This is a genomic window from Acinetobacter sp. YH12064, assembly GCF_013419735.1.
In the GTDB taxonomy this organism is placed as follows: Bacteria; Pseudomonadota; Gammaproteobacteria; order Pseudomonadales; family Moraxellaceae; genus Acinetobacter; species Acinetobacter amyesii.
In genome coordinates, this window is sequence record NZ_VOZP01000003.1 from 1 (window position 1) to 55,391 (window position 55,391).

At 41.8% G+C, this 55,391-nt stretch carries 69 protein-coding genes and 4 tRNA genes; 21 read left to right on the top strand and 52 right to left on the bottom strand.

From position 1 onward, the window contains the following. Positions 1-213: 213 nt before the first annotated feature. From FTU13_RS03235 to FTU13_RS03245, 3 genes are read right to left on the bottom strand one after another with little or no spacing between them, the layout of a single operon-like run. On the bottom strand, positions 214-1,290 hold the full coding sequence (locus FTU13_RS03235) for a DUF6670 family protein (RefSeq protein ID WP_180103033.1): 1,077 nt from the start codon (positions 1,288-1,290) through the stop codon (positions 214-216). A 36-nt stretch (positions 1,291-1,326) separates the two neighbouring features. Further along, entirely contained in the window at positions 1,327-2,151 is an 825-nt protein-coding gene (gene pssA / locus FTU13_RS03240) for a CDP-diacylglycerol--serine O-phosphatidyltransferase (RefSeq protein ID WP_078192422.1), read from the bottom strand. Positions 2,152-2,192: 41 nt separating this feature from the next. Then, positions 2,193-3,050, bottom strand: coding sequence for a 23S rRNA (adenine(2030)-N(6))-methyltransferase RlmJ (locus tag FTU13_RS03245; RefSeq protein ID WP_180106962.1), 858 nt, complete (start codon positions 3,048-3,050; stop codon positions 2,193-2,195). Positions 3,051-3,164: 114 nt separating this feature from the next. Between FTU13_RS03245 and FTU13_RS03250 the strand changes: the two genes are divergently transcribed. After that, complete coding sequence (locus FTU13_RS03250; protein WP_180126785.1) at positions 3,165-3,767, top strand: 2OG-Fe(II) oxygenase; 603 nt, start codon at positions 3,165-3,167, stop codon at positions 3,765-3,767. Positions 3,768-3,838: 71 nt separating this feature from the next. Continuing rightward, on the top strand, positions 3,839-4,366 hold the full coding sequence (locus FTU13_RS03255; protein ID WP_180035684.1) for a hypothetical protein: 528 nt from the start codon (positions 3,839-3,841) through the stop codon (positions 4,364-4,366). A 51-nt stretch (positions 4,367-4,417) separates the two neighbouring features. On the opposite strand, the gene FTU13_RS03260 is transcribed toward FTU13_RS03255, so the two are convergent. The 5 genes from FTU13_RS03260 to FTU13_RS03280 form a co-directional block, all read right to left on the bottom strand. Beyond that, complete coding sequence (locus tag FTU13_RS03260; protein ID WP_078189234.1) at positions 4,418-4,675, bottom strand: DUF2789 family protein; 258 nt, start codon at positions 4,673-4,675, stop codon at positions 4,418-4,420. A gap of 105 nt (positions 4,676-4,780) precedes the next feature. Next, positions 4,781-5,041 carry a DUF2789 domain-containing protein gene (locus FTU13_RS03265; RefSeq protein ID WP_180126787.1) on the bottom strand — a complete coding sequence of 87 codons (261 nt, stop codon included), beginning with the start codon at positions 5,039-5,041 and terminating at the stop codon, positions 4,781-4,783. A gap of 188 nt (positions 5,042-5,229) precedes the next feature. Further along, positions 5,230-6,216 (bottom strand): malate dehydrogenase, encoded by a 987-nt coding sequence (locus tag FTU13_RS03270; protein WP_078192426.1) that lies wholly within the window; start codon positions 6,214-6,216, stop codon positions 5,230-5,232. Positions 6,217-6,386: 170 nt separating this feature from the next. Continuing rightward, a complete protein-coding gene (locus tag FTU13_RS03275; RefSeq protein WP_257226719.1) occupies positions 6,387-6,968 on the bottom strand; it encodes a ribonuclease I in 582 nt (193 codons plus the stop codon). A 123-nt stretch (positions 6,969-7,091) separates the two neighbouring features. Then, positions 7,092-9,068 carry a lytic transglycosylase domain-containing protein gene (locus FTU13_RS03280; protein WP_180126792.1) on the bottom strand — a complete coding sequence of 659 codons (1,977 nt, stop codon included), beginning with the start codon at positions 9,066-9,068 and terminating at the stop codon, positions 7,092-7,094. 307 nt (positions 9,069-9,375) lie between these two features. Between FTU13_RS03280 and miaB the strand changes: the two genes are divergently transcribed. The 4 genes from miaB (at position 9,376) to FTU13_RS03300 (ending at position 12,809) form a co-directional block, all read left to right on the top strand. Continuing rightward, positions 9,376-10,833: a tRNA (N6-isopentenyl adenosine(37)-C2)-methylthiotransferase MiaB gene (gene miaB, locus FTU13_RS03285; protein ID WP_180126794.1), complete on the top strand. Its 1,458-nt coding sequence runs from the start codon at positions 9,376-9,378 to the stop codon at positions 10,831-10,833. 38 nt (positions 10,834-10,871) lie between these two features. Beyond that, positions 10,872-11,963, top strand: coding sequence for a PhoH family protein (locus FTU13_RS03290; RefSeq protein ID WP_180103026.1), 1,092 nt, complete (start codon positions 10,872-10,874; stop codon positions 11,961-11,963). A gap of 9 nt (positions 11,964-11,972) precedes the next feature. Continuing rightward, entirely contained in the window at positions 11,973-12,455 is a 483-nt protein-coding gene (gene ybeY / locus FTU13_RS03295) for an rRNA maturation RNase YbeY (protein ID WP_078192431.1), read from the top strand. Between the two features lie 63 nt (positions 12,456-12,518). After that, positions 12,519-12,809 carry an antibiotic biosynthesis monooxygenase gene (locus tag FTU13_RS03300; protein ID WP_111885943.1) on the top strand — a complete coding sequence of 97 codons (291 nt, stop codon included), beginning with the start codon at positions 12,519-12,521 and terminating at the stop codon, positions 12,807-12,809. On the opposite strand, the gene FTU13_RS03305 is transcribed toward FTU13_RS03300, so the two are convergent. Continuing rightward, positions 12,810-13,667 (bottom strand): energy transducer TonB, encoded by an 858-nt coding sequence (locus tag FTU13_RS03305; RefSeq protein WP_213032932.1) that lies wholly within the window; start codon positions 13,665-13,667, stop codon positions 12,810-12,812. Between the two features lie 258 nt (positions 13,668-13,925). Between FTU13_RS03305 and FTU13_RS03310 the strand changes: the two genes are divergently transcribed. From FTU13_RS03310 to FTU13_RS03325, 4 genes are all read left to right on the top strand, one after another. After that, entirely contained in the window at positions 13,926-14,609 is a 684-nt protein-coding gene (locus FTU13_RS03310; protein WP_078192433.1) for a hypothetical protein, read from the top strand. 157 nt (positions 14,610-14,766) lie between these two features. Continuing rightward, the gene (locus FTU13_RS03315) at positions 14,767-15,480 is read left to right on the top strand and encodes a DUF3108 domain-containing protein (protein ID WP_078192434.1); all 714 of its coding nucleotides are present in this window, start codon (positions 14,767-14,769) and stop codon (positions 15,478-15,480) included. 90 nt (positions 15,481-15,570) lie between these two features. Beyond that, positions 15,571-16,146 (top strand): xanthine phosphoribosyltransferase, encoded by a 576-nt coding sequence (locus FTU13_RS03320; RefSeq protein ID WP_078189246.1) that lies wholly within the window; start codon positions 15,571-15,573, stop codon positions 16,144-16,146. A 271-nt stretch (positions 16,147-16,417) separates the two neighbouring features. Next, positions 16,418-16,816 carry a hypothetical protein gene (locus FTU13_RS03325; RefSeq protein ID WP_180127020.1) on the top strand — a complete coding sequence of 133 codons (399 nt, stop codon included), beginning with the start codon at positions 16,418-16,420 and terminating at the stop codon, positions 16,814-16,816. A 613-nt stretch (positions 16,817-17,429) separates the two neighbouring features. Here the strand turns inward: FTU13_RS03325 and wrbA are convergent. Continuing rightward, positions 17,430-18,023: an NAD(P)H:quinone oxidoreductase gene (gene wrbA / locus FTU13_RS03330; protein WP_180021639.1), complete on the bottom strand. Its 594-nt coding sequence runs from the start codon at positions 18,021-18,023 to the stop codon at positions 17,430-17,432. Positions 18,024-18,135: 112 nt separating this feature from the next. Between wrbA and FTU13_RS03335 the strand changes: the two genes are divergently transcribed. After that, a complete protein-coding gene (locus tag FTU13_RS03335; RefSeq protein ID WP_180126796.1) occupies positions 18,136-19,383 on the top strand; it encodes a YihY family inner membrane protein in 1,248 nt (415 codons plus the stop codon). 53 nt (positions 19,384-19,436) lie between these two features. Here FTU13_RS03335 and FTU13_RS03340 read toward each other — a convergent pair whose 3' ends face one another. Then, the gene (locus FTU13_RS03340; RefSeq protein ID WP_180126798.1) at positions 19,437-20,366 is read right to left on the bottom strand and encodes a DMT family transporter; all 930 of its coding nucleotides are present in this window, start codon (positions 20,364-20,366) and stop codon (positions 19,437-19,439) included. Between the two features lie 103 nt (positions 20,367-20,469). Between FTU13_RS03340 and FTU13_RS03345 the strand changes: the two genes are divergently transcribed. Both FTU13_RS03345 and FTU13_RS03350 read left to right on the top strand, forming a co-directional pair. Next, positions 20,470-21,285, top strand: coding sequence for a helix-turn-helix domain-containing protein (locus FTU13_RS03345; RefSeq protein ID WP_180121484.1), 816 nt, complete (start codon positions 20,470-20,472; stop codon positions 21,283-21,285). 96 nt (positions 21,286-21,381) lie between these two features. Next, positions 21,382-22,155: a tetratricopeptide repeat protein gene (locus tag FTU13_RS03350; protein ID WP_180126800.1), complete on the top strand. Its 774-nt coding sequence runs from the start codon at positions 21,382-21,384 to the stop codon at positions 22,153-22,155. Between the two features lie 53 nt (positions 22,156-22,208). On the opposite strand, the gene FTU13_RS03355 is transcribed toward FTU13_RS03350, so the two are convergent. Both FTU13_RS03355 and FTU13_RS03360 read right to left on the bottom strand, forming a co-directional pair. Further along, positions 22,209-22,850, bottom strand: a complete 642-nt coding sequence (locus FTU13_RS03355) for a fumarylacetoacetate hydrolase family protein (RefSeq protein WP_180126802.1) — start codon at positions 22,848-22,850, stop codon at positions 22,209-22,211. A gap of 32 nt (positions 22,851-22,882) precedes the next feature. Further along, positions 22,883-23,380 carry a YcxB family protein gene (locus tag FTU13_RS03360; RefSeq protein WP_180126804.1) on the bottom strand — a complete coding sequence of 166 codons (498 nt, stop codon included), beginning with the start codon at positions 23,378-23,380 and terminating at the stop codon, positions 22,883-22,885. Positions 23,381-23,543: 163 nt separating this feature from the next. Here FTU13_RS03360 and FTU13_RS03365 point away from each other — a divergent pair, with 163 nt between their 5' ends. Then, complete coding sequence (locus tag FTU13_RS03365) at positions 23,544-24,848, top strand: SRPBCC family protein (protein ID WP_180126807.1); 1,305 nt, start codon at positions 23,544-23,546, stop codon at positions 24,846-24,848. A 93-nt stretch (positions 24,849-24,941) separates the two neighbouring features. On the opposite strand, the gene FTU13_RS03370 is transcribed toward FTU13_RS03365, so the two are convergent. Beyond that, positions 24,942-25,018: transfer RNA gene (locus FTU13_RS03370), tRNA-Arg, on the bottom strand. 354 nt (positions 25,019-25,372) lie between these two features. On the opposite strand from FTU13_RS03370, the gene FTU13_RS03375 reads away from it, so the two are divergent. After that, the gene (locus FTU13_RS03375; RefSeq protein ID WP_180126809.1) at positions 25,373-25,585 is read left to right on the top strand and encodes a hypothetical protein; all 213 of its coding nucleotides are present in this window, start codon (positions 25,373-25,375) and stop codon (positions 25,583-25,585) included. On the opposite strand, the gene FTU13_RS03380 is transcribed toward FTU13_RS03375, so the two are convergent. From FTU13_RS03380 to FTU13_RS03390, 3 genes are all read right to left on the bottom strand, one after another. Continuing rightward, positions 25,548-25,624: transfer RNA gene (locus FTU13_RS03380), tRNA-Arg, on the bottom strand. The genes FTU13_RS03375 and FTU13_RS03380 overlap by 38 nt on opposite strands. A 45-nt stretch (positions 25,625-25,669) precedes the next feature. After that, positions 25,670-25,746, bottom strand: a tRNA-Arg gene (locus FTU13_RS03385). Positions 25,747-25,761: 15 nt separating this feature from the next. After that, a tRNA-Ser gene (locus FTU13_RS03390) sits at positions 25,762-25,851 on the bottom strand. Between the two features lie 268 nt (positions 25,852-26,119). Here FTU13_RS03390 and rnr point away from each other — a divergent pair. From rnr to FTU13_RS03415, 5 genes are all read left to right on the top strand, one after another. Further along, the gene (gene rnr / locus FTU13_RS03395) at positions 26,120-28,537 is read left to right on the top strand and encodes a ribonuclease R (protein WP_180126811.1); all 2,418 of its coding nucleotides are present in this window, start codon (positions 26,120-26,122) and stop codon (positions 28,535-28,537) included. 161 nt (positions 28,538-28,698) lie between these two features. Further along, positions 28,699-30,738: a M3 family metallopeptidase gene (locus FTU13_RS03400; RefSeq protein WP_180126813.1), complete on the top strand. Its 2,040-nt coding sequence runs from the start codon at positions 28,699-28,701 to the stop codon at positions 30,736-30,738. Positions 30,739-30,778: 40 nt separating this feature from the next. Further along, positions 30,779-30,988 carry a YheV family putative zinc ribbon protein gene (locus FTU13_RS03405; protein WP_171256675.1) on the top strand — a complete coding sequence of 70 codons (210 nt, stop codon included), beginning with the start codon at positions 30,779-30,781 and terminating at the stop codon, positions 30,986-30,988. A gap of 16 nt (positions 30,989-31,004) precedes the next feature. Next, a complete protein-coding gene (locus FTU13_RS03410; RefSeq protein ID WP_180126815.1) occupies positions 31,005-31,442 on the top strand; it encodes a hypothetical protein in 438 nt (145 codons plus the stop codon). A 66-nt stretch (positions 31,443-31,508) separates the two neighbouring features. Further along, entirely contained in the window at positions 31,509-32,384 is an 876-nt protein-coding gene (locus tag FTU13_RS03415; RefSeq protein ID WP_180126817.1) for a DMT family transporter, read from the top strand. A gap of 87 nt (positions 32,385-32,471) precedes the next feature. Here FTU13_RS03415 and FTU13_RS03420 read toward each other — a convergent pair whose 3' ends face one another. From FTU13_RS03420 to FTU13_RS03440, 5 genes are all read right to left on the bottom strand, one after another. After that, positions 32,472-34,673 (bottom strand): TRAP transporter large permease subunit, encoded by a 2,202-nt coding sequence (locus tag FTU13_RS03420; RefSeq protein WP_180106927.1) that lies wholly within the window; start codon positions 34,671-34,673, stop codon positions 32,472-32,474. A gap of 191 nt (positions 34,674-34,864) precedes the next feature. Then, the gene (gene rrtA, locus FTU13_RS03425; protein WP_180126819.1) at positions 34,865-35,437 is read right to left on the bottom strand and encodes a rhombosortase; all 573 of its coding nucleotides are present in this window, start codon (positions 35,435-35,437) and stop codon (positions 34,865-34,867) included. Between the two features lie 41 nt (positions 35,438-35,478). Further along, positions 35,479-36,543: a hypothetical protein gene (locus FTU13_RS03430; RefSeq protein ID WP_180126821.1), complete on the bottom strand. Its 1,065-nt coding sequence runs from the start codon at positions 36,541-36,543 to the stop codon at positions 35,479-35,481. A 519-nt stretch (positions 36,544-37,062) separates the two neighbouring features. Then, a complete protein-coding gene (locus FTU13_RS03435; protein ID WP_111885419.1) occupies positions 37,063-37,449 on the bottom strand; it encodes a hypothetical protein in 387 nt (128 codons plus the stop codon). Next, the gene (locus FTU13_RS03440) at positions 37,442-37,699 is read right to left on the bottom strand and encodes a succinate dehydrogenase assembly factor 2 (RefSeq protein ID WP_078189264.1); all 258 of its coding nucleotides are present in this window, start codon (positions 37,697-37,699) and stop codon (positions 37,442-37,444) included. The genes FTU13_RS03435 and FTU13_RS03440 overlap by 8 nt, the downstream gene beginning before the upstream one ends. A 181-nt stretch (positions 37,700-37,880) precedes the next feature. On the opposite strand from FTU13_RS03440, the gene FTU13_RS03445 reads away from it, so the two are divergent. Then, positions 37,881-39,053 (top strand): acyl-CoA dehydrogenase family protein, encoded by a 1,173-nt coding sequence (locus FTU13_RS03445; RefSeq protein ID WP_180126823.1) that lies wholly within the window; start codon positions 37,881-37,883, stop codon positions 39,051-39,053. Between the two features lie 44 nt (positions 39,054-39,097). Here FTU13_RS03445 and FTU13_RS03450 read toward each other — a convergent pair whose 3' ends face one another. The 30 genes from FTU13_RS03450 to rpsJ form a co-directional block, all read right to left on the bottom strand. After that, positions 39,098-39,895, bottom strand: coding sequence for an alpha/beta fold hydrolase (locus FTU13_RS03450; RefSeq protein ID WP_373423863.1), 798 nt, complete (start codon positions 39,893-39,895; stop codon positions 39,098-39,100). Between the two features lie 135 nt (positions 39,896-40,030). Further along, entirely contained in the window at positions 40,031-41,521 is a 1,491-nt protein-coding gene (locus FTU13_RS03455) for an NAD(P)/FAD-dependent oxidoreductase (RefSeq protein ID WP_180126825.1), read from the bottom strand. Between the two features lie 216 nt (positions 41,522-41,737). After that, positions 41,738-42,103, bottom strand: coding sequence for a 50S ribosomal protein L17 (gene rplQ, locus FTU13_RS03460; RefSeq protein ID WP_005012953.1), 366 nt, complete (start codon positions 42,101-42,103; stop codon positions 41,738-41,740). Between the two features lie 18 nt (positions 42,104-42,121). Beyond that, positions 42,122-43,129, bottom strand: a complete 1,008-nt coding sequence (locus FTU13_RS03465; RefSeq protein WP_004650465.1) for a DNA-directed RNA polymerase subunit alpha — start codon at positions 43,127-43,129, stop codon at positions 42,122-42,124. Between the two features lie 17 nt (positions 43,130-43,146). Next, positions 43,147-43,773 (bottom strand): 30S ribosomal protein S4, encoded by a 627-nt coding sequence (gene rpsD / locus FTU13_RS03470; RefSeq protein WP_078192454.1) that lies wholly within the window; start codon positions 43,771-43,773, stop codon positions 43,147-43,149. A 12-nt stretch (positions 43,774-43,785) separates the two neighbouring features. Beyond that, a complete protein-coding gene (gene rpsK / locus FTU13_RS03475) occupies positions 43,786-44,172 on the bottom strand; it encodes a 30S ribosomal protein S11 (RefSeq protein WP_001040166.1) in 387 nt (128 codons plus the stop codon). Positions 44,173-44,191: 19 nt separating this feature from the next. Beyond that, on the bottom strand, positions 44,192-44,548 hold the full coding sequence (gene rpsM / locus FTU13_RS03480; RefSeq protein ID WP_078189269.1) for a 30S ribosomal protein S13: 357 nt from the start codon (positions 44,546-44,548) through the stop codon (positions 44,192-44,194). 107 nt (positions 44,549-44,655) lie between these two features. Next, positions 44,656-44,772, bottom strand: coding sequence for a 50S ribosomal protein L36 (gene rpmJ / locus FTU13_RS03485; RefSeq protein WP_000867907.1), 117 nt, complete (start codon positions 44,770-44,772; stop codon positions 44,656-44,658). Between the two features lie 20 nt (positions 44,773-44,792). Beyond that, the gene (gene secY / locus FTU13_RS03490) at positions 44,793-46,112 is read right to left on the bottom strand and encodes a preprotein translocase subunit SecY (RefSeq protein ID WP_171263746.1); all 1,320 of its coding nucleotides are present in this window, start codon (positions 46,110-46,112) and stop codon (positions 44,793-44,795) included. Positions 46,113-46,157: 45 nt separating this feature from the next. Then, the gene (rplO, locus tag FTU13_RS03495; RefSeq protein ID WP_078189271.1) at positions 46,158-46,598 is read right to left on the bottom strand and encodes a 50S ribosomal protein L15; all 441 of its coding nucleotides are present in this window, start codon (positions 46,596-46,598) and stop codon (positions 46,158-46,160) included. A gap of 3 nt (positions 46,599-46,601) precedes the next feature. Further along, positions 46,602-46,778, bottom strand: a complete 177-nt coding sequence (gene rpmD / locus FTU13_RS03500; RefSeq protein WP_005012961.1) for a 50S ribosomal protein L30 — start codon at positions 46,776-46,778, stop codon at positions 46,602-46,604. A gap of 6 nt (positions 46,779-46,784) precedes the next feature. Beyond that, a complete protein-coding gene (gene rpsE, locus FTU13_RS03505) occupies positions 46,785-47,282 on the bottom strand; it encodes a 30S ribosomal protein S5 (protein ID WP_067762902.1) in 498 nt (165 codons plus the stop codon). 2 nt (positions 47,283-47,284) lie between these two features. Continuing rightward, positions 47,285-47,635, bottom strand: a complete 351-nt coding sequence (gene rplR / locus FTU13_RS03510; protein WP_067762903.1) for a 50S ribosomal protein L18 — start codon at positions 47,633-47,635, stop codon at positions 47,285-47,287. Positions 47,636-47,649: 14 nt separating this feature from the next. Next, positions 47,650-48,183 carry a 50S ribosomal protein L6 gene (gene rplF, locus FTU13_RS03515; protein WP_078189272.1) on the bottom strand — a complete coding sequence of 178 codons (534 nt, stop codon included), beginning with the start codon at positions 48,181-48,183 and terminating at the stop codon, positions 47,650-47,652. Positions 48,184-48,196: 13 nt separating this feature from the next. Beyond that, on the bottom strand, positions 48,197-48,592 hold the full coding sequence (gene rpsH / locus FTU13_RS03520; protein ID WP_078189273.1) for a 30S ribosomal protein S8: 396 nt from the start codon (positions 48,590-48,592) through the stop codon (positions 48,197-48,199). A 12-nt stretch (positions 48,593-48,604) separates the two neighbouring features. Continuing rightward, positions 48,605-48,910 carry a 30S ribosomal protein S14 gene (gene rpsN / locus FTU13_RS03525; RefSeq protein WP_067762906.1) on the bottom strand — a complete coding sequence of 102 codons (306 nt, stop codon included), beginning with the start codon at positions 48,908-48,910 and terminating at the stop codon, positions 48,605-48,607. Positions 48,911-48,919: 9 nt separating this feature from the next. Next, positions 48,920-49,456 carry a 50S ribosomal protein L5 gene (rplE, locus tag FTU13_RS03530; protein ID WP_067762907.1) on the bottom strand — a complete coding sequence of 179 codons (537 nt, stop codon included), beginning with the start codon at positions 49,454-49,456 and terminating at the stop codon, positions 48,920-48,922. 15 nt (positions 49,457-49,471) lie between these two features. Beyond that, on the bottom strand, positions 49,472-49,789 hold the full coding sequence (gene rplX / locus FTU13_RS03535; protein ID WP_180126827.1) for a 50S ribosomal protein L24: 318 nt from the start codon (positions 49,787-49,789) through the stop codon (positions 49,472-49,474). Positions 49,790-49,798: 9 nt separating this feature from the next. Beyond that, positions 49,799-50,167: a 50S ribosomal protein L14 gene (rplN, locus tag FTU13_RS03540; RefSeq protein ID WP_005012978.1), complete on the bottom strand. Its 369-nt coding sequence runs from the start codon at positions 50,165-50,167 to the stop codon at positions 49,799-49,801. Between the two features lie 89 nt (positions 50,168-50,256). Then, positions 50,257-50,514 carry a 30S ribosomal protein S17 gene (gene rpsQ, locus FTU13_RS03545; RefSeq protein ID WP_078192456.1) on the bottom strand — a complete coding sequence of 86 codons (258 nt, stop codon included), beginning with the start codon at positions 50,512-50,514 and terminating at the stop codon, positions 50,257-50,259. Beyond that, positions 50,511-50,708 carry a 50S ribosomal protein L29 gene (rpmC, locus tag FTU13_RS03550; protein ID WP_005012982.1) on the bottom strand — a complete coding sequence of 66 codons (198 nt, stop codon included), beginning with the start codon at positions 50,706-50,708 and terminating at the stop codon, positions 50,511-50,513. Before rpmC ends, rpsQ begins: the two co-directional genes overlap by 4 nt. Further along, positions 50,708-51,121 (bottom strand): 50S ribosomal protein L16, encoded by a 414-nt coding sequence (rplP, locus tag FTU13_RS03555; protein WP_068909575.1) that lies wholly within the window; start codon positions 51,119-51,121, stop codon positions 50,708-50,710. Before rplP ends, rpmC begins: the two co-directional genes overlap by 1 nt. A gap of 3 nt (positions 51,122-51,124) precedes the next feature. Beyond that, positions 51,125-51,877: a 30S ribosomal protein S3 gene (gene rpsC / locus FTU13_RS03560; protein WP_078189277.1), complete on the bottom strand. Its 753-nt coding sequence runs from the start codon at positions 51,875-51,877 to the stop codon at positions 51,125-51,127. Position 51,878: 1 nt separating this feature from the next. Beyond that, on the bottom strand, positions 51,879-52,208 hold the full coding sequence (gene rplV / locus FTU13_RS03565) for a 50S ribosomal protein L22 (protein WP_035265103.1): 330 nt from the start codon (positions 52,206-52,208) through the stop codon (positions 51,879-51,881). An 11-nt stretch (positions 52,209-52,219) separates the two neighbouring features. After that, positions 52,220-52,495 carry a 30S ribosomal protein S19 gene (rpsS, locus tag FTU13_RS03570; protein ID WP_004281508.1) on the bottom strand — a complete coding sequence of 92 codons (276 nt, stop codon included), beginning with the start codon at positions 52,493-52,495 and terminating at the stop codon, positions 52,220-52,222. 19 nt (positions 52,496-52,514) lie between these two features. Beyond that, the gene (rplB, locus tag FTU13_RS03575; protein WP_078189278.1) at positions 52,515-53,339 is read right to left on the bottom strand and encodes a 50S ribosomal protein L2; all 825 of its coding nucleotides are present in this window, start codon (positions 53,337-53,339) and stop codon (positions 52,515-52,517) included. Between the two features lie 11 nt (positions 53,340-53,350). After that, positions 53,351-53,671 (bottom strand): 50S ribosomal protein L23, encoded by a 321-nt coding sequence (gene rplW / locus FTU13_RS03580; protein ID WP_005012992.1) that lies wholly within the window; start codon positions 53,669-53,671, stop codon positions 53,351-53,353. Beyond that, positions 53,668-54,270, bottom strand: a complete 603-nt coding sequence (gene rplD, locus FTU13_RS03585; protein WP_078189279.1) for a 50S ribosomal protein L4 — start codon at positions 54,268-54,270, stop codon at positions 53,668-53,670. Before rplD ends, rplW begins: the two co-directional genes overlap by 4 nt. 11 nt (positions 54,271-54,281) lie before the next feature. Beyond that, positions 54,282-54,920, bottom strand: coding sequence for a 50S ribosomal protein L3 (gene rplC / locus FTU13_RS03590; protein ID WP_078189280.1), 639 nt, complete (start codon positions 54,918-54,920; stop codon positions 54,282-54,284). A gap of 59 nt (positions 54,921-54,979) precedes the next feature. Continuing rightward, entirely contained in the window at positions 54,980-55,291 is a 312-nt protein-coding gene (gene rpsJ, locus FTU13_RS03595) for a 30S ribosomal protein S10 (RefSeq protein ID WP_000070912.1), read from the bottom strand. Positions 55,292-55,391: the final 100 nt, after the last annotated feature.

The following is a 55,391-nucleotide window of genomic DNA, read 5'->3' on the forward strand; positions in this document are numbered from 1 at the left end:
AACCAGTAATTCAAATTATTTTTAAACTTATCAAATAAAACCCAACTCAATCAATTTAACCAAGTCATTGTTTTATCAGAAGTTTTAATCTTCATCACCGCCGATGGATGTGCATTCTACAGCATTTTTGATCCAACGCAACACCCTTTTCCATTTATTTTTATTTTTTCATTACGTTTGTTTATTTATTCTACTAAATTAAGTTTTTTTTTACTATTTTTTGAGCATAAAAGGGACAATATTTCCATATTTGTCCGTTAATTTATCTTTTTCATTCTTTTCTTGCCATTTTAAAGCTCGACAATCTACATATTCACAGTAGCCACCCTCTCCACACTCGATTTCGTCGTTGATTTTGATTTGATAGTTAAAGCTTCCTGCATAGCCCGCCCCTAGTCCAAATTTAAAATCTCCACGACTCTGCGCTTGTACATGTATTTTCATTTTGTCATTTTGGTAAATCCATTCAAATTCACGTGGCAAATACATTTTTTGCAAATTCGGTGTTTTAACCACAGGATAAACGCGCATGACTTTAAAGAACACGCCTTGATCCGCCATGAACACTTGCTGCTGATTTAAATCTCTTAGATATAAACGTGAACTCAAAATATTGTTATAACGGTCTCGCGTTTGCATAAAGATGATTTGACGCTGTCGGCTGAGGTTGATTACCTGGTGGGTATAAAACGCTAATGGTAAATATGGAAACTTGCGTATTTGTGCATAAGACAAAACCGCCAACTGATTTACATCATACATCTGGCCCTGAAATTTGATTTGCCCTTCACATTGGCACATCACCGACCAATATTCAGCAAGACCTAATCTCAACTTAATTAAACACGAAGAAATATCGGTAGTTTGCACGGACAAATATAAACTGAGTTCAGTATCTTCTCGATGGATTTGAAATACCGCTCCATCCCAACCAATCTGCTCTTTATCTCTAAATTTAAAGACGGTATCACTCAGACTACAGTCGTCTTTGATGGAATATGATTGTAATTGCCCAACCATATGACCGCTCACACTGGTCAATACTGTGGCTGTATTGAGTTCGTCTTGTTGAATGGACGCAGGATTTTGAAAAGCGGGAATCTGAGGCTGCCCAAGCCAACTCATAAAGTTAAGATAATGTAAGGGCGCAGGAAGATTCGGTAGACAAAGTCCATAATGGACTGAAGGATAAGGCGTATTCGGCGCATGTAAATTTATTTTTTTATGTTGTAAATCTGGAGCTTGATTCAATCGTCTTGATTGATCCAAGAAATCTTGAAATATCTGCATATCAAGCTCCTTTTCATTTTTATTTCATGTTTTATCTCATGCTTCAGCCTTTTTTGCCATTAAGGTTGTGACAAAGCCAGACAATGCATAAATTACTGAAATAATTAAAATACCCATTGGAATATTATACGTTACAGCAGCTAAAATGAAGACTATGATTGGCAACACCGCAAATGGAACACGGCGACGATCCACAGTTTTAAATGAATAGTATTTTACATTTGAGATCATCAATAGACCCACTGCAATAATCACTACCGCATTAAAAATCTGAATACCTGTTTCGCGTAAGTCGAAGACCGCAGGGATATCCATACCTACCCATACCAATGAAATAATCATAACGGCTGCGAGTGGACTTGCAACACCAATAAAATAACGTTTATCGACAACCCCAATTTGTACGTTAAAACGTGCCAAACGGAAGGCTGCACATGCGGTGTAAACAAAACATGCTGCCAGGCCAATACGGCCTAAGTCATTTAGACTCCAGCTATACATTAAAATGGCAGGTGCAACACCAAATGCTAGCAAGTCCGACAACGAGTCAAACTGTTCACCAAAAGGACTTTGTGCGCCGATAGCACGTGCGACACGTCCATCCAAACCATCAAATAATGCTGCAAGGAAAATGGCATAAATGGCTTGTTGAAACTCACCATTCATACTGGCAATTATTGAATAAAAGCCGGATAACAACGCTGCAGTTGTAATCAAGTTTGGCCACAGATAGATCCCACGACGTTTCACTTTATGCCCTTCATGGGTATGCTCCTCTTCTTCAACTTCAAATGTAATGCCATCAAATGCATTTTCATCCTTTGAAGAAATTTCCCGCTCAGGTTTATTTGTATTTGTCATTGTTCGATCCTAACTGTGACCTTTCTTTTTCAAGTTTAAAATTATTCGCCAACCAACCAACGTACGGCTGCATGACCACCATTTTCATTCATACGAAGATGTGGGAACAACCATTGTAATGCTTCGTCCGCATCTTCAGAGAATTTCCAAGGTGGGTTAATCACCAATAAACCACAACCATTTAGACCGACTGGAGTGTCATCTGGCCATACACAAATTTCGCAAACCAACTGACGACGAATGCCGGTTTTGTACATTTTCTTTTCAAAACGTTCAATCATCGCGCGGTCTTTAATTGGATACCATACCGCAAAAACGCCTGTCGGCCATTTTTTATAAGCAGCCACCAACAATTCTACAAGCTGTGGAAAATCTTTACGTTCTAATTCGTAAGGCGGGTCAATCATGACCAAACCACGTTTTTCTTTTGGTGGAATTACAGCCAGTAAACCTTCGTAAGCATCACGCTCATGCAAGCCTGCACGTTTATCAAAAATATTGTGGCGCAATTGTTGGAATACATCGCGCTGCATTTCAAAAATCGTTGCCTTATCAGTTTCACGCATGCCTTCAAGTGCGAACCACGGAGAGCCTGGATAAGCGCCTTTGCCAAAGTTTTCACGCATTTTTTCAACAACTTTTAAATATTGTTGAACTCCTTCAGGTGCATTACGTTTAATCGAATCATCAAGCTTAACTAAACGATGAATACCATTTAAAAACTCACCTGATTTCTGTGCTTCAGAGGTCGAAAGATCATATTTACCTGCACCACCATGTGTATCTACATAGCGATAAGGTTTATCTTTTGCATTCAGTCGACTTAATAACTGAAGCAGCAAAACGTGCTTCATCACGTCGGCAAAGTTGCCTGCATGGAAATGGTGACGGTAATTCATGTTTCTTTAATTCCTAATATCAACGGACATTTTAGCATGAAAAATAGTTTCATTCCGATGCTATTCTTGCTCTAGAATACGTCACCTTTTTTTCCACAACTTTATGGATCGTATATGGAAACAGCCTTTCTCCCAAAGTCTTGGCCGGTTGATCAAATCCTCGATGATTTAGATCAACACGGGTTTAGCATTATTGATGACGCTTATCCTGCTGAATATATACATGCACTTGTTGAAGAATGTATGTCAAATTTGAATAAATTTAGGGATGCAGCCGTACAAAATGGGGTCATCAGTAAAATTAGAAGTGATCATATTTTATGGATTAACGACACATTAGATGTCGCACAAGAACACGTTCAAGCCTTAGAACATTTATCAGAACAATTTAATCGCGCATTTTTTTCTGGCATTCACGAAGTCGAAGCACATTTTGCTTGTTATAACGCAGGTGAGTTTTATGCACTACACAAAGATAATCCTCAAGGCAAAAATGGACGTGTCATTTCAGCGGTTTATTATTTACATGAATATTGGCAAGCCGACTGGGGCGGTGAATTGCGCTTACAAGATAAGAATGATGTTTGGCATATTTTACAACCTAAACCGAATCGCATTGCGTTATTCCAAAGTGACCTATTACACGAGGTACTCGAAGCAAAACATCAACGTTTATCGATTACGGCTTGGCTACGTAATGACAACTCGATGTGGTAATTCGAGATTCCTCCTTTAAATCCCTTAAACTATCCTCATATATGAGTCATTCATAGATGAGGATGTACCCGATGCGTCAAAACAGTCATAAAATTATTCAGCGTATTGGCGAAACCGATCAATTATTTCTACAAGGCAACAGCCCTGAACTTGCCCTTGAGCGTGCAGACTTACGCCTGCAATTGGTTAATTTAAGTAAGAACCATCAAGAACAAGTGTATTTTCTGCAAGAAGCCATTGTTCTACTTGAGCAAAGCCGGATTGAATTTGAAGAAATGCCGATTGAGCTATACATCAATTTGTCTGTACATTTAGCCAAAGCTTATATGATATTTTTTGAAATTACCCAAGAGCAGCGCTATGCCCTGATTACCCAGCAGATTATGAAACCGATGTCCAAAGCTGAACATGGCGACATTTACTTCTACTTGGCCTATGCCTCTGCGGTAAAACAGGAACCTGCGTTAACCCGCCACTGGTTAAATAAATACTGCAAATCTCAAGAATTCAAACTGACCACATTACTTGAGCATCCTGCATTTAATCCATATCGCCAAGAAGATTGGTTTGCAGAGTTACGCCAAAGCAAACTGCACTAAATAAAAAAACACCTCTGAGGAGGTGTTTTTTTATTTCTGGAAAAATGAAATCTATGCCGGCTGCAGCTTATATGCATCCATATGCAACTGTTGATTCAGCTCATCAATCCATATAGCCCAATCATCATCTTGTACTAAATGACTGATTAGAAAATCACGCTGCGCTTTATTCCAAAACGGCGCATCATGTAAATTTTCACTTGCAGCAAGCTGATGCGTACGCACGTATAATTCGATCGCAGCTGGACTGCTAGCTAACCCCAATTGAGAAAACAATAAAGCTAAGGATGGTTTATTTTGATTGAGCATCTCGCCCTCCTTATCAACTAATCTGTCATTTATTATTTAATTAACTTATATGATGAAGCTAAAAAAACCTAGCGTTAAAACTAGGTTTGTTGTTTCAAATTGTATTTAGATTTTGCATGATCCGGAAAGCTTATATTCTGTATGCAATTGTTCATTTAAAATATCGACCACTATGGCCCAGTCATCATCTTTTTTCCAATGACTGATAATGAAGTCACGCTGTGACTTCGTCCAAAATGGCGCTTCATGCAATGGAACATCCATGGTGATTTGATGCGTTTCGATAAATTGATCAATGCCTTCCGGACTTGCATCTAACCCCAATTGTTCAAAAAATAGTTCCAACGTCGGTTGTTGATCAAACATTGCCGTTCTCCTCAAGCCAAAAACATTTCTTCCACTTCATAGTTATCTGTTTAATTGACTTTGTCAGTTGCAACTACATCTCAACGTGTTATTTTTTGTTCAAAACTTAAGCTTGGTATTTTTCGCAGGCCATAAAAAAGCACCCCAAATGGAGTGCTTTTTTTTATAATTTAATTTAAAAAATTAAATTATTTAACCATGTCAGCAACTGCTGCACGTTCTTCTTCAAGCTCGTTTAGAGTGACGTTGATACGTTCACGGCTGAATTCGTCGATTTCAAGACCTTGAACGATTTTGTATTCGCCATTTTCACAAGTTACAGGGAAACCGAACATTACGCCTTCAGGAATACCATAAGAACCGTCAGAAGGAATACCCATAGTTACCCATTTGCCGTTTGTGCCAAGAGCCCAATCGCGCATATGGTCGATTGCAGCGTTTGCAGCAGAAGCAGCAGAAGAAAGACCACGCGCTTCGATGATCGCAGCACCACGTTTACCAACAGTTGGAAGGAATACGTCTTTATTCCAAGCAGCATCGTTGATTTTGTCTTTTAAGCTTTCGCCGTTTACATTTGCAAAACGGTAGTCAGCATACATTGTTGGAGAGTGGTTACCCCAAACTGTCATGTTTTCGATGTCAGAAACTGCAACACCCGCTTTTTGAGCAAGTTGAGTTAACGCACGGTTGTGGTCAAGACGTAACATTGCTGTGAAGTTTTTCGCTGGAAGATCTGGAGCAGATTTCATTGCGATGTAAGCGTTAGTGTTTGCAGGGTTACCTACAACAAGAACTTTAACGTCACGGCTAGCAACTTCGTTAAGTGCTTGGCCTTGACCGATGAAGATTTCACCGTTTACTTTAAGAAGGTCAGCACGTTCCATACCAGGACCACGTGGACGTGAACCTACAAGAAGAGCGTAGTCAGCATCTTTGAATGCAACTTTAGGATCATCAGTACCGATCATACCTTCTAAAAGAGGGAATGCGCAGTCATCAAGTTCCATCATTACGCCTTTAAGCGCTTGTTGAGCTTTCTCAACTGGAATTTCTAATAATTGAAGGATAACTGGTTGGTCTTTACCCAACATTTCACCGCTTGCGATACGGAATAATAAGCTATAACCGATTTGACCAGCTGCGCCAGTAACGGCAACACGAACTGCTTGCTTCATGTAATTATCTCCAATTGAGGAAGGTCATAATGATTAAATAGCTGTTCTATCTAATCTTAATAATCATAAACGGCAAAGATTGTACTCCAATCTTTTGACGCTTGCATGTAAAAGAGAATGCTTTTCAACAAAAGTATGATAGGAAATATAAATAAAATGCCGAAAAAAGCTTAGAAAGAACCTTTAATTATGAAAGTTGCAGGACAATTTCCGACAATAGTCGTAGGGCAACTTTTATACTGACCATTGTTTTTATAGCAAATTTTAATCTCAGTCAGTAGGCTGCCACCACGGGTTTGCATACAGTTAAATGCAATACTTTGGGATACCAATCCGCTGTTCATACGCAACATTTTATTACGCAAGACATTGGCTTGAATGGATTGGGTTTCTTGGCTAGTCAATTCATCTGGAATTTTTAGCTTATCTGCATGATTAATAATGGTTCTGAAATACTGGCTGGCATTCATTGGGACACAGCCGCCGGTAGTGTGCCAAAGCGCCACGCGAGCATTTTCATCAGGCATAATCCGTGCAACCACTTTGGCTTGCAACGGAGAAAGTTTAGCTGAACTATTGGTGGTGCAATCACGGGTAGAAGTTTCTGGATATAGGCCCGTGATATTGAGTGAATACCCTTCCAGACATTTACGTTTTTTACTTTTTAAAGGATCATAGGCGCAAACAGCTGGCACCATTTGTACATCCATCACATAGCCATTAACCACGGGTGCTGCCGAAAGCACAGACATACCAAAACCTGCACCAATGCCGATGAGCAGTGATGTCAGTATTCGATAAACAGGTCTAATGTTCAATTCGGCATTCATTATTTACCCATATTGCGCCTTAAAACAGGCGCATTGCTTTAATGCTTATTGCGCATTCCGTAATGGAATCATTTGCATTCGTTTTTCAATCGATTGCGGCCCCTGACCCAATAAAAGGCCGTAATGGGTTGCATTGGTCATCACATGTTTTACATAGTCTCGAGTTTCCGTTAATGGAATCGATTCCGTATATTGGTCCGCTGCAATCGCTTGATACTCAGGCTGCCAGCGTCGAGCACGATTTGGACCCGCATTGTAGCCTGCAGTCGCTAATACTGGACTATTACTCAATTGACGTTGAATCATTGATAAATAGAAAGTGCCATAACGGATATTGGTATTCATATCCGTTAATGCAGCGGGGTTATAACTCTCCCCCATCTGACGAGCCACCAATTTTGCGGTGTCTGGCATAATTTGCATTAAACCACCGGCACCGACATGTGAACGTGCGCTAGTGACAAACCGACTTTCTTGACGAATCAAGCCATAAGCCCATGCAGGGTCAATCCCTGCATTACGACTATGACTCACCACATAATTTTGATGCGGCATAGCATAACGTAAAGCATAATTGTGCTGTTTAGTGGTTCGATCTGCCGCATAAATCGCCCGATCATACCACCCCATATCGGTTGCACGTTTAGCTGCGGCAAGAATCATGCCATCATCATGCTTTAAATAGGCTTGACGCACCGCCCAGTTCCATTCACGGTTAATATAGCTGTCAGATGCATTAATATTGCGCAATGCAAAGGCACGACGGAAGTGAATATCCTGACTGAGACGCTGCGCATCTTGTGACGAAGGCTGCACATTTGACGGAATATTGTTATAAGACTGACCAATTTTGTCACGTGCTAACAAATTATGGTAATCATCGCCAACGGCAAGCTTGCGATAAATTTCTTTTGCCGCACGTTTAGATGAGGCATCTCCACGTTGTTCAGAGGCGCGTGCTAACCAATATTGCCAACGGTCTTCCTGCTTTTGCGAAACGCTCATCGCATCAATTGCACGAATGACACTTTCCCATGCGCCAAAACGAATGGCTTGTCGCGCATAAATCTCGGCTTCTTCTGCACTAAAAGGCAGTCCATAACTCAAATCAAGATAATTTAGAACTTCACGGTTGAAATTATTTTTCATTACCGTTGTACCACCGATATACCCGACACTACGGTATAGGGCTTTTTGTACATCGGCTGGTGTGCCTTCTGCTGCACGTTTCACCGAAGAAATCGCGCCATTTAAGTCGCTATCGGCCAAGCGACCCATCGCATAAATCAGGTATGCATGATCTTCAGCTGTGGCTTTGGGTGCAGACCATAAATAATTCAGTGGATTGGCTTGAATGGTGTTGAGTTGCGATAAATTAATATTCACGCCAATGGTTTGCGCAGTCGCAATCGCTTGTCCTGACTGACCCGCTCTTAACTGTCCCCACATCCGTTGATGGCGGTCATCTTGAGTCATTAAAGGACTCGACAGCATCATACGGCCCAAGCCCGTACACGAGTCAGGTTGTGAGTTTGTGGTCAACCATACATCTTTAAATTCTGCGTAAACCAGAGGGTCGCCCGACTTTGCGCGGACTTGAGCCATGGCACATGTTTCAGCACGGTCAGCATTAGTCACATATTGCAAGACAGGCTGTGCTGTAGCGAAATCAGCTTGTTTGACTTTTTCTTCAACATAATCTGCGGCTAATTTTTCTGCCATTGCCGAGTTTGGATAGCGCTGTGCAAAATTAATTATGGCACTTGCAGGTTGTGAAGCCAAATTGTTATTCAGTAACCAATATTCTGGATAATAACCCAAAACGTCATTTTGCATGGATGATTGGTATTGTTGTAATAAACTAATATTGCCTGCATTCGCAGCACGTAAAGCATCGTTAAACTGCTCATCTGCGGCTTGGGCAAACGCAGAAATTCCGGAGAGCCCGACACTCAAAGCAAGTAATTTAGCGTAATTTTTCTGTTTAAAATTATGTTTTAACATCCACTTGCCTTCTTTCATGTCATTCTGCTCAGTTACAGCACATCGAACTTTGTTTAGGAATTAGTTTAATAATTCTAAACTCTGCATTGTGTTCTGTTATGTAACCTTATGATTAGCCAATATTAATTTTCAAACATTTTTGCTTCATAAATCAATATGGCAGAGTTGTCATTTTAAGCTGTAAGTTTCTAGTAAATTACTGCTAAAATATTGCCCATTCTTAAAATCCCCTTTTTGACCTCCGCAGCTGCACAATTCAATTGATTGAATTGTCTGTCAGCCACGTATGGTTATTGATTTTCATAAAATTCCTTTAGGAGCCTACATGACGGTTCAAACCTTCATCCCCAATAGTGCCCAAGCTGCCCCAGATAACACTGTTACCCAGCCACAGCACACCCCAGCTCAAGATGGAACAGTGAAAAAACTGTACATCGAAACGCAAGGGTGTCAGATGAATGAGTATGACAGTCAACGTATGGGCGACCTTTTAGGTGATTCTCACGGCTATGTGCTGACAAGCGATCCAAAAGAAGCGGATATTCTCCTGATGAATACCTGCTCTATCCGTGAAAAAGCACAAGAAAAAGTATTTTCTGAGTTAGGCCGCTGGCGCAAACTGAAAGAAAAGAATCCTGATCTTGTGATTGGTGTCGGTGGTTGTGTGGCATCTCAGGAAGGTGACAACATTCAAAAACGCGCACCGTATGTAGATATGGTGTTTGGTCCACAAACCTTACACCGTTTACCGCAAATGCTGGATCAACATACTGAGCAAGTGGTCAAACCAAAAAAAGAAAAAATTCAGTTGGTGGATATTTCATTCCCTGATATTGAAAAATTCGACTTTTTACCTGAACCGCGTGTAGAAGGGTTTAAAGCCTTTGTCTCGATTATGGAAGGCTGTTCTAAATACTGTTCATTCTGCGTAGTTCCTTATACCCGTGGTGAAGAGGTTTCTCGCCCACTCGATGACGTATTGGCTGAAATTGCCACTTTAGCTGAAAAAGGCGTACGTGAAATTTCATTACTCGGCCAAAACGTGAATGGCTACCGTGGTGAAACTTTTGAAGGGGAAATCTGTACCTTTGCAGACTTATTACGTTTAGTTGCTGAGATTCCAGGGATTGGTCGTATTCGTTACACCACATCGCACCCGCTTGAATTTAATGATGACTTGATTCAATGCTACCGTGACTTACCGCAAATGGTTTCTCACTTGCATCTACCAGTTCAAAGTGGTTCGAATGACGTGCTACAAGCCATGAAACGTAACCACACGATTGATGTATATATCGATAAAATTGCTAAATTACGTCAAGTTCGCCCTGATATGCATTTATCTAGCGACTTTATTATTGGCTTCCCGGGTGAGACTGACGAAAACTTCGAAGAAACTTATCAATTTATCCAAGATATGGACTTCGATCATTCATACAGTTTCATCTACTCAAAACGTCCGGGTACTCCTGCCTCAGAACTTGAAGACACAACCCCTGAAGATGTGAAAAAAGAACGTCTTGCAAAAGTTCAACAATGGATTAAACAATCCAGTATCGATAAAACTGATGCAATGCTTGGGACCATTCAACGTGTCTTGATTGAGTCTGTTTCAGACAAAGATCCGAACTTGCTGATTGGTACTGCAGACAATACACGTTTGGTTAGCTTTATCGGTGATCCTGCATGGGTAGGGCGTTTTGCAGAGATTGAAGTGACCGATATTAAAACTTTGAAGTTTGTTTACGGTGAACTCTTGAATCTTGAGCCTGACGTGGCGTAATGTAAGCTTAATCGTCAGACCAATTTAAAGGAATTCTCTTGACTGCAGCGATTCGACGTACTGTAACTTTTGCTGGTATTCCACTTGACCGTTTACAAAGCATGCTCGGTGCCTATAACGGTCATCTCAAACAAATTGAACAACGTTTAGATGTCAAAATTTCTCATCGTGCAGATGCTTTTTTTATCGATGGGGAAATCGATGCGGTAGAGAGAGCCGAAAGTCTCCTTCACCGTCTTTATGAAGAGTCCGAAACCAATCTACAGATTAGTGCGGACATTTTACACATGATGATTCAAGGCAGTCAGACTGACCGCGAAATTCAGGAAGATTTTTCTGAAAATGAGCATACCGGTTTAGACAATGTTTATCTACAAACCCGTAAAGGTCGGATCAATCCACGTGGTGCCAATCAAAAACGCTATGTACAGCGTATTTTACAAAGCGATATTTCATTTGGTATCGGCCCAGCGGGTACAGGTAAAACTTATCTCGCGGTCGCCGCTGCTGTAGATATGCTAGAACGTAACGAAATTCAACGCATTTTATTGGTTCGCCCTGCGGTTGAAGCCGGTGAAAAATTGGGTTTTTTACCCGGTGATTTGAGCCAAAAAATTGACCCTTACTTACGTCCGCTATACGACGCTTTGTATGAAATGCTCGGTTTTGAAAAAGTCGCTAAACTAATTGAACGTCAAGTGATTGAAGTTGCACCACTCGCCTACATGCGTGGTCGTACCTTAAATCATTCTTTTGTGATTTTAGATGAAGCACAAAACACCACCCCTGAACAAATGAAAATGTTCCTCACCCGTTTAGGTTTTGGTTCTCGTGCAGTAATCACGGGCGACATTACACAGGTCGATTTACCTCGTGGTCAACAATCTGGTTTGGCACATGCCTTACGTGTGATTGAAAAAATCAAAGAAATTCATATTACTCGCTTCCACTCTCGTGATGTGGTACGTCATCAATTGGTTCAAAAAATTGTTGAAGCCTATGAGGGATGGGACAGCGAACAACATCGCCTTACAGCTGAACAACGTGCAGAACGTAAAGCACGTCAGGAAGCCTTGGTGGCGGACAATGATGCTAAAGCTGATGGGCAGCATCAAGACGAAAACATTTAAGGATTCATTTTGAAACTTAATCTCTCCTTGCAGCAAAATTTTCAGTCACCTGAATTGGTGGTGAAACGTGCGCATATCAAAAAAGTCGTGGAAACGGCTTTACGTCATATCGATACACAAAGTGATTGTGAGATCGGTATTGCATGTGTGGACAATGACGAAAGCCACAAATTGAACTTGGAATATCGTGGTAAAGACAAACCGACTAATGTGTTGTCTTTTCCAAGCGATCTCCCCGATGAAATGGCTGCAGTTTTAGACTCATTTCCGATTGGCGACTTGGTGATTTGTATTCCTGTGGTTCTTCGTGAAGCACAAGAACAAAGCAAAGCACCCCTGACCCACTTTACGCATATGCTGGTACACGGTACGTTGCACCTCATGGGCTATGACCATGAAACCTCTGATGAAGATGCTGAAGAAATGGAAGCGTTGGAAATCGAGATTTTAGCCAAATTGGGTTTTGATAACCCTTATCTGGAAAGAGATTAAGAACCAAAAAAGCGAGCTCCGGCTCGCTTTTTTTATCGTCATAAAAAACAAGGAAGGAAAGATATGCAATATGTCGTGATTTTTAAAGCACGCATTCGTACGCTTGATGAGCTGTATTTTTCGACTGCACAGCAGCTTAGAGACAAAGCCTTGACACACTTTAACTGTCAACATTTTGAAGCGCTGACAGAGGGTGAGCATGAAATCGCCCTTTCCTACTGGAATACATTAGAAGACATTCGAGCTTGGCAACAAGATGCACAACATCTGGTCGCGCAGCAATTGGGGAAAAACCAATGGTATGCGAGTTTTAGCGTCGAAATCTGCGAAGTTTTGCGACGCAATCACAACTGATTAACGCACCTCAAACTCTGCTTCTGCAGGATCGAAGCGCCAAGTACGCACAATACGAAGTTCTGAGATGTCTTTCATTTTGGCATCAAACAAACCAAAAGGTGCCGCCTTACGCACAGAGGTTTTTGCTGCTTCATCCAATAAACTTGAACCTGAACTTTCGATCAAACGAATGGCACGAATCCCGCCATTACTGTTCAAAATAACCATTAAACGTACTTCACCGCGTAGCTGTTGCTGTTTTGCCGCTTCAGGATAATAACGGTTGCCATAAAACTCGACTTTTTCGCGGAATTTTTCCATATAAGCCGCAGAAACATCTTGCTTGGCTTGAATACCATCAATGGTTTTAATTTTTTGCTGACGGCTAAAGTTTTGCTGACGTTGTAAATATTGGGCTTCGATACTCGCCACCATCGCAGCCTTGGCCTGAAACTGACTATTCAACTCCTCAACGGCTTTTTTACGACTGTTTTCTTCAGCTTGTTTTTGCCAACTCAAAGTTGTCATCAACACTTTATCTTCAAAGCTGAGTTCTTTCTTTTGTTGCAGTTGTTCTAAAGCTTCACTTTTTTGCTCACCGGCTTTTTGTTCGATCATCGGTGCAGGCATGTCACTCGACATACGATGTGACTCACGGAATGTCCCTGAGCCCTGCTGATCGGCTTGTGCTAAAAAGTCTGCATGTTCAATTTTTTCCGTCGTAGAACGTAAAGAAACTGCAATTTCTTTGGTGTTATAATCCGCCTCTTGGGGCATGGAAAATTGCATGGTTAAAAAAGCCAAATGCAACACAGCAGCAAACGCCAATGCAGTTGCAAATATGGGATCTTTCCACCACTCTTTCATCAAGGGCATGAACGTTATTTTTTTCAGCATCACATTAAACCGACAATTTGCCGCATTCCCCAAACTGCTTAAAACAGTATAAAATAAAACTCGTATTCATTTTTTGATGAAAACGAGAAATCCATCAACACATAGATAATGCACAATTAAAATCATGAAAATGGTGCAATTTATTTTGCTAAACTGCAAGATCAAAACCTTGTGTTTTTATAGAAATCGACAAGATAAACATCGTTAAAAAACATAATTTGTCAGGATGCACTTCTTATGCAAACGCTAGTTTCCAATATCGCTAAACGTATACGCCAAGTGTACCAAAAAGCTGAAGGATTTATTGAAGATGAGCGTGAATTCCCAATGTCTCAAGTGTTTTTAAATGCGACATTTCAGCGCTTTGTGACCGATAATGTGAAAATGCTCAAAGACTTGCATGCTGACCTGCATGATGACTGGCTTCGACTGTATGCCACATTGGATTATAACGGGCTGATCATAACACTCTCTGTTGATTTAAAACTGGTACAGATGGAACTCAACAAACAAACCCAATTGATCGTATTTGAACAAATTAGTGATACACAAGTGATTGAAGCGAAGTATCCAAATGTTCTGTATAAGATGGGCGTGCGCATGGCGTTATGGTTCTATCAAAAAGTACTCAACCAAGATCCATTGGGTATGATTTTGGAAAAGCTCAATGTGATCAAAGTTAAAGATGATTTACTGTATTTAGACCTGAATCGCTGGCTCGGTAAAAGTCGATCGATTATCGACACATTGGGCAAAGTCCATGTCAACCATGCTGTTTTACGTGAGGCCGAATTGGTGGTGATTGGTAATGTTAATTTAACCGCATTGTTCACCAAGATGTCGCAAGAACGGATAGAAGACTGGGATGACTCAAATTTAAAAGACGATGAAGTCACGCCAATTAAGCAAAAGGAAAGCTAGACTTATCCTGTACTTAGATATCTTGAGCCTATAAAACGCTACACAACATATACATTAGGCACGGATTTGCGACGAGATTCTCCACAATCCAGCCGCATAATAAACATATCAGGTGGTTTAGCCCACCACACTTCTATTGAATAGGAAAACCATACTTATGGCACATTCAGTTTTGAAAAATTTAGGTCTTGTTGCTGGGGTATCGACTACACTGCTTTTGACTGGTTTCTCAAGTCAGTCATTTGCCATGAGTCCATTCCAAGCCAACTACCAATTTAACTACAACGGCAAAAACTTGGGTTCTGCAACACGTACCCTAAAACAATCTGGGAATAACTGGACCTATGTTTTCGCAGCAAAAGCTGGTGCGATGGCCTCTGCAACTGAAACCAGTCGTTTTAGTTTAAATGGCAGCCAAATTCACTCGAACAGCTTTAGCCGCAGCAGCAAAATTTTGGTGCACAACAACACCATGAATATTAATTTTAATGCTGGCGCAAAAACCATTAACACCAAAAAAGATGATAAAGCGCGTTCATTTGCGTGGAAATCAGGTGTGTTAGATGAACTCAATGCTGAATTGCAAATTCGTGAAGATTTAAAAAATGGTGGTTTGAAATCGAATTACTACATTGCCGATGCCAAAGAGGTTGAAGCTCGTAAGTTCGTGAAACAAGGCACTGAAAAAGTGAAAACCACTTATGGAACTTTTGACACCGTTAAAGTGGTGATGCGTCATGACAAACCAGGCCGTCAAACGACTTTCTGGTTAGCACCAAAACTAGATTATCTACCTGTCAAAGTTTCCCACCAAGACAATAAAACCTCTTACGGTTTATTGTTAACGGGCTATAAAGGTGCAACAAATTAATTGATTTGATCAATTTCGCTTGCATTTTTCACGGTGCTTTTTAAAATACGCTTTTGCTTTAAAAAGCACCTGCCCCTCGAGGATTCTCCCGTGCACGCTCTGGAACAGAAAATCTTAGCTGAAGGTATCGTTCTCTCTGAAGAAGTTCTGAAAGTCGATTCTTTCCTGAACCACCAAATTGACCCTGTGATGATGCAGCAAATTGGTCAAGAATTTGCCCGTCTTTTTAAAGATGCTGGCATCACAAAAATCATTACGATTGAAGCATCAGGTATTGCACCTGCAGTAATGGCTGGTCTTGAACTTGGTGTTCCTGTGATTTTTGCACGTAAATATCAATCTTTAACCTTAAAAGATGATTTGTATCGCTCAAAAGTGTTTTCTTTCACAAAACAAACTGAAAGCACTATCGCGATTTCTAAAAAGCACATCAATGCTGAAGATAAAGTTTTAGTGATTGATGACTTTTTGGCCAATGGTCAAGCTGCTTTAGGTCTTGCAGATCTTATTCATCAAGCAAGTGCTGAAGTATTGGGTATCGGTATCGTGATTGAAAAATCATTCCAACCTGGTCGTGATATTTTGCTTGAAAAAGGCTATCGCGTTGAATCATTGGCACGTGTAAAATCACTGGCGAATGGTACAGTTGAATTTGTTCGTGACTAAGTTTGCGTTCAAAAGAAAAAAAGAACACATCAGGTGTTCTTTTTTTTTTGCTAAAAATTTGCGATTAAGGTGACATACAGCGCACTTTTTAACGCCTTAGTTACAAGCAGACAAAACATCGGTGTGCAAAACTCGATAAAATTCAGGAAAATCGTCACATTTGATCGAATGGGTCAACTACTCATCTGTCAAATTACATTATGCTGCACCATAAATTCGGCCACTTTATTTTTTAAGGCTATGGAAAGTTATGAATACAGAAGATCAAAACATGGAACCGACAATTAAATGTCCAAAATGTGGATCAACCCATATTGAAAAGCGTAACCATGAACAAAACTTACAAAAAATTGGTGGGGTCTTACTCAGTGGTGCAGGAACTGCTGCAGGGACTGTCGGTGGTGCGGCATCTGGCGCATCTATTGGTGCTGCGATTGGTGGCGTGACTGCTGGCCCACTTGGCGTGATTATGGGCGGAACCATCGGGACTTTTGTTGGTGCAATTAGCGTCGGTATCACAGGCGGTTTTCTCGGACACCGTTTTGGTAAAAAAGCCGGCGTGATCGTCGATCAAAATATTTTTCTCGACTACCAATGTTTAGATTGCAAACAGCGCTTTGAAATTGAGCAACAGCCTGAAGACGCTGCAAATACTTCGGATCAAGACTAATTTCGAAATTAAAAAAGAGCGCATCAGCGCTCTTTTTTTATAGGTTATTGTTTTTCTAATATGTATTTCTAGTCTATTGAAATGCTATTCGAAAACCATGGCGAATCAATTATTTTGAAACATCAGTTAAAGATTTTGAGTCCACTTTAATTTGATCTTGTTTCGCTAAAAATTCTTTTTCTTCGGCTTTTTCTCTTGCCGGAAATCCATACTGTATAAACTGGCATTGCCGTACACAAGGAAGATGCAGCCAATACGGAACACAGGAAAGTCATTAGAAAATTAACAATAGACATCACACACCCTAAAGAAGAAATTTAAATACAAATCATGTAATCAAAAAATAAAAATAACGCGCCCAAAGACAGAGCAATATTCGACTCGAAACCATCACTGAGCAGGCTGTATTTAAAAACTTTCAATATATTGTTGATATCATTTATTTTTAATATTTCAGGAATAGTTCGACAGATTTATTTTTATATTTTGGTCGGTATACAACGACATAAATAAAAAGACGTCACACGTAAATAAAGCAAGAAAAGTGCAATATTTAAGCCTTTTCTTGCCCGTTCGCTACAAAGTTAGCGCAACTTCCTAGAGCAAGTAAGTATCAAATCAACTTTTTGACGACTTCGCCTAGGCGTTTACCCAGCTCTTCACACAAGTTACGCTCATCTTGACTCAATGACTGATCATGGCGTGGACCACTGACATGGCTTGCACCATAAGGTGTACCACCCGTTTTGGTATTCGATAATGCAGGATGGGCATTACTTAAACCCATAACCATCATTCCGTGATGAAACAAAGGTGGCAGCATGGTCAGCAAAGTACTTTCCTGTCCCCCATGCATTGAACCTGAACTGGTAAACACACAGGCAGGTTTACCATGTAATGCGCCATTGAGCCAAAGCGCTGTGGTTTGATCCCAGAAATATTTCATTTCCGACGCCATATTACCAAAACGTGTTGGCGAACCAAGGGCTAAACCTGAGCAATGCGCTAAGTCATCTAAGCTACAGTAAATATCGCCTTCGGCAGGAATACTGGGCTGCACGTCAGTCACCACAGCGGATAAATTTGGAACGGTTCGTATTTTTACCGCCATTCCAGACGCTTCAATTCCATTGGCAATCAAATGTGCCATCTCACGTGTTGAACCATATTTGCTGTAATACAGCACTAGTACATAAGCTTGCGTCATTTTTATAAATTCAATGAAAAAAGAAAACTATACGGTATTTTTCCTATTTTTTGGTTAAGCTAAGTGATGAAAATTGCATAAACATGACTAAAATAACTCGAGACTTGAACGAATGATCGAAGCATTTTTAAAAAAACTTCCCTTTTACGACAAGAAATGGTTTCAGTTTGTTTTATTTGTCATTCGACGTTTTGAAGCCGATCGCTGCCGTGAACAAGCAGGATCATTAACCTATACCACCTTGTTTGCAGTGGTACCCATGTTGACCGTATTCTTGGTCATCATCTCCTCAATTAAAGCTTTAGAACCTGCTCGTCAACAGCTTCAACAATTGATTTATAGTAATTTCCTACCGAAAACGACAATTGCTTTTGATAAAGCACTGAATGCATTCACCGATAAATCCAGTAACCTGACTGTTATTGGTGTACTGTTTTTATTCATTACCACAGTTATGATGCTGACCAGCATTGAGACAGTATTTAACCGAATTTGGCGGGTGCGTGAGACACGTGGCGGCATTATTGGCTTTATGCGCTATTGGACTATTATCTCATTAGGCCCAATCTTACTGGGTAGCGCATTTGTTGTGTCATCTACCTTGGCCTCTATGAATGTCCTCAGCAATAATTTTGCCGGCTATGAACTGGATGGGGCTTTTCTGCTGTGGATCTTGTCTTTTTCATTGACCATTTTAGGTTTTTTCATTCTGTATTGGACGATTCCCAACCGCAGTGTGCCGATTAAGGCGGCGTTGATCGCGGGTGTCTTTAGTGCCGTGGTATTTGAATTACTCAAAAACCTCTTTGGTTTTGTCATGTCAAATTTCACCAGTTATCAAATCGTTTACGGTGCTTTTGCTGCAGTGCCAATTTTCCTGCTTTGGATATTCCTTTCATGGAATATCGTACTGATTGGGGTAGAAATTAGTTATGCACTGACAGCTTTCAATTCGGGCAACGACCAAAAACGTCATCCTGTTATTATGTTGATGGATTTGCTTGAATTATTTTATAAAAAGCAAAAACTCGGTCAGAGCGTGACAGAAAAAGAAGCGCTTGAGGTTTTAGGGCGTGATGAAATCGGCCGCCTGCCAAGCTATATTTTATTGTTTGAAGAGCAACACCTGATTAAACGTACAGATGATGATCATTATGTTTTAGTTCGTAATTTAACCCAAGTGGACTTTTGGAGTTTTTACAGTAAGCTGCCCTATCCGCTCCCTAAACGGCAAGATTTAGGTCGCGTCGATCCAGATGATGTTTGGATGGAAAAAATTGGGCTGCAACTGGTCGAATCGGATGATTATCTCGCGGCCAAACTCTCGATTCCACTTGCGACTATTTTTGAAAAAAAATAAGCGTAAATAAAAAAAGGAGAGCCGTAGCTCTCCTTTTTTATTTATACATGATCTTAGGTCGCTGTGCGCTGACGTCCCATCAATTTAGACAACCACCGATGCAAGGTTACCGTCATCACTCCGACCATTACTAAGGCCGTCCCCAAGATAAAATTCAGTTCAATCGTTTCGTTTAAGATCAATACGCCAAAGACCAGTCCAAAGATTGGGGTAAGGAATGAAAAAACGCCCAGACCATTGGCCAGATATTTACTTAACAGCCAAAACCAAAGCATCAGGCTAAAAAATGAAATAATGAGCACATGAAAAATCATACTGCTGATGGACAACACCGTCCAATGTACAGTCATTTGTCCTGTCAGCCACGCCACGGGTAATAAAAATACACAACCACCAACCAACTGATAAAACAAGGTCTGAGTCGGAGGTGCATCAGAGAGTTTGGTGAGTCTTAATGAAATGGTGGTCAAGGCCCACATCACCCCAGAAAGTAATGCCATCGCATCACCCAACAGGGCTTGAGTGTTGACTGTAGTACTACTTTCACGTCCCATAAACGACAGTACTATTCCTGAAAAGGCAATAAAAATACCGACCCATTGGATCGCTGTAAGCTTTTCTTCAGGCAACTTCCAATGTAAACCTAGTGCCACGAATATCGGTGCGGTATAGAGCAAGACAACGGTATGTGATGCAGAGGTATAGTGCAGGGATTCTGCCACTAAAATAAATTCGGCTGAAAATAAAAACGCCAACCAGATACCCGGCAGCAAGTATTCTCGAGTATATAAATGTGTCCCCGGCTTAAGACGAATCAGTGGAAAGACCAACAGCGCAGCCAAACCCGATCGGATGGCAATTTGCATGATCGGCGCAATATCAACCGCGGCCAATTTCAAAATGACCTGTTGAATCCCTAAAATCATGCACAAAATAATCATCAAACCAGAAGCTTTTGCATCTAGCGCCTTACGCTGTTCCACACTATTTACTCGACAATACGATAAGCAACACTATAGAACTGTCAGAAATAAAATATATACTTCAAAATAGACAAGTGATCTTCTTATTCAGGCAAAATTTTTCATGCGTCATAAAGCTCGTGCAGATCATACGCAGTTGCAACAACTTCCCACCAACGATGAAATTCAAGCAGCACTGTGGATCAGTTTTCGTGACGATCCTGCACTGTCTGTTTATCCCGTTCATGGACATGCTTGGGGCGAGTTTGTCTATGCCTTTAATGGCGTAATGGAAGTGAACATCAACCAGATAGACTATATTACCCCACCACCTTATGGCATTTGGCTTCCCCCACACTTAGAACATAGTGGTTTAAATCGTACTGCAGTTTCACATGGCACCTTATATGTACATGAATCTCTATGCACCCACTTGCCGAAACAACCGGGGATTTTACTCAGCTCACCTTTAGTTACAGCGATATTCAGCCATTTGCGTCTGTTGCATCAACAAGCCGATCTCATGGAAAATACGGCCGAGTATCAACGCTTACTCCATGTGATCTTAGATCAACTGCATCAAGCCAAACTGGTCAGTAGTTATTTACCGCATTCGGATCACCCTGCCCTCAAACAGCTGCTTGATTATTTACATCAACATCCTGCAGATCAGAGCGCGCTTGAGCAATTGGCACAGCGGATAAATATGACGGAACGTACTCTTGCGCGTTATTGTCAAAAAGAACTTGGGATGTCCCTGCATGAATGGCGACAACGTCTCAAAGTCATGAAAGCCATGTCCATGCTCAACGCAGGCCAAACCGTCGAAAATATTGCCTTAGAACTTGGCTATGCCAATGCCTCAGCGTTTATAAATATGTTTAAAAAATGGATGCTTTGCACCCCAGATCAGTTTAGGAAATCCGCTTTAAAGCCCTAAATGTGTTTAAATTTAGCTATAAGTGTCTCTATAAAGTGATTCAACAATCCGTTAAGATCAAAAAATCCACGAAGAATGATAAAGACTCCATTTCGAATGAATAAAAAAACCATTTTAGCGCTGTGTTTATCTGCCGTATTTTTAATGGCTTGTAGTTCCAAAGAACAGCGTGAATTTAAATCCGCGCTCAAAATAGCTCAAAGTGGTGATGCGACTGCGCCAATGAAAGTGGGTGATTTATACCTCAGTGGAACGGGAACAGAACAAAATATCGAACAAAGTGTACATTGGTACAAAGCTGCTGCGGATCAAGGCATTACGGACGCATTCGCATGGTTGATGACTCAAGCCTATCAAGGCAACCCACATGCAGATCAAGTGATTCGAAAGATGCAGCAAGATGGCAATATTTTCCTTGCACACTGGGTGCTAGACCTTGCAAAAAAGACTCATGATCCTGCTGCTGAATATACCGTTGGTTGGATGTACGACACGGGAAAAGGCTTAATTCAAGATAAGCACCAAGCGCAAATTTGGTATGAAAAAGCTGCCAACCAAAAGAATGTCGAAGCGATCAAAGTCTTGGGAAATCAACATTATTTTTCTGAACATCCTACGTCTACACCCGACAAAGCAGCTGAATATTTAAGCTATGCCGCAGAACAAGGGCAAGATGCTGACGCGGCGATGAAAATGGCACATTATTATCATTATGATATTCGAGATGGTGAAAAAGCGCGACAATGGTATGCCAAAGCAGGTGCATTGGGAGACACCGACTCACAGCATATGGCCGAGACCTATGAAACATGGAAAGACACCGGCCCTTTACAACCGAATGAGCCACCGCAATCAAGCAGCACTGAATAGATCAATCAAAAAAAGGCTGCATTAAGCAGCCTTTTTTGTATTTCGTTCACAGATTATTTGACAAAAGTTGTCCAAACAAAATCCTGATTTTTGCCTTTCAGGGTCATTTTCAACTGCTCACCTGACTGTAGTGCCGCAACACCCGCAGGCGTACCCGTCATGACCACATCACCCACTTCAAGACTAAATACTTGGCTAATATCGGCCAGTAATGTACCCACATCAAAAATCAGCAATGCAGTATCACCGTTCTGACGCAGTTCATCATTGACATGCAAGGTGTAATGCACATTTTTCCAATCTTGAACCACCTCTTGGACATCGACCCAATCCGCAAGGATACAAGAACCATCATAAGCTTTGGCACGTTCCCACGGCTGACCTTTTTTCTTTAAGTCATCTTGTAGATCACGCAAAGTCAGATCTAGGCCCAAAGTCAAAGCTCCAACTGCTTCTAAGGCTTTGAGAGGATCAGTTTCAGCCGATAAAGGACGATCAATACGTAAACTTAATTCGCATTCATAGTGACAACTGCCCCATGCAGGATTCCATGAGATGCCTTGGTCTAATGCGGTTAATGCACTTGGCGGCTTCATAAAAAGTACAGGACGGTCAGGAATTGCATTGCCTAATTCTTTGGCATGATCTGCATAACTACGACCGACGCAAACAATTTTAGATGGACGTGACTGCATACTACTCCCTCTTTTGTTATGAATAGATTGTCTTAGTGTTGAAAAGTATTGCTAAAAGTCGCTTGGTCCGCAGTATTTTTAAATGCACTTTTCGGCACAATAATCACGGTTTTATTTTTCAGTTCAAGCATATAGGTCAATTTGCCTTCAGCAAAATTGGCCACTTCAGCATAATGAAAGACATTCTTACGACCATTGGCATGAATTTCTGCATAGTCTTGAAATAAATCAATACCTTGTTCACTTTTGCCTAATTGGTATTTTACAAACTGGCGTTTAAACATCATCGGTAAAAACCAATAACGCATGATGCCTTGAAGGAGTAAAAAGAAAGCACCCAGACCAACATAGTAGGCACCGACACCATTTACACCTAGGTAAAAACCCCAGATGATAATCCCAAGGCTAATGGCTGGCGTTAAAAAACGCGTAAATTGCTTTTTGCCAAAAGTTGCTAGTGCAAAACCATCCTGTGATTCTTCTAGATTTAAAAAATAGCGCAGCGATAATGCAGGTAGATTCTCAGACATAAGCGTATGAATATTTAAAAATGAATTGCGCTAAATACTACACCACAATTCAAACTTGCTTCATGCTTTTTAATGGTCGGTTGTAACACTTCACTACTTCCCTTCCCTCTAGAAATACGTTAAAAACAGCAACAAATAAAAGATTGCATACGCAGGATGTGACATGCAGATAACAAAAATAATCATGGTACTGGTGTTTCTGAGTGGACTGAGCATATCGACCAGTTGGGCCAAATTCGTTCAATGGCAACCCCAAATTCCTAGTAGTTTGGACTTGTTTAATGGCAATGCCAAAGCCTTGGCCAATCTTGCTGGTGATCACATCGTGATTTTTGCGCATCCCTCACAACAGATTAGTTTGCCCACGATGAAAGGAGGCCAAAAAGTCGTTGGTAAATTTCAAAGTGCCGCTGTGGTTGTCCCAACCAACAGCAAAAATGTGGCGAGATTACTCAGTAATTATCCAAACTATGCCGGCTTATTTCCCACGCTAAAATCTGCTGAGGTTTTGCAACAGCAAGGTTCAACCAGCCAAGTTGAATATCGCATCCATATTCCAACACCAATTCCGGTTTTAAACTTTAAAGAAACCGTGGTGATGCAGCACCAAATTGATCACAACAGCATTAATAGTTTGGTTCTGCAAGCACCAGTGCCCTTTGGTGCAGGAAAAATTGAATGGTTTGAGATCGATGCACAACACACATTGATTAGTGTGACCCAATGGGGCGATTTAAATCAGCCTAAAGGTTTTTTGTTTAGCAAAATATTAAATGCCTTACCCGATGCCAAATTAGGGATTCCTGCGGGAACCAATGGTTTTTTACTGGAATCATTACAGCGCCGATTTAAAGCCTTTAGTAGTGAAACTCTCGCTGCAAATCAATTGCCTGAACTCAAATTAAATGCCTCCCAACTCGACAAAGTCACCCAATTAAGTCAAAGCTCGAAAGAACCTGTGTCCTTTATTTTGGCAGCGCAGCGCGTTCCCTTTGGGCAAAATTATGAATTGATGCGCTTTAGCACCAGTTTTCAATATTATGCACAAGAGCCTTCGAGCTTACAGCGCTGGATTAATGTGTCTTCGTTCAAGCACTTATTTCCAAGACAAGTTAAACATATGCAAGTGCAGAAAATTAATCCGCACCTCATGGATGCCGACTATAAAATTTCGGTGGGTTTAGGCGTGATCAATATTCCCTTTGATTTTAAAATGCGTTTTAACTACCCAGACTTACTGCAAAATCAATATACCGCAACCGGTGGAGACCTAAAGTTTGTCCGAGGTGCAATGCATATTCGCCCCTTACAACAAGGATCGTTATTACAATTGACCAGTGCGGTGAAGATTGATGACAAAGCACCGTTTTTACTTCGCGCCATGCGCAGTATGCCGTATCACGACATGTTGCCGGCTTTAGGCGGAAATACGGTCTTTGCACTCAAAGTTAAACAGAAGTTAAATTAGAACCTTGATTGATGAGCTGAATTTATTGGTTTTAGCTATATTTTAGACACAAAAAAACCGCAACATGTGCGGTTTTTTCAATCTTGATCAAGTTGGTGCGCTCAGAGAGATTCGAACTCCCGACCCCTTAGTTCGTAGCCAAGTGCTCTATCCAGCTGAGCTATGAGCGCGACGTCTTGATGAGGCTCATTATACGTGATTTTTATTTTTTGTTAAGAGCTTTTTCATATAAATTTAACCAAACGCACAGCAAATAAACAATTACCCTTTAAACACGCTAAAAATCAGCTAGATTTACTTTTTTAATGGCTTTTGCATCACAAGTTTGGAATTTAAACTTAGCAATACTCATGTATAAATGCTCAAGATAGATAACAAATCTATCGACATCATTGAGTCACTGCTTTAACTCACTCAATTCTTTTTTAAACTTAGATTTAAAAAAATTGCATCACTATGAATATCTGAAAAAAGGGTTATCTATAGAAGATAAGCAAAATTGAAATTTACTGATGGGTTGTCTTATGACAAAAGATTTTTTTTATACAATCCAAGCAAAAGACAAAAGACAAAAGACAAAAGACAAAAGACAAAAGACAAAAGACAAAAGACAAAAGACAAAAGACAAAAGACAGCTATATCAAAGCGATAAATCACAAGCACAAAAAAACCGCAACATGTGCGGTAATTTGTTCAAGTTGGTGCGCTCAGAGAGATTCGAACTCCCGACCCCTTAGTTCGTAGCCAAGTGCTCTATCCAGCTGAGCTATGAGCGCGTAACTTGTGTCGTCTTAAAAGACTACGTTTTCAGATTTACTTATTGGTGCGCTCAGAGAGATTCGAACTCCCGACCCCTTAGTTCGTAGCCAAGTGCTCTATCCAGCTGAGCTATGAGCGCGACATAAGTAAATCGTGGCGGTGAGAGAGGGATTCGAACCCTCGATACAGTTGCCCGTATGCATCCTTAGCAGGGATGTGGTTTCAGCCACTCACCCATCTCACCGTAACGTGCCGCCATAATACAAAGATCATGATACGACTGCAAGCACAGTCGTTATATTTTTTTCATTTTTTTACTCAATTAGATATTTTTTAAACGATTTTCAAAAAATTAGCGCAAAATTAGTTCAGCACGCGCTGCTATCCCCTACTTTTCAGCTTTAGACATTATAAAATATCGGCATAAAACACTTTATTGCAATCAATTGCGTGCAGTATCTGCTTGCATGACTTATGCTAATCCTAATCTTCTGATTTGAAGCCAAATACATATGAAAAACTGGGTCGACCCTGAAGCAAAAGCTGAAGCCGAACGTTATGACAATCCAATTCCAAGCCGTACTCTAATTCAAGAGACGATTGAACAACTGAAAACTGCAATGTCGCATGCCGATCTTGTAGAACATTTTGAAATTGCCGATCAAAAAAGTATTGATGCACTGAGTCATCGTCTGATTGCGATGGTTCGAGATGGTCAGTTGATGAAAGATGGATTTAAGTTCCAGCTTGCAGCTGAGCAACCGACTCATGAAGCAACGGTTTATATCAACTCAAAAGGTTTAGGCACAGCCAATATTAGCGGTGAAGATGACCTTTTACTTCCTGAGCGTGAGTTACGTCAGGTGTTTAATGGTGCCCGTGTTAAAGTCCGCCAAACTTCGGTAGACCGTAAAGGCAAAGCATGGGGCTTTATTACTGAAGTTCTACAGCATCGTGTCAAAGAAATTATTGGTAAAGTGTCTGAGTATGAAGGTGAATATTTTATTCAGCCGGCAAATCCCAATGCACACCAACCGATTACGTTAGAAAGAGAATTAATCGAGCATGCCAAAGTCAAACTCGGTGACTCTGTACGTATTGCGATTGACAGCTACCCAACCAAAGAAGAATTTGCGACAGGTCATATTGTTCAGTCGATGGCTGATAAAGCAGACACTGAAATTATTATTCCACAAACCATTTTAGAGTTTGGTTTACCTTACGAATTCCCTGAAGCGGTACAACAAGAAGCCGACAGCTTTAAAGAACCATCAGAACAAGACCGTGAAGGTCGTGTCGATTTACGTGATTTAGCACTTGTCACCATTGATGGTGAAGATGCACGCGACTTCGATGATGCCGTGTATGCGGAAAAACGTCCGGGTGGTGGTTATCGCGTTGTGGTGGCAATTGCCGATGTCAGCCATTATGTACGTCCGGGTAAACCGCTCGATGACGAAGCTCAAGAGCGCGGTACATCGGTGTACTTCCCTCATTTTGTATTGCCGATGTTGCCTGAGGCACTGTCGAATGGTTTATGTTCTTTGAACCCACACGTAGACCGTTTATGTATGGTCTGTGATTTAAACTTATCTCGCGCAGGTCGTGTTACTAAGTTTGAATTCTACCCAGGTGTGATGCATTCAAAAGCTCGTTTGACCTATACCCAAGTTGCCGAATATTTTGAGGGTAATAGTCAAGCCATTCCTGAAGACCGTGATGTGCGTAAATCGGTCAATACCTTATTCCAGTTGTATCAAGTGTTGAAAGGCTTACGTGCTGAACGCCACGCGATGGAATTTGAAACCGTTGAAACCTATATGACCTTTGATGAGCTAGGCGGTATTAACGAAATCCTACCGCGTAGCCGTAATGATGCACACAAACTGATTGAAGAATGTATGTTGTTGGCAAACGTTGCAGCGGCAGAGTATGCTTTAAAGAATGAAATTCCGATGCTGTACCGTGTGCATGAGCCACCTGAGTTCTCACGTATTCAAAAGGTTCGTGATTTTGTGAAGTTATTGGGGCTGCCATTCCCTGAACAGCCGACTCAAGCTGACTATCAAGCCGTAATCGATGCCACCAAAGACCGTATTGATGCTCCAAGTATTCATGCCGTTTTACTCCGTTCAATGATGCAAGCTTATTATGGCGCGAACAATGCTGGTCACTTTGGCTTGGCTTATGAAGCGTATACGCATTTCACATCTCCAATCCGTCGTTATCCAGACTTGTTACTTCACCGTGCCATCAAAGCACAATTAAAGAAAAAACCTTACCCAATTTCTGGCGCTTCGCTGGATGATGCTGGTGAACACTTCTCTGCGACTGAGCGCCGTGCAGATGAAGCATCACGTTCTGTCACTACATGGTTGAAGTGCCATTACATGCAGCAACATTTGGGTGAAGAGTTTGTCGGCACTATCAGTGCGACTGCTGAATTTGGCCTGTTTGTAACGCTCAAAGACTTATATGTTGATGGCATGATCCACGTCAGCCAATTGGGTGATGACTTCTTTGTCTATGACCAACCAAGTCAGAGCTTAATTGGTCAATCTCGCGGTCAAGTTTTCAGTCTAGGCGATGAAGTGAAAATTAAAGTCGCTGGTGTAAACCTAGAAGAGCGCAAAATTGACTTTGAATTGATTCAACAATTGAGCCATGCAGGTCGTGCTATTCGAGCGCGTGCCCCTCGTGTTGCAAAGCCTACAGCCAAAGAAGAAGTCTTTTCAGAGCGTAAAACCAACGCTGCTGAAGATGGAGAACAACCCATACGACGCAAAAAATCGAAATCTAAGCCCAGTTCATTCGGTAAAAAGCCTGCTAAAAAATCTGCAAGCAAATCTGAAGCGAAGGCTAATGATAAAGTGAAGAAAAAATCTAAACCGAAAAAGAAAAAATCCAATGCTAAATCAGCTGCGGATTAAGGTTGAAAGAAAAGAGCGCTTCGGCGCTCTTTTTGATTCTTCAGGTCAGTGAAGACTTCTCGACCTCTGCAGAAGATGAATAATTCCTGATTTAGTCTTGATTTAACCTGCAACAAACCCTACATCTATAAATAACTCAGGATTTATATGAAGTAGAAAATATGACTTTAGAAAAGGCAACTTTGCCCGTTCCTCAATTTGATCAAATTACCTTAGATCAACTCAAAGAAAAAATTCAAAATGCGATTCAACACGGTCAACAATTTCTAAATGAACTGACGGTTGTTCCAGATTCGGTACAAAAACAACTGAATACGTTAGAACAGGTCGATGACCTTGAAAATAATATGAGTGAAGCTTGGGGTGTGCTCTCGCATCTAAATGCTGTGATGAATAATGCTGAAACTCGTGAACTCTATCAATCTTTATTACCTGGCCTGAGTGAGTACTATACGCAGCTAGGTCAACATACAGTGTTGTATCAAACGTATCAGCATGTACATGACAACAGTGTATTCGACACGCTTCCTGCAGCACAGCAAAGCGCGATTAAACTTGCGTTACGAGATTTTAAACTTTCAGGTGTGGCCTTAGAAGGTGAAGCGAAAAAACGTTATGCAGAAATCTCTGCACGACTTTCACAGTTATCATCAGACTTTTCCAATCACGTATTGGATGCCACCCAAGCCTACTTCAAACCTTTAACTGAAGCGCAGCTCAAAGGACTACCTCAAGGCAGTATTGAACTTCTGAAACAATATGGTCAGCAACGCGAACTCAAACAGGCTGTAGCCACACTCGACTTCCCGTCTTATATTGCCATTATGACCTATGCAGAAGACCGCGAAGTACGTGAAGCACTCTATAAAGCCTATACCACACGTGCTTCTGATCAGGCAGACGCTGCTGAATTTGACAATACAGCGGTCATGGAAGAAATATTGAAGCTACGTCTGGAAATGGCTAGCCTGCTTGGTTTTAACAATTACGCCGAATTGTCCTTGGCAAGCAAAATGGCACCCGATGTGGCAACTGTAGATCAGTTCCTGATTGAACTGGCAGAACATGCGCGTGTACCAGCAGAGAAAGAAATCGCTGAACTGAAAGCCATTGCAGCGCAAGACGGTATCACTGAGTTACAACCGTGGGATGCCACTTTCTACTCAGAAAAACTCAAAGTTCAACAGTTTAATTTGTCACAAGAAGACCTGAAGCCCTACTTCCCTGCACCTAAGATTATTCAAGGCTTGTTCAGCATTGTAAATCGTCTCTATGGCATCAATGTGATCGAGCGCGAAGCGCCTGTTTGGCATCCCGATGCACGTTACTTTGAACTTGAAGATCAAGGCAACGTGATTGGCGGTTTCTACTTTGACCTGTATGCACGAAGTGGGAAACGTGGCGGCGCATGGATGAGCGGCTTCCGTTCACGCATGCAAACTGAAAATGGTCTACAAAAACCAATTTGCTACATGGTCTGCAACTTTACCCCACCTGTCAGTGAGCAAGCTGCTTTACTTACCCATGATGAAGTAACGACGTTGTTCCACGAATTTGGTCATGGCTTACATCACATGCTCACTGAAGTCGATAATATTGCTGTGGCTGGTACCCATGGCGTGGCGTGGGATGCAGTAGAGCTACCAAGTCAATTCATGGAATTTTGGACTTGGGATCAAGAAAGTTTAGATTTACTCAGTGAACATATCGAATCAAAACAAACTTTACCAGCCGATCTGCTAAAAGCACTGCAAGATGCACGTTTCTTCCAGTCTGGGATGCAAACTTTACGTCAAATTGAATTTGCCATGTTTGACTTAAATATCCATAAGGCCAACCCTGCTTTGGACGCTACAGGCATCCAAAAAACCTTAGATGATATTCGTCAAAAATATGCAGTTGCACCCACCACTTCATACAACCGTTTCCAACATGGTTTCAGTCATATCTTCGCAGGTGGTTACGCTGCTGGTTATTATTCATACAAATGGGCAGAGGTTTTGGCAAGTGATGCCTTCGACCGATTCGAAAATGAAGGAATTTTTAATACTTCGACTGGCAAGTCGTTTAGACAATTTATTCTAGCAGTTGGCGGAAAAGATACGGCACTTGACGCATTTATCAATTTCCGCGGACGCGAGCCAAAAATAGATGCTTTGCTGCGTCATCAAGGTTGGACGAACGCATCTAAAAACGCTTAAACTAGGGACCTTAGTTAGATTCAAGGTAAGTATGATGACCATTAAACGACGCTTCATTGCAGGTGCAAAATGTCCAAAATGCCAAGCGATGGACCGGGTTGTCATGCTGACCTCTGGCGAAGACGAATGGATCGAATGCATTGATTGTGGTTACAGTGAAAATCGACCGACTCATGTCGATCAACCTGAACAACCCGCCGTGCCAGACGATATCGGTGTGATCCAATTTAAGCCACGTCAGCCTAAATAAAAATTAAGGTCAAGCAATGACAGAAGATCAAAGAAATAATCCAAAACTGTTAGTTGGAATCATTGGGGGCTTAACGTTATTGATTGCTATCTTTTTTGCATATCAATGGTTAAGCAGCAGTACGGCAGATAAATCTGAACTTCAAGAAGAAATGGTCGCTGCACCAGCTAAACCGCCTGTTGCAGTCCCTGTCCAATCTGAAACTGAAGCATCAGTCACTACCGCAGAGACTGACACCATTAAATTGGTCGAAGAAGACATTTTAGATGCAGCTGTGCCTGAAAATGCCTCTTTAGCCAAAGAGGAAATTGCCAAATTAAATGACATTCAACAACAATTGAATGATCAGGAGCAAAGCTTAAAACAGCAACATTCAGATGCAGATGAGCTGATTAAACTGAAAGAAGAACAAATTAAATTACTCGAAGCACAGTTAGCACAACAAGCAAAATAACCGACTTCTGCTACACCATGCGTACTTATAGGCTAGAATATCATCAGATTTTCTAGCCTTTTTGTTATGTCCACTACTACACCACAAAATATCCCCAAAGCAATTGGCTTTCTCATGCTATCAGCGCTGCTTTTTTCCATTATGGGGGTTTGTATACGCTACGCATCCCACACAGTAGATAATGCCACCATCGTATTTTTTCGCAATGCGGTTGGCTTATTGATCTTTCTACCTTTGATCCTACAAAAGGGCAGCACATTTTTTAGAACTGAAAAATTGTGGATGCATACATGGCGTTCAATTGTAGGCTTGGTGGCAATGTATGGCTTTTTTTATGCCATTGCCCACTTAAAACTCTCCAATGCCATGGTCTTCACCTATTCCTCGCCGATCTTCATCCCCTTAATTGCATGGTTATTTTTAAAAGAAAAAATGACCCTGAGTATGCTCATTGCCGCAGTCATTGGTTTAATCGGCGTGCTCTTCGTCGCAAAGCCCGATGCAGGAATGTTCAATCAGTTATCACTGATCGGACTAACCGCAAGCTTCTTGGCAGCCATGGCATTTGTCACTGTCCGTGCCCTTACAGCAACTGAACCACCTGAACGCATCGTGTTTTATTTCTGCTTTTTTGGCACACTCATTTCCATGATCCCGATGTTCTGGCTTTGGCGTCCTTATAGTTTCAAGGAGTTTGCTTTTCTGATTACAGCGGGGCTTTTGGCCAATATCAGTCAAATTTTTATGTCCAATGCCTATAAGCTTGCACCCGCAGGTCAAATTGGCCCCGTGAACTATATCGCGATTATTTTTGCGGGTATTTGGGGCTTTGCACTGTGGCAAGAATTGCCAGATATTTACAGCCTATTCGGTTTTGCTTTTATATTTTTAGCGATTTTGCTATGTAGTCCGTTCCTACAAAATAAGTTTAAAAAGTCATAAATATCCATTCATTTACCTTCAAACGCACAGCCCCTTATTCAATAAAAAAAGCACCCGAAGGTGCTTTTTTAATGGCTCACTGCGAACTTATTGGTACCAACCAAACAGTTTCAGAATATAAGGAGCATAAGTCACGATCACCAAAGCTGGGAACAATACAAGGATCGGTAAAATCCAACGTTCATAGCGATAATAGAAATTGGTGTATTGGGCTTTTGCTTCTGCATCTGCTGCCCGCACCTCCTCATCCCCGACGGAGAGTCGTGTCAACAAGTGATTCAGCGCTACAGGTGGCGAAACATAACCGAGCTCAAAGGCAACCAAAACGATCATCCAGAAGTGAATCGGATGAATACCATTTTCATAAGCTACTGGTGCAATCGTTGCTGCAACCAAAATCACTGCCCCGAATGGATCTGTCGTCATACCAATAATCGCCAACAACAATGCGATAAAGGCCAATGAAATATAGATATTGCCCAAATGCGTTGGTAATAATTCAACGATTTCTGTACGTTCAATCAAACCGCCGACACTTGCCGACAAGGCCATTAAGATAATTAATGCGCCAATGTGTCCAACCGTTTCTGAAGAGGCAAACCAAATTGAACTACCGAAACCACGACGGTTAGCCCCATGTCCACCATGTTCACGCATGAACTCAGAACTTTGCTCATGTTGTAAGCTGAGTTGTTCATGTGCATCTACAGTTTGCGAAGTAAAACGATCTGCAAACCAACGATCAAACATAATGTAAACAATCAGAATAATCGGTAGAACCACAGGTGCGGTGAATTCATCCATTTGCGTATCTAAACCGTACTTGTAGAAAGCAATGACAAGCAAGGTCAGTACGATATACGGAATCACAGGAATGAATGCTTTGAGCATGCCCGGAATAGCCACTTTCGGCGATGCCACACGGAAACGTGTTTCTGCCAAGAACAGTGAAATACCCAAGAACAAGAATGCTGTGAGCCAGAACACATAGATACCGTGATCAAATAGTTCATCTGAGGTGACATGGCGGCTATCAAGCATCGAGATCAAGATAATCAATAGACACGGACGAATGACCACACCTAAGGAACCTGACATTGCAGATACAGCGAGTGCGAACTGTCGACGAGAGCCAGAGTTCCACACTTCTTTATAAATAATTGCACCGGCTGCCACAACGAAAATCCCTGAAGCACCGGTATAAGCAGTTGGAATCGCCGCAGCAATCAGAATTAACCACGTCAAAGTCTCAGGTGCTAAGTTCCATGGACGTAAAATTCCTAAGAACAAATCCATCACGCGCGTTTGGGTCAATAACATCCCGGCCCAAATAAACAATGCAAGGTTTAGGAAAATCCCAGAGAATTCAACCAATTGTCCAAGGTAAATCCCCTGACCCATTGGATAGTCCATAAAGAAGGTAAACGCCACACCCGTAATAATCGCCATAAAGGCATACAGCGGTACACTCAATAGTGCAAAACCAATATTCCCCGGCCCCGGCTCTTTCGCAGCAGGTGGTTTAAAAAATTGATAAATACTGATGAGGGTGACAATACCAAACAGGGCTAGCCACAACCAATATACAGCCAATGTCTCCGTGGTCGATTTTACCCCAGAATTCAGGACTGAATTAAACTGACTATACACCGAGAAAGTTAATAGACCATTACCAATCGCCATGAATAAAGCATAGACTTTATAATCCAAGCGTGTTGTTGGCGCACGTAGACCAATATGATGGAACTTCACTGAAGCAGTAATGGCAGACACCAAGACCATCAGTAAAAGAATCAATACACGGTTTTCGGAACCAAATTTAAAGATGCCAAAGAATGTCGTTTCAATCGCACGATAAGTACGAATACTTGGATGCTCATCTAAATAAGCTTTTGCTTTGTCATAAAATTGGAATTTTTCTTCACATTGCTGTACACCTGCCATGACCGATGCACGTACATCGGATTCAGATGCTGTACCAAAAATGTCAGCAAATTCGTCAGCCGCATTGGCTTTCATTTGCGTTTGCACCATTTTTTCTACATCTGGGTGGCGGTCACAATCTGGCTTGGTCGGTTCTGCACGTAAAAATGAATACTGCATCCCAATGCTTTCATTACCATACAAACGCTCACCAGTACGCAGAAGCTGACCATGAATCATCTCCCCTGTCCCGATAATCAATGTAAGCAGAAGCAAGATCAACACGACTAGAGTCGAAATCCATTCTGTCCAGACATACCTTAACAGCCCGACGATGCCGGATCTGTTTTGTGTATCATTTTGCATGAGTCTTCCTATTTTTTATTTTGGAGCCTAGCGGGGCTAAGCATCCTTTTCCTTATCGGCTCGAGAAGTTCCTTTCCCTGACCTAACTGTTTTATTATTACGTTTAAATTTGCATCAATATTCAAAACATTAAAATGACAATATGTATTTTCTTTTCGGTTTTTTTTGTCAACCCAATCACCTAAAGTGCGTTAGCGATCCCAGAAATAATTACCAATAAGATAAAACACGGCGATGACAATGCCCCAAATCACCCCCAATAAATGAGCTTCGACTAAAACGGGGCTTCCTATTAATTCTGCCGTTCCGGTGTTCCCCACGGTATTTTCCCAGACCAATTTTGCCAAAATCAGCAAGAGAACAAAGGCTGCAAAATTTCGCTCCCGCTTATACATTAAATGTACGCAAGCGACTCCAACATAAGCGCCATGCAAGACACCAGATAATCCTGCATAGACTTCAATATCGGGAAGGAAAAAATAGAAACTTAGACTGATTAAAGGGGATAAAATCAATAAGATGGCAACAAAGTGCCATATTGAAACTCTTGGAAAAATAAACGGTAAGCAGATAAAGGCCAACATATTTAAAGCAAAATGAATCCAACCAACATGAACCCAATGGGCCGTCCATAAGCGCCAAAAGTCATGAAATAAATCATCTTGCCAGTAGATAAAATAGTCTTTAAATACCTGTAGCGAGGCACAGATCGAAACGAATACGGCAAGAAAGACAATTTTCGGAATTAAAAATTGTGTTTTCATTTTCGCTCCTCCTGTACCTCACATTTGGACTACATGCTTTATTAATTTGTTGCAGCACCACTGGTTTCAGCATCGCCACTAAACAAATCATCGAGTTCTGAACTATTGGCACTTTCATCCCAGAAATGTTCCATACCATCATCACCGGTACGAACGCCTGTATGTTCAGTCCAATAACGATCTGAAATCCCTTTCACCATGCTTTCAGCCATACTATCGATAAGCTTAAATTGCGGGTTAACAGGTTTTTCATCACTACGCGCTTGTGCAAAGGTACGTAGTGCATCACGGATTTTCGCATCATCGCCACTGGCTTGTGCAGCTACCGCATATAACGCATGAGACAGTCTCACGCCTTTTTGCTCACCAATTTGCGCGGATTGTTTTAAGGTTTGGTATGGATCAGGTTTTCCATCTCCAGCACCCGGCAATAACGTCCAGATCACAGCGCGGGTTGCATTTGGTGCGCCCCAGAATTTTTCATTATTCAGACACACCATACCGCGTTCAACAATCGCAGCAATGTCTTTCGGAACGTTTACCGCCCCACCTGAGTTAATATCATTGGTCATGGCCTGTAAGCCACTTAACATTCCCAACATATACACTGTTTGGTCAATGTCGCTGTTCATTTTTGGACAGCCTTCACCTAGACTTTTCTTATACTTCTTTTCAAAACGATCTTGAAATAATTGATAGCCGGTATATTGACGCTGTGCAGCAAGTGCCGCCCAACGCTTTTGCTCAACACGAGCATCCTGTGCTTCGGATACTTGGTTAGCTTTAGATGCACGTAAATAGCGTAACTCTGCATCTAAGGCTTTTTGTTCTGCACAAATCCCTGCTGCTGAATACATCAACACAGCCACACGTGTTGGGTCTGCGCCCATATCTTTGGTGGCCATAATGGCTGGAGTTAATGAATTACCTGAATTACACACCATTTCAGCATCTTCCATGGCTAAAATTGGTGGCACAATATGTTTTTCGGTAAATCCGAGTGCAACATTAGCACCGGTTTTTACAACCTGCGAACAACCCGCGAATAATGTACTTGTTATTGCTACAACTGCCACACCCTGGCATATTTTTTGGACGCTCGACATTTTCCTGTCCTCTATAATTGTGTTTATGTCCATCACGACAAACATATCAGAAGCAAAAAATGAATAAAAGAGTATTTGCTCTAATTTGAACGACACACTGTGCCACGAATCACGCTGAATGCAATTGACTGATTTTTTAGAAAGACTAAATTTTAGGCAAAAAAAAGTAGCATAGCGACGGTTCGGCACATGCTACTTATTAACTGTGAAAGCGTTTGACTGCTTATTTTTGAGTTAACTGTTCCTTCAGCACTGTTCCTAGTCGTCCTATAACAATTGCTAACACAATCGCTATTACCAGAAACATCCAAGTTGGCATCATCATGATGATTTCCTTTAACGGCTGTTGGTAAGGCTAATATATAGGCAGAGAATCACCGCACATCTTAAAATTGTCAGACAATTTAAATATTTTGCCAATAAAATCCAATCCTGTCAGACAAGATTATTTTACCTACAAGATAAGATAATGAATTATTTGCATTTTATTGAATTTTAAAAAATAAGGCTGTCTAACAATTAGATCATTTTGGCCAATACTTTGAGTGATTTCCACTGTTTCAATGACAATTGATCGCGCCAAATAATCACCGGTTTTGCACGCGCATGCATAAAATACACCACGATATACATTTGATGATCCAAAATATGGCTTATTTGAACGCGTTGCACCGGACGGTTCAGTCGTTGCAAAGACCAATCAGTTCCATCCAAATATTCTAGACTGGTGACGTGTAAATGCTTACGGAAAAACAGAACATAAACCACTAGCCCGATGAGAAAAAATATCCCCCAAAGCATGGGTGTTAGTAACTGATAAAGCAGCGTCATCAATACCGCAAAAATAAAAAACTGAAACGCATGCGATAAAAAACTGCGTTTCAGTTTGAATTGCCGATTATCCATGAACGTAATGTTTTAATTTTTGAATAAACGTTTTTAATTCAGGACGTGGCGGTTCACTAACTTCCATAAACCAATCCAACAAATCTGGATCTTCTGCAGCAACGAGTTCTGCAAACATGTCTTTTTCAGCTGCATCTGCTTGTAAATAGTAATTTTTGACGTAGGGATCAAAATAAACATCAATCTCTTTTAAACCACGACGTGCACGGTAGATCACTTTACGCTCTTCTAAGCTGATTTCATCAGTCATTGTCTTCCCCAATCGTTGAACCCGTCTAGTGTAACTCATCCTCCCCATTGAAGTGGAGTGTTTTCAAAGATTGACCGAATCCTTCATCGCAATTCTTGCTTTTGAATGTTCTGCACATTGTAGTCACACGCTGCATCTTATAAGTTGAGACAAAGCCATAAAAATGAATAGGATATTCAAAATGCAATCTGGAGCGATTCGCCCACTCAACAACATGCTGCCACGTCAATTATTTAATGCAGAACATGATGCATTTCGTGAAACAGTACGAAAATTTTATGAAAAAGAAGTTGTGCCCAATATCAAAAAATATGAAAAACAACAACATGTTGACCGTGACTTATGGAATAAAGCCGGTGCCATGGGCTTGCTTTGCCCGACCATGCCCGAAGCTTATGGCGGCTATGGTGTAGACCGACTCTATAGCATGATTCTGATTGAAGAGCAGGCCTATGCCATGGACTCCTCTACTGGCTTTTCACTGCATTCCGACATCGTGGCCAATTATATTCATAACTTTGGCAATGAAGAACAAAAGCTGCATTGGCTGCCGAAAATGGCTTCTGGCGAAACCGTGACTGCCATTGCAATGACCGAACCGGGCACAGGTTCAGACCTACAAGCCGTACGCACAACTGCTACAGAAGATGGTGATGACTATATTATTAATGGGTCAAAAATTTTTATCACCAATGGCTATTTATGTGACATGGCGATTGTGGTCTGTAAGACAGGCAATAGTGAAAAAGGCTCAGCTAATTTATCGCTAATTATCGTCGAGGCAGATCGCGTCGGTTTTAGTAAAGGCAAACCTTTAAACAAAATTGGCATGAAAGGTCAGGATACCTGTGAACTGTTCTTTGATAATGTCCGCGTCCCTAAAAGCAACTTACTCGGCATGCAAGGTATGGGCTTTATGATGCTGATGAAGGAATTGGCTTGGGAGCGCATGTTGGTTGCGATTATTTGCCAAGCCGGTGCAGAAGCAGCCTTTGCGCACACAGTTCAATACACCAAAGAACGTAAGGCATTTGGCAAGACCGTATCAAGTTTCCAAAACACCCGTTTTAAATTGGCAGAACTACGTACTGAGATCGATTTTTGTCGAGCTTATCTAGATCGCTGTATGGAACTACAACTTGAGGAACAGCTCGGTATTGACGCTGCAGCCGCTGCTAAATACAAAATTTCAGAAATGTTTTCCAAAGTTGTGGATGAATGTCTGCAGTTGCATGGTGGCTATGGCTATATGCTTGAATATCCAATTGCACGGGCTTATATCGACAATCGAGCCAATCGTATTTATGCAGGTACCAATGAAATTATGAAAGAGCTGATTTCCCGCTCTTTATAACAACAAAGCCCATCATCTGATGGGCTTTTTTCATTCTTTCGATATCAACTTAAATCATTCACAAAATCACAGATCAGTGCAGTGACCAAAGCAGGTTGCTCTTTGTGCGGCATGTGATGAAGCCCTTCCAAAATCTCTAGTTCAGCATCACCTTGTATACCCGAAAAAAGTTTCTGAGCTTGTGCTGTCGTCCCGTATTCATCCAGTTCTCCATGGATGATCAAGCTTGGACACTGTACTTTTCCAACATATTGCTCGAGGTTCCATTGACTAAAACTCGGTGAGAGCCAAGTTTCAGTCCAAGCATCCAAAACCCATTGGGCTTTATCCCCATGATATTTAGCCAAGCGTTCAAGCTGTCCCTGCTGCGCAAACCCTGTTTTAGCTTCACGTATACCCGATAATGTGAGTTCTTCTACTTCATACTGTGCTGATATGGTAATCAGACCTCGACATTGTTCAGTATATTCACTGGCAATAACCACAGACATTCCTCCGCCAACACTATGCCCCATCACGATAAACTGTTGAATAAAATAATGTTGAAGAAGCGCCTTAAAGCCCTGCTGTGCTTCGGCATAGACAAAATCAGTACTTAATGCATCAGGGCTCGCTGATGATTTCCCGAAGCCCAAGCGATCATACGCTATTACCGTTCTGCTAGACTCAGCAGCCAATTGCGCAGGAAAATCACGCCACAAATCCACACTGCCTAGAGAATCATGCATCAATATAATCGGAGCCAAAGTTGCATGATTATCTGCTGTTTCAGGCTGCCAAGCTTTAATATATAGCTCATAATCATTTAATTTTATAAATTCTGAATGTTCTTGAATATTCACATTAACCCTGTGTACATTTCCTTATTTTCAACATGATATATTTTTCAACAAATAATACGCATCAAATAAAACCCTAAAGTCACACATCTAAAGTAAAAAAAAAGGAGCATCATGCTCCTTTTTTATGTAATAGACTTAAGAAACTAATCTGGGTTTAGCAGCCACTTGATCAGACTTTTTTTCAAATTTCAGCACTCCATCTTCAAATGAAGCATGCTTTAATTCTTTACGATCTGCCAAATAGTTATTGCTGACTTTCCACGGTGCATGTTTACCCTGTTTTGGCATCACATCTGCTGCACGTGCAATATAGCCTGACGTCAAACTTCCCATTACGGTATCTTCTAACAACTCGGTCGCATCGCCTTGTGGAATCACTTGGTTATAACCATTTTGATCCATATAGTTAATCAATTTACAGATGTATTCAGAAGCAATATCGACTTTTAAAGTCCATGAAGCATTAATATAGCCAATAATCATCGCCATATTGGGTACATCACTGACCATCACACCACGATATAACATATGTTTTGAGGTATTCAGTGGCTGTCCATCGATTGTGGCACTAATGCCGCCTAAAATTTGAATGTTGAGACCTGTAGCAGAAATTACTACATCTGCATCAAGATGTTTACCTGATTTCAATTGAATGCCATTTTCAGTAAAACTTTCAATTTGATCGGTTTCAACAGATGCACGGCCATCGCGTAAAATTTTAAACAAATCACCATCTGGCACCACACAAAGGCGCTGATCCCAAGGATTGTAATCTGGGGTAAAGTGCTTCATATCTACTTTACCTTTCAACTGCAACTCAATTGATTTTAATAAAAATTTACGGAGTAATTTAGGTTGCTTTTGTGCAACAGCATAAACAGCCCGTTGGACACCGATATTTCGTGCACGGGTAAGTTTATAAGCAACATCTTCAGGTAATACTTTACGCATTTTGTCGTAAATGATGTCAATAGAAGGTACTGAGGCAATATAGGTTGGAGAACGCTGTAGCATAGTCACATGCCCTGCACCGCCTTTTGCCATAGCTGGTACCAGTGTAATCGCTGTTGCGCCACTACCAATAATCACCACTTTTTTGCCTGCATAATTAAAATTTTCAGGCCAATGTTGTGGATGAATGAAGGTACCTTTAAAGTTTTCCTGCCCTTTAAACTCAGGTTGGAACCCTTGGTCATAATTATAATAACCTGTACAGCCAAAGACGAAATTTGCAACCCAAGTTTGTTGTTTCTTCTTCGCATCTTCAATAACAACAGACCATTTACGAGTCAGTGAGTCGTAATTTGCACTCACAACACGATGTTGAAAATGAATTTTTTCTTTGATTTTATATTCATCAATCACTTCAGATAGGTAGCCTTTAATCGAAGGCCCGTCTGCAAGCACACTAGATTTTTTCCACGGCTTAAAATTAAAGCCAAAAGTTGACATGTCCGAATCAGAACGAATACCCGGATATTTAAATAGATCCCATGTTCCACCGAAACTTTCACGACGTTCAATAATTTCAAATGAACGATTTGGACAATTTTTTGAAAGATGCGCAGCCAAACCTACACCGGAAATCCCTGCACCTACAATGAGAATATCAACTTGTTTTTCCATGTTGTTCTTTTAACCTATCTTAGATTTATATTTATTAAATCACATTTTTGACAATGCACAATGTCAAGTTTAAGCAAAAGGCGTTTTATTTTTATCTTTTAAGGACAAATTGAATTATTGTCTAACAATATACAGCCAATACAAAATTTCAGACATTAAAAAAGGTCGGTTAAAAACCGACCTTTTTTAGAACAACGTACGCTGCTCTTCACGAAATTAGTTAACTTCGCGATCTACTAGCTCAACGTAAGCCATCGGTGCAGCATCACCTGCACGGAAGCCCGCTTTAAGAACACGTAGATAACCGCCGTTACGTTCTTTGTAACGAGGGCCAAGAACGGTAAATAATTTACCAACAGTTGCAGCTGAACGAGTACGAGCAAACGCTAAACGACGGTTTGCTACAGAATCGACTTTAGCTAAAGTGATTAAAGGCTCAGCAACACGACGTAATTCTTTTGCTTTAGGAACAGTAGTTTTAATTAACTCGTGTTCGAACAAAGAATTAGCCATGTTTTGGAACATCGCTTTACGATGACTGCTTGTACGGCCTAATTTCACACCACTATTACGATGACGCATGGTGATAGTCCTACTTAATTAACGGCTACGATAAGCAAAGCGATCGTCCATGCGGAGGCTAGCCGGTGGCCAGTTCTCTAAACGCATGCCCAATTGCAAGCCTTTCGATGCCAGAACATCTTTAATCTCAGTCAACGATTTTTTACCTAAGTTAGGAGTTTTAAGCAACTCAACTTCAGTACGTTGAACAAGATCGCCAATGTAGTAAATATTTTCTGCTTTCAAACAGTTAGCAGAACGAACAGTAAGCTCTAGATCATCTACTGGACGAAGCAAAATCGGATCAACTTCTTCACGAGGCTCTTGAGCAACTGGTGCTTGATCTTTCTGAAGATCAACAAAAATTGCAATTTGTTGTTGCAAGATTGTTGCCGCTTTGCGGATAGCTTCTTCAGGATCAACAGTACCGTTGGTTTCAAGATCAATGATCAGTTTATCAAGGTCAGTACGTTGTTCTACACGAGCGTTTTCCACTGTGTAAGACACACGTTTGATTGGGCTGTAAGAAGCATCTAATTGCAAACGACCCACTGGGCGAGTTTCGCCCTCAGGGAAGCGTGAATCAGAAGTCTCATAACCACGACCTTGAGAAACTTTCAGGCGCATTTTTAATGAGCCAGAAGCACTTAAAGTACCGATCAAATGTTCAGGGTTAACCACTTCAACATTGTGTGGTAAACGAAGGTCAGCGGCTGTAACGTCGCCAGGACCTTGTTTTTCCAATGTCAGATAAGCTTCATTTTGATCGAACAGCTTAATAGACAATCCTTTTAGGTTCAGCAAGAGCTCGACGATGTCCTGCTGCAAGCCTTCCAAAGTACTGTACTCGTGCTCGACACCTTCAATCTCTACTTCAACCACGGCTGCGCCAGGTAAAGAAGACAAAAGGATACGACGTAAAGCATTACCAAGAGTATGACCAAAGCCACGCTCTAATGGTTCTAGAATAACTTTTGCCGAGGTCCCGCTTGCCGCTTCGACCTTAATCGCTTGCGGAGTTAGAAACTCATTTGCAGTACGCGTCATTATTGCTACCTCAAGGATTATTTAGAATACAATTCTACAATCAAGCTTTCGTTGATTTCAGCAGGTAAATCAGAGCGATCTGGTGCAGCTTTGAATGTACCTTCCAATTTAGAATGATCAATTTCAATCCAAGATGGAATGCCACGTTGAGTCGCTAACTCAACTGCGTTTTTGATACGCAATTGTTGTTTAGCGCCTTCGTGAACTGCAACAACGTCACCAGCTTTAACTTGGATAGACGCGATATTAACACGACGACCATTTAAAGTGATTGAACGGTGAGATACAAGCTGACGAGCTTCTGCACGTGTAGAACCAAAACCCATGCGATAAACAACGTTATCTAGACGGCTTTCAAGAAGTTTCAACAAGTTTTCACCTGTTGCGCCTTTAACACGAGCAGCTTCTTTGTAGTAGTTACTAAATTGACGCTCTAAAACACCGTACATACGACGTACTTTTTGTTTTTCACGTAATTGTAGTGAGTACTCAGATTGTTTGCCGCCACGAGCGCCACCATGTTGGCCAGGTGCTTTAGCAGCTTTTTTTGTTTTGACGTCAAATGGTTTAACGCCAGATTTTAATTGCAGGTCTGTCCCTTCGCGGCGAGAGAGTTTGCATTTTGGACCAATATAACGAGCCATGAATGTTTCTCCTTACACGCGACGTTTTTTAGGTGGACGGCAACCGTTGTGCGGGATTGGCGTCACATCGGTAATGCTGTTAATTTTATAACCCACTGCACCTAAAGCACGAACCGCAGATTCACGACCTGGACCAGGACCTTTTACAAGGACGTCCAAGTTTTTCAAACCGTAATCTAAAGCAGCTTTACCAGCAACCTCAGCAGCTACCTGAGCAGCAAACGGAGTTGATTTACGTGATCCACGGAAGCCTTGTCCACCAGAGGTAGCCCAAGCCAGTGCATTACCTTGACGATCGGTAATAGTCACAATGGTGTTATTAAAAGAAGCGTGAATGTGTGCAACACCTTCAGAGACGGTACGAGTGACCTTCTTGCGTGTGCGAGTATCTTTAGCCATCTTTTAGCTTCCAGAAATCTTATTTCTTAATAGGTTTGCGCGGACCTTTACGGGTACGTGCGTTAGTTTTGGTGCGTTGACCACGGACAGGCAAGCTGCGACGATGACGAAGACCGCGGTAGCAGCCTAAATCCATTAAACGTTTAATGTTCATGGAAATTTCGCGACGTAAATCACCTTCGGTAGGAACCTTAGTAACTTCTGCACGAATCGCATCAAGCTGAGCGTCATCTAATTCACGAATTTTAGTTGTTGGTGCAATACCAGCAGCAGCTAAGATAGCTTTTGCAGTGTGGCGACCAATACCAAAAATGTACGTTAGAGAGATAACAGCATGCTTGTTATCCGGAATGTTTACACCGGCAATACGAGCCATTCAATTTTCTCCAAAAAGGCAGTTAAGATAATCAACCGCCCGACAAAATCTTTGAGGGGCGGATAATAACCTAATTAGCCTACTGAAATCAACAGGTCTTGATCAGATTAACCTTGACGCTGCTTATGACGAGGTTCTGCGCTGCAAATTACGCGAATAACCCCATTACGACGGATAACTTTACAGCTACCACAAATTTTCTTTACAGAAGCTTGAACTTTCATAATGAAACCTCTAAGTGCGCTTATCCTTTCGGATGAGCAGTCGTTTTACGCATTAACGATTGATTGTCATATTGATGCGATGTGAGATGAGCTTGAAGCTGAGCCATAAAGTCCATCACCACCACCACTACGATCAGTAAAGACGTACCACCTAAGCTAAATGGAATACCAAATGAACTTTGTAGAATCATCGGCATTAAACAGATGATTGTGATATAAACCGCGCCAATAAAAGTCAAACGATTCAAAATATGATCTAAATAGCGTGCAGTTTGCTCACCAGGACGAATACCCGGTACATAAGCACCACTACGTTTTAAATTCTCTGACACTTCTTTCGGGCTAAATACTAGCGCAGTATAGAAGTAACAGAAGAAGATAATTAATGCGCCAAATAGCACCAAATACATCGGTTGACCCGGCGACAATACGAGTGCCAAATCTTGTAGGCCACGTTTAATCACGCCAGCATTTGGATCTGCGCTGCCTACCCATTGCCCTAAGCTCGCTGGGAACAATAGCAATGAACTTGCAAAAATTGCAGGAATCACACCCGCCATATTAATTTTTAATGGCAAATGTGTTTGCTGAGCGGTAAATACACGACGACCTTGTTGTTTTTGAGCATAGTTTACCGGAATACGACGCTGCGCCTTCTCAATAAACACAATTGCTGCTAACACTGCAACAGATAGCAATGCAAAAATTGCAAGACCAATTAAGCTTGATTGGCCATTATCTACTGAGGTTAAAGATTGCAGAACCAAGTTCGGCAAACCAGCAACAATACCAGCGAAGATGATCATGGAAATACCATTCCCCACTCCACGCTCTGTAATTTGCTCACCTAACCACATCAGGAACATTGTACCTGCAACCAGAGAAGTTACAGCAGGAACGTAAAAAGCAAGTCCACTAGTCAAAGTAATATTTTGACTAATCAGACCTGCACACATCCCAACAGCTTGCACAAGTGCAAGAAACAATGTGCCTTGTCGCGTATATTGATTGATCTTACGCTTACCTTGTTCGCCTTCTTTCTTTAAAGCTTCCAGCGAAGGAACAACCGTAGACATTAACTGCACGATAATCGATGCAGAGATATACGGCATAATCCCAAGAGCAAGAATTGACATACGCTCTAATGCACCACCTGAAAACATGTTAAACAAACCAAGGATCGTACCTTGGTTTGCATTAAACAGATTCTCTAGTGCGGCATTGTTAATGCCCGGTACTGGAATATGTGCTCCCAGTCGAAAAACCAACAACGCCCCGATGAGGAACATCATACGGCGGATAATTTCACGATATTTCACATGAAAAGGCTGGCCTTTCATCATGTTAACATGACCTGTCGAACTAGGAGTCATAGACACTGGGGATTACTCCTCGACTTTACCGCCAGCAGCTTCAACAGCAGCTTTAGCGCCTTTAGTCAATGCAACACCTTGAACAGTGAACGCACGAGTAATTTCACCAGAAAGTACGATACGTGCACGTAACATATCTTTACGCACAACGTTAGCAGCTTTTAAAGTTTCAAGAGACACGATGTCGCCTTCAACTTTAGCGAGTTCTGATAAACGTACTTCAGCAGTTTTCAAAGCCATTTGGCTAGTGAAACCGAATTTAGGTAAACGACGATATAACGCAGTTTGACCACCTTCGAAACCAGGACGTGTACCACCGCTCTTACGTGAGTTTTGACCTTTGACACCACGGCCACCAGTCTTACCAACGCCAGAACCAATACCACGGCCTAAACGTAGGTTGTCACGCTTAGCACCTTCTGCAGGTGCAATTGTATTTAAACGCAGAGTCATGGCTTATTCCTCTACACTAACCATATAGTAAACTTGGTTGATCATACCACGGTTAGAAGGCGTATCTTGCACTTCAACTGTATGACCAATACGACGCAGACCTAAACCTTTAAGGCTAAGCTTGTGATTTTTCAAGCGATGCGATGAAGATTTAGTCTGGGTAACTTTAATCGTTTTCATGATTGATTACCCTTGAATTTGTGCTACTGATAAACCACGTTTCGCAGCAACTTTCTCAGGAGAAGTCATATCACGCAAACCGTTAAAAGTTGCGTTTACTACGTTAGCAGCGTTAGTAGAACCATAACACTTAGTTAATACGTTACGTACACCTACAGCTTCTAAAACTGCACGCATAGCGCCACCAGCAATTACACCAGTACCTTCAGAAGCAGGTTGCATGTAAACGCGGCTTGCACCGTGACGAGCATTGATAGGGTGCTGAACAGTACCGTCAACAAGGTCAACAGTAATCATGTTGCGACGAGCAGCTTCAAGTGCTTTAGAAATAGCAGCTGGAACTTCACGTGCTTTACCACGACCAAAACCTACGCGACCATTACCATCACCCACAACAGTTAATGCTGTGAAAGAGAAGATACGACCACCCTTAACAACTTTGGCTACACGATCAACGGCAACCAGCTTTTCAACAAGACCTTCGTTTTGTTCAACTTTAGCCATGATTAGAACTCCAAGCCGTTTTCACGAGCAGCATCAGCCAAGGCTTTGATACGACCATGATATTTGAAACCAGAACGGTCAAATGCAACTTTAGTTACACCAGCCGCTTTAGCACGTTCTGCAATTAAAGCACCAACTTTCTGAGCCGATTCAACGTTACCAGTAGTACCAGCACGTAGAGTAGCGTCTAAAGTAGAAGCTTGCGCTAATACTTTGCCACCATCTGCAGAGATAACTTGAGCATAGATGTGACGCGGAGTGCGGTTTACACACAAACGAGTCGCACCCAATGCACGGATGTGCAAGCGTGTGCTTTTCGCACGACGCAAACGGGATTGTTTCTTTTCGTTCATAAGAACCTCGCGCCTTATTTCTTCTTAGCTTCTTTACGAAGTACAACTTCGTCAGAATAACGAACACCTTTACCTTTATAAGGCTCTGGCGGACGGTAACCACGGATTTCTGCAGCAACTTGACCTAATTTAGCTTTATCAGCTGATTTAAGTACAATTTCAGTTGCAGTAGGAGTTTCTGCAGTTACACCTTCAGGAAGGTTGTAGTCGATCGGGTGAGAGAAACCAAGGTTAAGGTTAACAATGTTACCTTTAACCGCAGCTTTATAACCAACACCGATAAGCTGTAACTTACGTTCGAAACCTTCGTTAACACCTTTTACAAGGTTGTTAAGCACAGCGCGAGCAGTACCAGCCTGCATCCAAGCATCTTTAGATTCAGCTTTAGGAGCAATAACTAGAGTACCGTCTTCCTGTTTTAGCTCGACCAGCGCATGCAGGTTGAAAGACAATGTACCTTTGCTGCCTTTCACTTCGACCTGCCGGCCGTTCTGAGTAACTGTAACACCGTTAGGTACAGTTACTGGGGCTTTAGCCACACGAGACATGAGGAATCACCTATTAAGAAACAAAAGCAATAACTTCACCACCGATACCTGCAGCACGTGCAGCGCGATCAGTCATGATGCCTTTGCTTGTAGAAACAATTGCAATACCTAAACCTTGCTTAACGCTAGGAAGTGCATCTTTACCGCGATATTGACGTAGACCAGGACGGCTTACGCGTTTCACAGTATCGATAACTGGTTTGCCTTCGAAATATTTTAAAGTAATCGTTAAAGTCGCTTTGCCTTCATTGTCAGCAACAGCTACATCAGCGATATAACCTTCTTGTTGAAGTACGTTAGCAATCGCAACTTTCAACTTTGAGTTTGGCATAGAAACAGTTTGTTTCTTTGCCATTTGTGCGTTACGAACACGTGTTAGCATGTCGGCAACGGTATCTTGCATACTCATTTATAGTGCTCCTTACCAGCTTGCCTTAACAACGCCCGGTACATCACCTTGCATTACTGTTTCACGTAATTTGTTACGGCTTAAACCGAACTTACGGAAGTAACCATGAGGACGACCAGTTAAACCACAACGGTTACGTAGACGTACTGGAGACGCATTACGTGGTAATGCTTGAAATTTCATCATCGCTTCGAAACGTTCTTCGTCTGATGCATTTACGTTTGCGATAATTGCTTTTAATTCAGCACGTTTCGCAGCGTATTTAGCAACAGTAGCTTCGCGTTTCAATTCGCGATTAATCATACCTTTCTTAGCCATATCGACCTCTTATTTGAACGGGAAGCCGAATGCACGCATAAGCGCACGGCCTTCGTCATCGGTGCGAGCAGTCGTAGTGATGGTAATGTCCATACCACGAATACGATCAATCTTATCAAAATCGATTTCAGGGAACATGATTTGTTCCTTAAGACCCATTGAGTAGTTACCACGACCATCAAATGATTTCGCAGAGAAACCACGGAAGTCACGGATACGAGGGATCGCGATAGAGATCAAACGGTCTAAGAATTCGTACATACGTTCGCCACGTAAAGTAACTTTACAGCCGATCGGCCAACCATCACGGATTTTGAAACCAGCGATAGATTTACGAGCTAAAGTAAGTACTGGTTTTTGACCAGCAATTGCTTGCATATCAGAAAGAGCGCCATCTAACAATTTCTTGTCAGCTGATGCAGCACCAACACCCATGTTGATGGTAATTTTTGTAATGCGAGGGATATCCATCACATTCTTAACGCCCAATGTTTCTTTTAATTGAGCCTTAAGTTCGTCGTTGTAACGCGTTTTAAGTCTGGCCATTGCCTAGTCAACCTATTACTTCGCTACCGCCACTGATTCACCATTAGATTTGAATACGCGAGTTTTCACGCCGTCAATCACTTGGTAACCAACACGGTCAGCCTTTTGGGTTGTAGCATTAAAAATTGCCACGTTAGAGATATGAAGCTCAGCTTCTTGAGTTACGATGCCGCCTTCAGCGCCAGTAGCTCGGTTAGGCTTTTGATGCTTCGTTACCAAGTTAAGGCCTTCAACCTTAACACGGTCATTTGAAACAGACAAAACAGTACCTTGTTTGCCTTTTTCTTTACCTGCGATCACAATTACTTGATCGCCCTTTTTAATCTTAGCCATGAGTGCCTCTTATAGAACTTCAGGAGCCAATGAAATAATTTTCATGAACTGTTCAGTACGAAGTTCACGAGTCACTGGTCCGAAAATACGAGTTGCAATCGGCGCTTTGTTGTTGTTCAAAATAACAGCTGCGTTATCGTCGAAACGAATAACTGAACCATCTGCACGACGGATGCCGAATTTTGTACGTACAACTACAGCATTCATCACGTCACCTTTTTTAACACGTGCGCGTGGAATAGCTTCTTTTACAGTAACTTTAATAATGTCGCCAACAGAAGCATAACGACGATGTGAACCACCAAGTACTTTAATACATTGTACGCGGCGAGCACCACTGTTGTCTGCTACGTCGAGCATACTTTCGGTTTGAATCATTGCCCTACTCCAAAACCGAGCATCACCGGTCGCAATTTCGAAAGGCTCAAAGAGTACTCGAAATTGACCGATGATGCAAGAACGTTTAATTACTCAGCAGCAGCTTCAACAACTTCAACTAAAGTCCAAGACTTAGTTTTAGACATTGGGCGGCTTTCTTTGATGCTTACTACGTCGCCAACTTTAGCAACATTGTTTTCATCATGAGCGTGTAATTTAGTTGAACGGCGGATTAATTTGCCATACAACGGGTGTTGAACGCGGCGTTCGATAAGAACAACGATAGACTTGTCCATCTTGTCGCTAACTACTTTACCGGTTAACGTGCGAACTGTTTGTTCACTCATTGTCCGTTCCCCTGTTTTTCGGTAAGGAGGGTCTTAATACGAGCAATTGTCTTACGAGTAAGCGCAACTTCGTGCGATTTACCCAATTGACCAGTTGCTTTCGCCATACGAAGACGGAATTGGTTAAGCTGTTGCTCATCAAGCAAAGCTGTCAACTCTTCTACCGACTTTTCACGTAGATCATTAGTTTTCATTACATTACCGTCCGAGTCACGATAGTGGTTTTAAACGGAAGTTTTGCAGCAGCAAGCGTAAACGCTTCGCGAGCAAGTTCTTCGTTAACACCATCAATTTCGTACAAGACTTTACCTGGTTTGATTTGGCAAACCCAGTATTCCACAGAACCTTTACCTTTACCCATACGAACTTCTAATGGTTTTTCAGTAATTGGTTTGTCTGGGAAAACACGGATAAAGATCTTACCACCACGTTTAATACGACGGCTGATTGTACGACGCGCTGCTTCAATTTGACGTGCTGTCATTTGACCACGTTCAACTGATTTAAGTGCAATAGTACCAAAAGATACTGAGCTACCGCGATGTGCTAGACCAGTGTTACGGCCTTTTTGCACTTTACGGAATTTAGTACGTTTAGGTTGTAACATGGATTATTCTCCTTTTTCAGCAGAACGATCATTGCGACGACCACGACGCTCTTGACCTTCACCACGACCACGGCCACGTTTAGCTGGACGTTCTTCAGCTGGAGCTGGGTTCATGACTTGTTTCATGCCGCCCAAGATCTCACCACGGAAGATCCATACTTTAACGCCGATCGTACCGTAAGTAGTCTCAGCACGCATAGTAGCATAGTCGATGTCAGCACGAAGAGTATGAAGAGGTACACGACCTTCACGATACCATTCAGTACGAGCAATCTCAGCACCACCTAGACGGCCTGAAACTTCTACTTTGATACCTTTAGCACCAGCACGCATAGAGTTTTGAACCGCACGCTTCATAGCACGACGGAACATTACACGTTTTTCTAATTGAGAAGCGATTGCCTCAGCAACTAAACGAGCGTCTAAATCTGGGCGATCGATTTCGTTGATACTTACTTGCGCAGGAACACCCATAATGGCTGTTAATTCGCGTTGTAATTTCTCAATGTCTTCGCCTTTTTTACCGATCACGATACCAGGACGTGCAGTGCTAATAGTTACTTTAGCTGCGCCTGTAGGGCGTTCGATAAGAATATTGCTCACCATCGCATTCTTAAGTTTTTTAGTTAAAAACTCACGAACTTGAAGATCTTTTAGCAAATATTCAGCATATTGTTTCGGATTCGCATACCAGTTAGCGTTATGACGTTTCACAACACCTAGGCGGATACCGATTGGATGAACCTTCTGACCCATATCAAACCCCTACCTTAACGGTAATGTGACAAGTACGCTTAGTAATACGATCTGCACGGCCTTTAGCACGTGGCAAAATACGTTTCAGGCTCATGCCTTCATCAACGTAGATCGTAGAAACTTTAAGGTCGTCTACATCTAAACTGTTATTGTGTTCAGCGTTTGCAATCGCAGATTCCAATGCTTTTTTAACTAAAACTGCAGCTTTTTTGTTGCTGAAGTTTAAGATATTTAAAGCATGCGCAACAGATTTGCCGCGAATTAGGTCTGCAACCAAACGTGCTTTTTGTGCCGAGATAGCGGCACCGCGTAATTTAGCAGTTACTTCCATCATAGCACCTATTAACGTTTAGACTTCTTGTCAACACCGTGACCACGATAGGTACGAGTTGGCGCGAATTCACCTAATTTATGACCAACCATATGCTCAGATACAATCACTGGAACATGGTTACGGCCATTGTGTACAGAAATTGTTAGACCAACAAAATCCGGTAAGATCATCGAACGACGCGACCAAGTTTTGATCGGCTTACGGTTATTAGCCGCGATAGCCGCTTCAACCTTAGCGAACAAGTGCGCATCGACGAATGGGCCTTTTTTCAGAGAACGAGGCATTGTCAGATTCCTTTACTTGTTACTTAACGCGACGGTCGCGAATGATCATCTTAGTCGTACGCTTGTTGGTACGTGTTTTGTACCCTTTAGCTTTTTGACCCCATGGACTTACAGGTTGAATACCTTTGTTACGTCCTTCACCACCACCATGTGGATGGTCTACTGGGTTCATCGCCATACCACGTACGGTAGGACGAACGCCACGCCAGCGTGATGCACCTGCTTTACCAAGTGAACGAAGGTTGCTTTCTGAGTTAGAAACTTCACCTAACACAGCACGGCATTCAACGTGTACTTTACGCATTTCGCCTGAACGAAGACGAATGATAGCGTAAGAACCGTCACGACCCAACAATTGAGCAGATGTACCAGCAGAACGTACTAATTGTGCGCCTTTACCGATTTTAAGCTCGATGTTGTGAAGAGTAGAACCGATAGGCATGTTGCGAAGTGGCAAGCAGTTACCTGGACGGATTGGAGCATCGTTACCAGACTGAACTTGATCACCAGCGCGAAGGCCTTTAGGTGCAATAATATAGCGACGTTCACCGTCAGCATATTTCAATAAAGCAATATGAGCTGTACGGTTTGGATCGTATTCAATACGCTCAACTACAGCTGGGATGCTGTCTTTGTTACGTTTGAAGTCTACGATACGGTAGTGCTGTTTATGACCACCACCAACGTGACGAGTTGTAATGTGACCGTTGTTATTACGACCGCCAGTACGTTTTTTAGCTTCAACCAACGGAGCATATGGCGCGCCTTTGTGAAGGTGGTTATGTACCACTTTCTCTACAAAGCGACGTCCTGGAGACGTTGGCTTACATTTTTGAATCGGCATAATTTTCGTCCTTATTCCGCTGCGTTTTCAGCGGTATCGCCCAAGTCAGCCATTTCAACATCTTGGCCAGCTTTCAGGGTGACGTATGCTTTTTTAACATCAGAACGACGTCCTAATGTTTTACCAAAGCGTTTAGTCTTACCTTTAGTGATCGTTGTGTTAACTTTAACAACTTGAACACCAAATAGTTGCTCAACGGCTTTTTTGATTTCAAGTTTGTTTGCATCTAGTGCAACTTTGAACACTTGAACACCAGCAGTTTCGCCTAAAACTTGTGCTTTTTCTGAGAATACAGGTCCTTGTAGGACTTGATAGATACGTTCGTTGTTCATCCGAGTTCTACCTCAATTTTCTTAGCAGCAGCAACAGACATAACAACTTTATCGAACGCGATCAAGCTAACAGGATCGATTGCAGCAGCATCAACCACATCAACGTGTGGAATGTTGCGAGCAGCAAGATACAAGTTCTCATCAACAGCATCTGTAACGATTAATGCACGAGGTGCATTCAAGTCGTTAAGTTTTGCAAGCAATTCTTTAGTTTTTGGAGCTGCAACAGCAATCTCTTCAACTAAAACAAGGCGATCTTGACGAACAAGCTCAGCCAGGATGCATTGCATAGCACCGCGATACATTTTACGGTTTACTTTTTGAGACCAATCTTGTGGACGAGCAGCAAAAGTTTTACCACCGCCAACCCAGATTGGGCTACGAATAGAACCAGCACGAGCGCGGCCAGTACCTTTTTGACGGAAAGGTTTTTTACCACCGCCAGAAACGTCAGCACGTGATTTTTGCGCTTTAGAACCTTGACGACCACCAGCTAAGTAAGCTGTAACAACTTGGTGTACAAGAGCTTCGTTAAAATCACGACCAAACGCAACTTCAGATAACTCAACAGCAGAGCCGGAAACAGTATTTAAATTCACGTTATTTCCCCTCAGGCCTTGATAGTAGGACGAACAGTAACGTCGCCACCAGTAGCACCAGGAACCGCGCCTTTAACAACTAGAACTGAACGTTCTGCGTCGATAGCAACGATTTCAAGACCCTGTGTAGTTACACGTTCAGCACCTAAGTGACCAGGCATTTTTTTGCCTTTGAACACGCGACCAGGAGTCTGGTTTTGACCTGTAGAACCGATAACACGGTGAGATACAGAGTTACCATGTGTAGCGTCTTGAGTACGGAAGTTCCAACGCTTAACACCACCTTGGAAACCTTTACCTTTAGATGTACCAGTAACGTCAACGATTTGACCCACTGTGAACACATCTACACCGATAGTTCCGCCAACTTCACGACCTTCAAGATCAGCTTCTGTAGCGCGAAATTCTTGAACTAGACGACCAGCAGCAACACCAGCTTTCGCAAAGTGACCTTTCTGAGCATTAGTTACGCGAGATTCGCGACGTTCACCAGTAGTGATTTGAATCGCTTGATAACCATCAGTTTCAAGCGTTTTGATTTGTGTGATGCGGTTAGGATCAACCTCAATCACTGTTACAGGTACAGAAACACCAGCATCTGTAAAGATACGTGTCATACCGCACTTGCGACCGACTAAACCAATAGCCATGTGCATAAACCTCTAAAAAAGCGGCCTAATTAACTTAGAGCGTTAATTAACCGAAAGCCTTAACCCAAAGCGATCTGAACATCAACACCAGCTGCAAGATCTAACTTCATCAATGCATCAACAGTTTTATCTGTAGGTTGAACGATGTCGATCAAACGTTTGTAAGTGCGGATCTCGTATTGGTCACGCGCATCTTTGTTAACGTGTGGTGATGTTAAAACGTTAAAACGTTCGATACGTGTAGGCATCGGGATTGGACCACAAACTTGTGCACCAGTACGTTTTGCTGTTTCTACGATTTCTTGAGCTGATTGATCAATTAAACGGTGATCAAAAGACTTAAGACGGATACGAATTCTCTGGTTAGACATACCAGTTAACTCCAAGCCAAATATATAAAGAATCACCCTTGACGCATCTCACCCCACTTTAAAAGAGGCAAGTGTCAAGAGCAGTGAAATATCACTAAGG

Coding starts and splice junctions, on each gene's coding strand:
- FTU13_RS03375 (WP_180126809.1), top strand. CDS start 25,373: ATGACAAAAGATTTTTTTTATACAATCCAAGCAAAAGACAAAAGACAA.
- FTU13_RS03365 (WP_180126807.1), top strand. CDS start 23,544: ATGCAGATAACAAAAATAATCATGGTACTGGTGTTTCTGAGTGGACTG.
- FTU13_RS03265 (WP_180126787.1), bottom strand. CDS start 5,041: ATGTTTGATCAACAACCGACGTTGGAACTATTTTTTGAACAATTGGGG.
- rplE (WP_067762907.1), bottom strand. CDS start 49,456: ATGGCCAGACTTAAAACGCGTTACAACGACGAACTTAAGGCTCAATTA.
- FTU13_RS03310 (WP_078192433.1), top strand. CDS start 13,926: ATGCAAACGCTAGTTTCCAATATCGCTAAACGTATACGCCAAGTGTAC.
- FTU13_RS03250 (WP_180126785.1), top strand. CDS start 3,165: ATGGAAACAGCCTTTCTCCCAAAGTCTTGGCCGGTTGATCAAATCCTC.
- rpmC (WP_005012982.1), bottom strand. CDS start 50,708: ATGAAAACTAATGATCTACGTGAAAAGTCGGTAGAAGAGTTGACAGCT.
- rplB (WP_078189278.1), bottom strand. CDS start 53,339: ATGCCGATTCAAAAATGTAAGCCAACGTCTCCAGGACGTCGCTTTGTA.
- rnr (WP_180126811.1), top strand. CDS start 26,120: ATGAAAAACTGGGTCGACCCTGAAGCAAAAGCTGAAGCCGAACGTTAT.
- FTU13_RS03350 (WP_180126800.1), top strand. CDS start 21,382: ATGAATAAAAAAACCATTTTAGCGCTGTGTTTATCTGCCGTATTTTTA.
- wrbA (WP_180021639.1), bottom strand. CDS start 18,023: ATGACGCAAGCTTATGTACTAGTGCTGTATTACAGCAAATATGGTTCA.
- FTU13_RS03300 (WP_111885943.1), top strand. CDS start 12,519: ATGCAATATGTCGTGATTTTTAAAGCACGCATTCGTACGCTTGATGAG.
- FTU13_RS03400 (WP_180126813.1), top strand. CDS start 28,699: ATGACTTTAGAAAAGGCAACTTTGCCCGTTCCTCAATTTGATCAAATT.
- FTU13_RS03335 (WP_180126796.1), top strand. CDS start 18,136: ATGATCGAAGCATTTTTAAAAAAACTTCCCTTTTACGACAAGAAATGG.
- rplR (WP_067762903.1), bottom strand. CDS start 47,635: ATGAACGAAAAGAAACAATCCCGTTTGCGTCGTGCGAAAAGCACACGC.
- rplC (WP_078189280.1), bottom strand. CDS start 54,920: ATGGCTATTGGTTTAGTCGGTCGCAAGTGCGGTATGACACGTATCTTT.
- rplQ (WP_005012953.1), bottom strand. CDS start 42,103: ATGCGTCATCGTAATAGTGGTGTGAAATTAGGCCGTACAAGCAGTCAT.
- FTU13_RS03430 (WP_180126821.1), bottom strand. CDS start 36,543: ATGTCGAGCGTCCAAAAAATATGCCAGGGTGTGGCAGTTGTAGCAATA.
- rpsS (WP_004281508.1), bottom strand. CDS start 52,495: ATGCCTCGTTCTCTGAAAAAAGGCCCATTCGTCGATGCGCACTTGTTC.
- FTU13_RS03360 (WP_180126804.1), bottom strand. CDS start 23,380: ATGTCTGAGAATCTACCTGCATTATCGCTGCGCTATTTTTTAAATCTA.
- rplV (WP_035265103.1), bottom strand. CDS start 52,208: ATGGAAGTAACTGCTAAATTACGCGGTGCCGCTATCTCGGCACAAAAA.
- FTU13_RS03465 (WP_004650465.1), bottom strand. CDS start 43,129: ATGACGCGTACTGCAAATGAGTTTCTAACTCCGCAAGCGATTAAGGTC.
- FTU13_RS03235 (WP_180103033.1), bottom strand. CDS start 1,290: ATGCAGATATTTCAAGATTTCTTGGATCAATCAAGACGATTGAATCAA.
- pssA (WP_078192422.1), bottom strand. CDS start 2,151: ATGACAAATACAAATAAACCTGAGCGGGAAATTTCTTCAAAGGATGAA.
- rpsQ (WP_078192456.1), bottom strand. CDS start 50,514: ATGAGTGAACAAACAGTTCGCACGTTAACCGGTAAAGTAGTTAGCGAC.
- rplX (WP_180126827.1), bottom strand. CDS start 49,789: ATGGCTAAGATTAAAAAGGGCGATCAAGTAATTGTGATCGCAGGTAAA.
- rpsE (WP_067762902.1), bottom strand. CDS start 47,282: ATGGCTAAAGTTGAACAAAACGAAGGTCTTGTTGAAAAGCTGGTTGCC.
- secY (WP_171263746.1), bottom strand. CDS start 46,112: ATGAAAGGCCAGCCTTTTCATGTGAAATATCGTGAAATTATCCGCCGT.
- FTU13_RS03270 (WP_078192426.1), bottom strand. CDS start 6,216: ATGAAGCAAGCAGTTCGTGTTGCCGTTACTGGCGCAGCTGGTCAAATC.
- FTU13_RS03445 (WP_180126823.1), top strand. CDS start 37,881: ATGCAATCTGGAGCGATTCGCCCACTCAACAACATGCTGCCACGTCAA.
- FTU13_RS03410 (WP_180126815.1), top strand. CDS start 31,005: ATGACAGAAGATCAAAGAAATAATCCAAAACTGTTAGTTGGAATCATT.
- FTU13_RS03415 (WP_180126817.1), top strand. CDS start 31,509: ATGTCCACTACTACACCACAAAATATCCCCAAAGCAATTGGCTTTCTC.
- FTU13_RS03275 (WP_257226719.1), bottom strand. CDS start 6,968: ATGTCTGTGCTTTCGGCAGCACCCGTGGTTAATGGCTATGTGATGGAT.
- rpsJ (WP_000070912.1), bottom strand. CDS start 55,291: ATGTCTAACCAGAGAATTCGTATCCGTCTTAAGTCTTTTGATCACCGT.
- rpsC (WP_078189277.1), bottom strand. CDS start 51,877: ATGGGTCAGAAGGTTCATCCAATCGGTATCCGCCTAGGTGTTGTGAAA.
- FTU13_RS03280 (WP_180126792.1), bottom strand. CDS start 9,068: ATGAAAGAAGGCAAGTGGATGTTAAAACATAATTTTAAACAGAAAAAT.
- rpsN (WP_067762906.1), bottom strand. CDS start 48,910: ATGGCTAAGAAAGGTATGATTAATCGCGAATTGAAACGCGAAGCTACT.
- rpsK (WP_001040166.1), bottom strand. CDS start 44,172: ATGGCTAAAGATACTCGCACACGCAAGAAGGTCACTCGTACCGTCTCT.
- FTU13_RS03420 (WP_180106927.1), bottom strand. CDS start 34,673: ATGCAAAATGATACACAAAACAGATCCGGCATCGTCGGGCTGTTAAGG.
- FTU13_RS03325 (WP_180127020.1), top strand. CDS start 16,418: ATGGAACCGACAATTAAATGTCCAAAATGTGGATCAACCCATATTGAA.
- rplF (WP_078189272.1), bottom strand. CDS start 48,183: ATGTCTCGTGTGGCTAAAGCCCCAGTAACTGTACCTAACGGTGTTACA.
- rpsM (WP_078189269.1), bottom strand. CDS start 44,548: ATGGCTCGTATTGCCGGTGTAAACATTCCGGATAACAAGCATGCTGTT.
- FTU13_RS03345 (WP_180121484.1), top strand. CDS start 20,470: ATGCGTCATAAAGCTCGTGCAGATCATACGCAGTTGCAACAACTTCCC.
- FTU13_RS03355 (WP_180126802.1), bottom strand. CDS start 22,850: ATGCAGTCACGTCCATCTAAAATTGTTTGCGTCGGTCGTAGTTATGCA.
- rplW (WP_005012992.1), bottom strand. CDS start 53,671: ATGAACAACGAACGTATCTATCAAGTCCTACAAGGACCTGTATTCTCA.
- rpmD (WP_005012961.1), bottom strand. CDS start 46,778: ATGAAAACGATTAAAGTTACCCAGACTAAATCTTCATCGCATCGCTTG.
- FTU13_RS03255 (WP_180035684.1), top strand. CDS start 3,839: ATGCGTCAAAACAGTCATAAAATTATTCAGCGTATTGGCGAAACCGAT.
- rpmJ (WP_000867907.1), bottom strand. CDS start 44,772: ATGAAAGTTCAAGCTTCTGTAAAGAAAATTTGTGGTAGCTGTAAAGTT.
- rrtA (WP_180126819.1), bottom strand. CDS start 35,437: ATGAAAACACAATTTTTAATTCCGAAAATTGTCTTTCTTGCCGTATTC.
- FTU13_RS03315 (WP_078192434.1), top strand. CDS start 14,767: ATGGCACATTCAGTTTTGAAAAATTTAGGTCTTGTTGCTGGGGTATCG.
- FTU13_RS03440 (WP_078189264.1), bottom strand. CDS start 37,699: ATGACTGATGAAATCAGCTTAGAAGAGCGTAAAGTGATCTACCGTGCA.
- rplP (WP_068909575.1), bottom strand. CDS start 51,121: ATGTTACAACCTAAACGTACTAAATTCCGTAAAGTGCAAAAAGGCCGT.
- miaB (WP_180126794.1), top strand. CDS start 9,376: ATGACGGTTCAAACCTTCATCCCCAATAGTGCCCAAGCTGCCCCAGAT.
- rplO (WP_078189271.1), bottom strand. CDS start 46,598: ATGACTCTGCGTTTAAATACAATTGCACCTGCAGAAGGTGCTAAGCGT.
- FTU13_RS03455 (WP_180126825.1), bottom strand. CDS start 41,521: ATGGAAAAACAAGTTGATATTCTCATTGTAGGTGCAGGGATTTCCGGT.
- FTU13_RS03245 (WP_180106962.1), bottom strand. CDS start 3,050: ATGAATTACCGTCACCATTTCCATGCAGGCAACTTTGCCGACGTGATG.
- FTU13_RS03305 (WP_213032932.1), bottom strand. CDS start 13,667: ATGCCCTTGATGAAAGAGTGGTGGAAAGATCCCATATTTGCAACTGCA.
- FTU13_RS03260 (WP_078189234.1), bottom strand. CDS start 4,675: ATGCTCAATCAAAATAAACCATCCTTAGCTTTATTGTTTTCTCAATTG.
- rpsH (WP_078189273.1), bottom strand. CDS start 48,592: ATGAGTATGCAAGATACCGTTGCCGACATGCTAACACGTGTTCGTAAC.
- rplN (WP_005012978.1), bottom strand. CDS start 50,167: ATGATTCAAACCGAAAGTATGCTCGACGTAGCAGACAACAGTGGTGCT.
- rpsD (WP_078192454.1), bottom strand. CDS start 43,773: ATGGCTCGTTATATTGGTCCAAAATGCAAACTCTCTCGCCGCGAAGGG.
- FTU13_RS03435 (WP_111885419.1), bottom strand. CDS start 37,449: ATGGATAATCGGCAATTCAAACTGAAACGCAGTTTTTTATCGCATGCG.